Source organism: Bacillus sp. MMSF_3353 (assembly GCF_030733445.1).
GTDB lineage: Bacteria > Bacillota > Bacilli > Bacillales > Bacillaceae_G > Bacillus_A > Bacillus_A wiedmannii.
The window spans coordinates 57,672-102,732 of the sequence record NZ_JASHJA010000013.1 but is presented as its reverse complement, the minus strand read 5'-3'; the positions used below and the strand labels follow the sequence as shown (position 1 = coordinate 102,732).

The window sequence follows — 45,061 nt, the reverse complement described above, 5'->3', positions numbered from 1 at the left end:
GTGGACTTACAGCTGGCGCATTAACGGGTGCAGCAAGTGGAGACTACTATCCAGCACCGTACCCAGTAACTTATCCAGCGCCATACCCAGCACCATATCCAACTCCATATCCGGGGTATCAGCAAATACCATATCCGTATTAAACTAAAAAAGAGGCTTTCCTCTTTTTTTAGTTTAATAAAGTATTTATAAAATATTTCCAAAATAAAGGTGAAAATATGTTAATATTTTGTTATTGTAATTCAAAAACATATATACTAATTTTAACTTTTATATTATTATCCGTGAATAGTTGTATAGTGTGCTCGAAATTCTATTTCGCTAGTAAAGTAAAGAGGTTAGATATGAGCGGGATTAATAGGGAATAGGCATTGTATAGAGCTAGCTATAAAGGAATGTAAGAGAATGAATTATAATAAAGTAAGCTAATTATAGCGATAAGAAACTACTATTTATAATTGAAACGGTATTATATTGCTTTTTATTACAAATAATATTATGTTATTTTAATCGGCATATTTCAAAATGTGATGAATGCAAATAGCTATTATTAAGAAATGAAATATCTCTATTTCTATGAAGAGAAACAAGTTGTGTTTTAGTCAGATAGGAAGCAAGGAGAGATGCGCATGCTAGAACAAAGAGGTCATGCATTATATGACTCTTCATTGCGAGATTTAAAGTTAGCATTAGATGAGTCTTCAATTGTTGCGATTACAGACCGAAATGGTCTTATTACATATGTAAATGATAAGTTTTGTGAAATCTCCAAATATACACGAGAAGAGTTAATAGGGAAAGATCATCGTATTTTAAATTCAGGATATCACCCGAAAACATTTTTTCAAATTCTATGGAAGCGTATTTTGAACGGAAAAGTATGGAGAGGTGAGATTCGAAATCAAGCAAAAGATGGGACGTATTATTGGGTTAAAACAACAATTGTTCCGTTTTTAAATGAAAAAGGAGAGCCGTATCAATTTATCGCGATCCGAAATGATATTAGTAGTAGGAAAGAAGCAGAACAGAGGTTGCGGTTAAGTGAAAGTCGTTATAGGGAGCTTGCGTATCATGATGCTTTAACGAGTTTACCGAACCGATTGCAGCTAATAACGACTGTAAACGAGATGATTGCAGGAAAAAAAGAATTTGGTATGATTTACTTTGATTTGGATCGTTTTAAATTAGTAAACGATACGCTAGGTCATATGATAGGGGATTTACTTTTAAGCGAAGTTGCTTCACGGTTGCATTATGTGCTAGGAGAGAAAGACGTTCTGGCTAGGCTGGGTGGCGACGAATTTGTGCTGTTAACAAAAAATCATAAACAAGATGAAATGAGGCAGTTAGCAACATCTGTGTTGTCATGTTTTCAGGCCCCATTTATGCTTGAAGGTCATGAAGTATACATTTCAGCTAGTCTAGGACTGTGCGCATATCCGCAAGACGGACAAGATGTAGAAACTCTATTGAAAAATTCGGATTTAGCCATGTATAGTGCGAAAGAACAAGGCAGAAATGCCGCGTGTTTCTTTACAGATGAGTTACGTGCGAAAATAAATCGTAGAATGAAAATTGAATTCGCTTTGCAAAAGGCAATCCGTGATGAAGAATTAGATGTGGTACTGCAGCCTATTATTGATTTGAAAACGAAGAAATATACCGGTATTGAGGCTTTAGCACGTTGTTCGACAGAAGAAGGGCCTATTTCGCCAGGCGAATTTATTCCAGTAGCTGAAGAATCTGGACTTATTATAAAATTAGGAGACTGGGTATTAGAAAAGTCATGTCGCTTGTTTAAAACATTGCCAGATTACGAAGAAGGACTAAAGTTATCTGTTAATTTATCCATACAACAATTAATGCAAAAGCGTTTTATTATATCTGTACGTAGCATTTTAAGGAGAACTGGCTTTCCACCGAATCGTTTAATTTTGGAAGTAACGGAAAGTATCGCTGTTCGCCATTTTGATTATATTATTGCTACATTACAAGAATTAAGAAATATGGGTATTTTAATTGCTTTAGATGACTTTGGAACAGGTTATTCTTCCTTATATTATTTAAAGCAACTGCCACTGGATATAGTGAAAATTGATCGTAACTTTATTCGTGAATTTCATTATGATCACGCACAGCCAGAGCGAACGATTGTAAAATCTGTTATTGAAATTGCCCATAGCTTAAATTTAGCAGTAGTTGCTGAAGGAGTAGAAACAGTAGAGCAAGAAAGTTTATTACAATCTATGGGCTGTGATTACGTCCAAGGATTTTATTATGCGAAACCTTTATCTGTAGGAGAGTTAAAAGAAAAGTTAATTACAGATTTTTAATAAAAAAGAGAAGCTGGTAGCTTCTCTTTTTTTAATTCGTTTTTTGTGAGTTTTTCATTAGTACTGGATAAAGAATAAGACCTAATACGAACAATCCAATTCCTAAGAAGAACGTTTTTAAATCAGCAGTTCCGGTTTTGATAACCCAAATAGAGTATACAAATGCTAATGTGGTAATCATCCCATCCTTTATTCGAGAGCCAGGCATTATATCATACGTTTCTCCTGTAATAACCAATTTGAATTGGTACAGCGTAGAAACAAGGTATGGAATTAAATAAGCTAATGTTGCTACAACGATAGCGAAATTATAAGCTTCTGATACGGTACCAGAAATCGTTGAGAATAAGAAAATTTGCGTCATCACATTTGTAATAAATAATGATTTTGAAGGACTACCTTTTTTATTTGTTTTCGCGAAAAACTTAGGGAAAAGTCCATTCTTGGCTGCCTGGTAAGGTACTTCTGAACTAACAACGATCCAGCCAACTGTAGATCCAAATAAAGATACAAGTGCAAGTAAAGCCATGATATAGGCACCTTTATTGCCAATTGCTAAATTTAATGCGTCTACTAATGGTTTTTGAGATTCTTTTAAAGCATCTTGCGAGAGAGCTCCCATTGTAAGTAAAGTAATTGACATGTAAATAAGAAGAGCGATAATCAACCCGAAAATGGTAGCTTTTTTTACATCGCGCTGAGATTTTGCACGGTTAGAAAGCATTACAGCAGATTCAATACCGATAAATGCCCAAAGTGTTGCGATAGCAGCTGAATTGATTTGTCCACCTAACGAAATTGATTGTCCTGCTTCATTCATAAATGTTTGACCGTCTCCGAAATTAGAGGCATTGAAAATGAATAATGTGATTACAATAAACATTGTAAATCCAATAATTTTTGCAATGGTAGCAAGAAGATTCATATTTCCAGCTCGGTCAATATTTTGAGAAAGAATATATTGAATTCCCCATAGCATAAGGCTACATACGAGGAAAGTTAGTCCTTTTCCGAGTTCTAGTGAAAATCCGTTCGTAGAAAAGAGAATTTGCTTACTTTGTAAAACTGGAAAGAATGTTGATAAATATCCAGCAAAGGAAATAATAACAGATGCTGTTGCAGCCCAGTTCGCAGCCCAATAGCCCCATGCCATACTATATCCTGCAACTTTGCCCGCTTTTTTTGAAGGGAACATTGCTTGAGCGTAACTTTGTGGTCCTGCCTTTAATTCTGGTTTGCGGATTGCTAAATTTCCAAATACGAGTGCAATCATAAATACGCCAAGACCTGTAATACTCCATGCAAGTGTAGAACCCATTGGACCTGATACGTGTGCTAAATTTGCTGGGAGCATAAATACGCCACCGCCAACCATATTTCCGATTACAAAAGCTGTTAAAATCCATAATCCCCATTTTTTCGTTTCCATTTTTGTTAACTCCTTTGTAGTAAGTTTTGCTTAAACATCATTTTTTACTAGCTTTTTGGCAATAAAAAAAGAGCCATGTAGATAAAAAATACCTACATGGCTCTTCGCCTAACGTAGGTACAACGGGAATAACCCTTGTACCTACGCGTAATTTTTCCGCTAGGTTTCAAGGGTTACGTATGATGATGATGTTTTTGTGCAAATGTAACTACAATTGTTGTATAAGTAAGCATAGTTCTTTGCTCCCTTTCTCCTCTGATTTTGAAGTTAGTATACTACATGTTTTTTTGAATGAAAAGAAAAATATAAAAATTTTTATAAAAATACGTTTTAGAGATTAAATATTTACCTGTATTTTTCCTATACTGGAAAATAAGTGAGAGATTGGCAGAAGAGTGTAGCATGGTATAATACATATAGAATTAGAAGGTGACAAGGGGCTATTGTAGATGATGAGTAAGTATGAACAAATTTATACAGAAATCAGTAAGTCTATTGATAATAAGCGATTAAAAGAGGGATGCAAAATCCCATCCGAAACTGAATTAATGAAGCAGTATGAAGCAAGCCGCGGTACGGTAAGAAAAGCTGTAGATTTATTACAAGAGCGTGGGTATGTTCAAAAAATACATGGAAAAGGTGTTTTTGTTTTAAAGCGAAAAAACATTGAATTCAACTTTGGTGGTATTGTAAGTTTCCAAGAAGAAAATGAACGTTTAGGACGCCATTGTATTACAGAAGTCGTGGAAATGGAGAAAGTAAAAGTGACAAAAGAAGTTGCAAAGCTATTAAATGTGAAAGAGAAAACAGAAATAGATCATATTAAACGAGTACGGAATATTGATGGAGAAAAAGTAATTTTGGATATCAATCATTTTGTATCGGAATATATTCCTGGATTAACGAGTGAAATTGCAGCGGAATCCATTTATAAATACATTGAGAAAGAATTAGGTCTTCATATTAGTTACTCACAGAGGGTAATTGAAGTGCAGCCATGTACAGAGGACGATAGAGAGTATTTAGATTTAAATGGAACAGACTATGTTGTCGTTGTGAAAAACTTTACGCATTTTTATGATGGAAGTCAGTTCGAATATACAGAATCACGCCATCGTTTAGATATTTTTCATTTTTCGGATGTGGCGCGGAGAAAATAAGGAGATGGAACGAAATAACGTTTCATCTCTTTTTTTATAAAAAAATCACAAACTCGTATATACGAGTGTTGACTAACTTATATATACGAGTTAATATGTAATTGTAAACGGTATCAAAAAAAGAAAAGAGGGACGGGAATATGGGGAAAGACTATCGTCAAACAGCAGAGGAAGTGTTGCAGTATATTGGTGGAAAAGACAATATTGAACAAGCTGCGCATTGTGTAACGAGGCTCCGTATCGCTTTAAAAGATGAAAGTAAAATAGATAACGATAAATTACAGTCTGTTTCATTAGTGAAGGGAGCGTTTCATAACGCTGGAGTATTTCAAATTGTAATCGGTCCAGGAGATGTTGATCGAGTTTATGCCGAATTGATAACGCTTGCAGGTATGAAGGAAGCGACAGTAGCTGATGTAAAAGATTCTGGAAACCAAAAGTTAAATCCAGCTCAAAAGTTTGTGAAGGTATTTTCAGATGTATTTATGCCGATATTACCAGCCATCGTAACAGCTGGTTTACTAATGGGAATTAACAATCTATTAGGGGCAAAGGACTTATTTTTTGAAGGTAAAAATTTATTAGATGTGTATCCAAACTTAAGTGGGCTTTGGGATTTAATTAATATGATGGCGAATACAGCATTCGTATTCTTACCAGCGCTTGTCGGTTGGTCAGCAACGAAGCGTTTTGGTGGTAGTCCGATATTAGGGATTGTTATGGGATTAATGCTTGTGCATCCAGCCTTATTAAACGCGTGGGATTATGGAAAAGCAGCGACTGGTTTAGATGGACAAAAGATTGAGTACTTCGATATTTTAGGATTATTTCAAATTGAAAAGGTAGGGTATCAAGGTCAAATCTTACCGGTTTTAGTAGCAGCATTTGTATTAAGTAAAGTGGAAATCTTCTTAAAGAAACATGTACCAAATGCAATTCAATTATTAGTTGTACCAATTACAACGATTGTCGTAACAGGTGTGTTAGCATTAGGAATTATTGGTCCAGTTACACGTCATATTGGAGATTTATTAACAGCTGGGTTAGTAGGTGTATATGAAACAGTACCAGTAGTTGGAGCAATATTGTTTGGAGCATTATATGCACCGCTTGTAATTACAGGTATGCATCATATGTTTATTGCTATCGACTTACAATTAATTGCACAGCACGGTGGTACATTCATTTGGCCAATGATTGCTCTTTCTAACATTGCGCAAGGTAGTGCGGCACTTGCGATGTTCTGGATTTCTAAAAATCAAAATGATAAAAGCATGGCATCTACATCAGCAATCTCAGCATATTTCGGTATTACAGAGCCAGCTATGTTTGGTGTAAACTTACGAAATAAATTCCCGTTCTATGCAGCGATTATAGGATCGGCTATTGCAGCTATATTTATTACGTTAAATGGTGTATTAGCACCTGCTATTGGAATTGGCGGATTACCAGCATTTATTTCTATCATTCCGAAATCGATTCCAATGTTTATTGTAGGAATGATTATCGCGATTGTAATCCCATTTACGTTAACATGGTTATTTGCAAAACGAGTAAAACAGAAGTAGGAGGAAGTTAAACATGAAGGATTGGCATAAAAGTGTAGTTTATCAAATTTATCCGAAGAGCTTTAATAGCTATTACAATAAAGAAACCGGTGATATAAAAGGAGTTACAGAGAAACTAGATTATTTAAAAGAACTCGGAGTAGATTATATTTGGTTAACACCGATATACCAATCACCACAAAATGATAATGGATACGATGTAAGTGATTACTACAGTATTGATCCATCTTACGGAACGATGGAAGAGTTTGAAGAGCTTTTAGAAGAAGCAAAGGCACGTAACATTGAAATTATGCTCGACATTGTTGTAAATCATAGTTCTACGGAGCATAAGTGGTTTAAGGAAGCAAAGGAAGATAAAAATAGTCCATATCGTAATTACTATATTTGGCGTGATGAAAAAAATAATTGGCAATCTAAGTTTGGTGGGTCTGCTTGGAAATATGATGAGAAGACAGAGCAATATTTTTTACATCTATTTGATGAGACACAAGCTGACTTAAATTGGGAAAATAAAAAACTTCGTGAAGAAGTATATGATATGATGCGTTTTTGGCTTGATAAAGGGGTAACTGGATTCCGATTAGATGTTATTAATTTAATTTCAAAAGATCAACAGTTCTTAAATGATGACGGAAGTACGGCGACAAGCGATGGGCGTAAATATTATACAGATGGCCCGCGCGTTCATGAATATTTACAAGAGATGAACCGAAAGGTTTTTGAAGGGAAAGATGTAATTACAGTTGGAGAAATGTCATCTACGACAATTGATAATTGTATTAAATATTCAAACCCTGAGCGTAATGAATTAAGTATGACGTTTAGTTTCCATCATTTAAAAGTAGATTATCCGAATGGAGATAAGTGGACGCAAGCTGATTTTGATTTCATTAAATTAAAAGAGATTATGTCTAATTGGCAAATTGAAATGCAAAAGGGCGGAGGATGGAATGCGTTGTTCTGGTGTAATCATGACCAGCCTCGTATTGTGTCACGCTTCGGTGATGATAGAAAGTACCGAAATGAATCTGCGAAAATGTTAGCGACAGCTATGCATATGTTGCAAGGAACACCTTACATTTATCAAGGCGAAGAAATCGGTATGACGAATCCTAAATTCGAGTCCATCGAGCAATATCGCGATGTGGAATCGTTAAATATACACGATATAAAGCTAGAAGAAGGATTATCAAAAGAAGAGATTATCGGGATTTTAAAACAAAAATCTCGTGACAACTCTCGTACTCCGATGCAGTGGAATGAAAAGGTGAACAGTGGTTTTACAACAAGTACACCTTGGATTTCAGTTGCTGAGAATTATAAAGAGATTAATGTAGAAAAAGCATTAGAAGATAAAGAGTCTGTATTTTATCATTATAAAAAGTTAATAGAACTTAGAAAAACGTATGATGTAATTACAGAAGGAGAATATGCTATTTTAGATGAAAATCATGCTAAGATTTGGGCATATACTCGTACTACAGAGAGTGAAGTGCTACTTGTTATTAATAACTTCTATGGAGAAGAAATAACGTACTCTGTACCAGCTCATGTTCAATTAGATGGGATGAAGCAAGAAGTACTACTGTCGAATTATAAAGATTTCAGCAAGGATATTACAAAACTTAACTTAAGACCATATGAGTCAATTGTCTATCGATATACGAAATAAAAGGTTGTATGCCCGCGCGGCATACAACCTTTTATTTTAAGACACCGCTATACAAAATGCTTACCTCTACCTCAGGCTTAAATTTTACTTTTGCATAATCTTTATTCCAATTTTTTTTCTTCCATAAGTCAGGGTGATAAGCGATAAGATGTCTTCCAATACCGAAAGCATCACAATTTGCTTTTTGTAACTTTTTCGTTATCTTTTTAGCTTCTTTCGTAAGCTGTTTAGACAATTCTTTGTTTAGTTTGGCTCTTTCATCCATTTTGTAAAGATTATCTCTCGGAGCTTCAAGCGCTATAACTTTTAATTGAAGCTTAATGTGAGCATAAACATTTCCTTTTTTATCCGTTGTTATTTTTAAGTCTCGTTTTAACTTTCGATTGCTAATTTCCATTGTTAAATAATCAGATGTCTTCTCTGATTCATCGCTAGTAAGTTTTTGGGTTATACGGGCACTTGTTCCCATTTTTCCGGTTAATAACACGAATAAAACAGAATGTTTCAAAGGTAAATGCCCAGTTAATTTATCATTATTAAATAAAGCTAACCCGTTTGTAATTACTTCTTTTCCTTTTATTTTTATAGACGGGAGGGTGAAATCTTTACCGGGATCTAACATTTTTGTAGCAGCTGTTTCTAAAGTTTCTTTTGGAAATACACTCATATCTTCTAAGCTTTTCACTTTTTTCTTTAGAAAATCTCCAATTAGTAAATTTCCTACTTTCTTTTTTTCGAGTATCTCGGACGTTTCACCATCTACTGCAATAAGTTTTACTAAAGCAGTTGGGTTTGTTGGGTCACGAAAGCTGACATCTAAATAGGGTAGTATACCTTTTTTTAGAATTTTGGTTCCTAGTAATTGAACACCATATTTGAAATAGCGAATATTCCCAGTCACATTTTTTTTTAGGGCATCGCTTGTATCCCTTATGTTATGCCCGGTTGCTGAATGTATTTCATTTTCGAATGAAGATTGCTCTCCGCTCGAACTTTTTACGAGCTCGATTGTTTGCTGGAGTTTATTCTCTTCCGTAATATCAGATCCAATACTATAAGCTAACCTTGCTTCCCTTAATGGTTCTTGATCCCAACAGCCAGAAAGGAGGGAACTAGTACATAATATAAAAAGTAATTTAAATCTTTTTTTGAACATACTGTTCTCCTTTCTTCTTTCTTATTACTGAATAGAGTAGAAATAAAAGAGGGAGGACAACGATGAAAATATAGGTGAACTTATCAGTGAAAGTTGCAATTACTTTTAATTCTTCAGGTGTATCTATAAATAGGGCTACACTAAAAGCAATAATACCAACGATTGGAACAGCCTTTTTATGATTAGCAAGATTGAAGATATGTCTAATTCCGATTGAAGCAGCGCAATAATAACTCGCAATAGAAGCCACAACCGTTATCATCCATATTGGAATGAATAGTAAATCAGTCCGGTCTATAATCCCGATATGCAAGGAGCGTAATAAGTAAGCAACTGGCTCTGGGATAAGTTCAATTTGTTTTGGACTAAATACGATAAAGCAAATCCAAACAGTAAAAGTATAAAAAAGAGTTACAAATCCATTAGCGATAGAAATGGCCTTCAGTTTTGCCACAGAATTCCCATTTACTTTTGGGAAAGCGATAAGAATAATTTCAAAACCATACATGGCTGTAATTGTTTCTTTCGATGCTTGAATAATATTCCACCATCCAGCCTCTGTAATGGGAAAAATATAAGAAAAATCAGCTCGGGAAAGCCCTAGGGCAATTAAAAGCGCCATAGGTAAAATGAGAATAGAGGCCATGACATAAAATCGTACCATGACTTTAAACGTATTATAAGCTACATAACAACAAGCTATTGTAAATAACATAAGAATGGCATACCACGGAGTTGCTTGTAATATCCAAACTTTAACGACATTACAAACATTCAACATAACCGTCATACCGATAAGGGTAAAATAAAAAACATAAGCAAAACCTAATAGTTTTCCAAACTTATTACCAAATAGCATACAAACACTTTCATACATATCTGCATCAGGAAATCGTTTTAAGAAAAGCCACATAAGTAAAATGATAAGTTGAATTGCAAGTCCAGCGATGAGTGCAGAAATCCATCCACCACCTTTAGCAATTGGGTGAAGACGGTTAGGGAGAGAAAGTATACCAACTCCGATTTGGCATTGAATAACGAAAAAGGTAAATTGAACTAACGAGATTTTACTTTGCGTGTTTGTCACCGTCCTCATCCTCTCTCGTTACATGTTGTCGTTGCATTTTTTTCGGTTTTGGATCATGTGGTCGTTCCCAAAATGACCAAATTGGTAGTCTTACGAAAGAATCTTTCATATCTTTAATCCGCATCGGGGCAACAGGAGAAAGATATGGTGTATGAAAAGAATGAAGCTGACATAAGTGAACGAAAGTTATAATTAGACCGAATGATATTCCAATATATCCGAATATAGCAGCAAGGAGCATTAATGGAAAACGAAGAATTCGAACTGCTGAACTCATATCGTTTGATGGAACGAGAAAAGATGAAATTGCAGTTAAAGCTACAACGATAATCATTGTGTAAGAAACAAGTCCAGCTTTTACAATTGCATCACCAATTACTAAACCACCTACAATACCGATTGTTTGTCCAACGCGGCTTGGTAGACGAATACCAGCTTCTCGTAACAATTCAAAGATTAATTCCATTAAGAGAGCTTCAAAAATAGGAGGAAGCGGTACTTTCTCTAATGAAGCTTTAATTGTATACACAAGTTCGAGCGGCAACACATCGGGATGAAAAGCGACAGTTGCAATATAAAAAGCTGGCAAGAGAAAGGCAATTAAAAAACTTACTAAGCGAATCATTCGGATAAAAGAACCGACAATCCAGCGGTTATTATAATCATCTGGTGATTGATAAAAAGCGAATAACGTAACAGGTACGATGAGCACTGTTGGATCTCCGTCAGATAAAATAGCAACTCGTCCTTCCATTAAATTTGCTGCGACTCTATCTGGACGCTCTGTATTTAATTGCTGCGGGAAGGGTGAGAAAGACGTATCCTCTATAAATTCTTGTATGTATCCTGGAGGCATAAGTGCGTCCGTTTTAATTGTTTCTAATCTTCTTTTCACTTCTGCAACTAAATCGTCATTCGCTATATTTTGCATATAAGCAATTGCCACTCTCGTGTGCATTTCTTCACCAAGTGTGAAATATTTGACGACGACATTTGGACTTTTTATGAGCTTACGAATCGAAGCTAAATTGGTTGCTAAATCTTCTACAAAACCAGTATGTGGACCGCGCACAATGCCTTCATTATCAGGTTCTGTTATATCTCTCTTTAAAGATAAGGCCGTTTCGAAAATACAAAAACTGTCGACCTGTTCATGAAAATATAATGATTTACCTTGTAATAGAAGCTGCACACCATAATTTAAATTCGTTTCTTTTTTCATATTTAATGTGGAAAAAGCTTTATCTAAAGACAAATCAGACCGCGTTAATAATGGCTCAAGAGCTAATTGATGAATTAAATTTGGATCTGCTAAAGATTCAATATATATGATCGTTCCTTTTCCGTTTTGAAAAGGAATATCTAATTTTTTTATATCATCTGAGTGACAGAGCTTATTTTCAATGTAATTAATATTTTCCGGAAGTGATGGAAACATATGCTTTTTGCTATTATTTTGTTGTGAATTTTCCTGTTCAGTCATAATTTCCACCTCTATTAGAATAAAGTCACTCCTGTTAATTTTTGCTTTTTGTGAGAAATTTATGCTTGGATTATTTGGAAAAAAATCTTGAAAGTTACGTTACGTCATCTTTTATACTTAAGGAAATACGGAGTAGAGGGATGGTGTATATGATTTTGAAAAATATGTGGGGATGGAAAGAAATTTTATATTTATTAGTTTTCGTATTTCTAATTGTCCCAGTAACAGTTGAATCTCTTTTTTATAACTATGCTTTAAAAATAATAGGGAACTCATTATATGCCGGAGTATTAATGGGATTTATAATGGCAGTGATATTTACTACTGTAGTTTATCTTTTTTGTATAAAAAGATATCAACTATCTTGGAAAGATATTGGAATCCGAAAGCTTTCATGGAAAGATTTTTTATGGACGGTTATAGCATTGATTACCTTAATTGTAGTTAGTGTTGCTGTATTAATGATAATGGAGAAAATGGGTATTTCTTTTGAAAATAGTAAAACGGAGACGGTCCAAAATAATAAATCAATATATTCGTTCTGTATCGCGGTAATTGGAGCAGCAGTTATATCACCAATTTATGAAGAGATTTTATATCGAGGTGTTTTTTATACATTTTTTCGTGATAGATATGGTATATGGGGTGGAGTGCTTATAAGTTCTATAATATTTACCGTTGTTCATATTCCAACATATAACACATTACCAGTGAATTTTTTAAGTGGAGTAGTATTTGCGTGGTTATATGAGAAAACAAATTCTATTTTATCAGCTATAATTGCCCACGCACTATTTAATTTCATAGCAGTACTTTTAACATTTGTGTCGAATTAAGAAGATATATAGGAGGGATACATATGGAAATAGCTGTAGAACGTGTTTTTACAAAAGAGGTTTTAAAAAGAGCAGCGAGTTTGTTTCATGTAACAGTGGAAGAGAAGCCACTTGGAGATTTTGAAAATTATATTTTTAAGGCGAAGGGCGATTGTGGTGAAGATTACGTATTACGTTTAACTCACTCTTCTCATCGTTCTAAAAAGGGAGTCGAAGCTGAACTAGATTTTTTACGATATGTCGCGGAGAATGGGGCAAAGGTAGCAGGACCTCTTTATTCAACGTCTCAAAATCTTGTAGAAGAAATTAGAGCAGAGGATGAAACTTTCTTTTTCGCTTCCTTATTTACATATGCAAAAGGTGAGCAAGTAAAAGGAGAAGAATCTCCTTATTGGGGAGAGACTTACTTTGAAGCATGGGGAAAAGCGATTGGCCAACTGCATCGCCTAACAATGAACTATCCTAAAACAGACTATCGTGATACGTGGGAAGAAGACGAAAGTGGGATTGTTAATGAATTAGAAGATGATCAAGTGAAAAAGATTGCAGCGGTATTAATGGATGAAATAAAGGCTCTTCCAATTGAAAGAGAAACGTTCGGCCTTATGCACGGTGATATCCATCCCGGTAATTTTCATTATGATGGTAAAGAGCTAACAATCTTTGATTTTGATGATGCGGCTTATAATTACTTTATACATGATTTAGCGATGGTTCTCTATTACTCTGTTCTATTTACACCGTGGACAGCGGAAGAGAAGACAGACTTTGCTCGTAAACAGCTACAAGTGTTACGAAAAGGCTATGAGTATGAGCACAGACTAGCGGATAGTTGGTACGAATCGTTACCGTTGTTTTTACGTCTACGTGATGTTGGTTTATACGGTACACTTCAAAAGAAGTTTAAGGGGAAAGATATGCCAGATAACTTCCGAGAATTATCAGAAGAGCTATATGAAAGAATTATAAAAAGAGAAGCAATTGTGAATATATAATACATTTTTGTGAAAACAAAGTATACAGAATAAATGTATGCTTTGTTTTTTTATACAAAAATATGTTTGTTTTATTAAAATAATATTGTTATAGATTCGGTATACACTTATAATTTTATATATATTCTGAATATTCTTTATAAAAAAAGGAGGGGGAATATTGGAAGCTATTGTAAATTGGATAAATAATATTGTTTGGAGTCCCGCACTTGTTTATTTATGTTTAGGAGTAGGGTTATATTTTTCCATTCGAACGAGGTTTTTACAAGTAAGGCATGTAGGAGAAATGGTGAAGCTGACATTTCAAGGAGAAAAATCAGAGGCTGGTGTTTCTTCATTCCAAGCGTTAGCACTTTCGTTATCAGGACGCGTTGGGACAGGAAATATCGCTGGAGTAGCAACAGCAGTTGCCTTCGGTGGCCCAGGAGCTGTATTTTGGATGTGGGCAGTGGCTTTTTTAGGAGCAGGATCAGCTTATGTAGAATCAACACTCGCGCAAATATATAAGACGAAACACCAAGGACAGTTTCGCGGTGGCCCTGCTTATTACATTGAAAAAGGTTTAGGTGTGAAATGGTATGCATTAGTATTCGTTGCAGCGACAATTATTGCAACGGGGCTCTTATTGCCAGGTGTGCAAGCAAATAGTATTGCCGTAAGTTTAGAAACAGCTTTTGGAATTAACACTACCGTATCAGGGGCTTTATTAGTAGTTGTATTAGCTATTATCATCTTCGGTGGCGTAAAGCGAATCGTTAACGTTGCACAGGTTGTCGTACCGTTTATGGCAGTTGGTTATATTTTAGTAGCTTGCGTTATTGTTGCTATGAATATTGAAAAATTGCCAGAAGCATTTATGTTAATTATAAGAAGTGCTTTTGCATTAGAAGCGGCTTTCGGTGGTATTATCGGTTTAGCAATTTCTTGGGGAGTAAAACGTGGTATTTATTCCAACGAAGCAGGACAAGGGACTGGACCACATGCAGCAGCTGCTGCGGAAGTATCACATCCAGCTAAACAAGGTTTAGTGCAAGCATTTTCCGTTTACATTGATACATTATTTGTTTGTTCAGCAACAGCATTTATGATGATTATTACAGGCATGTATAACGTATTTGATGCAAGCGGAAAAAACTTTATCGTAAATAAATTAAATGGTGCTCAGCCAGGACCAGGATATACACAGGCAGCGGTAGAATCTGTTTTCCCTGGATTTGGAAACGGTTTCGTTGCCATCTCACTGCTATTCTTTGCATTTACAACAATTATGGCGTATTACTACATTGCAGAAACGAATATCGCGTACTTAAATCGTGATAAAGACCGCCCTTGGATGTCTATGGTACTAAAGTTTGTATTTTTAGGAGCTGTATTCTACGGCTGTATAAAAACAGCAGCAACGGCTTGGGCTTTAGGTGACATCGGTGTAGGAATTATGGCATGGGTAAATATCATTGCGATTTTACTATTACAAAAACCTGCATTAGTCGCATTAAAAGATTATGAAAAGCAGAAAAAAGAAGGAAAAGATCCAGTATTCGATCCAGGGCCATTAGGCATTAAAAATGCTGATTTCTGGGAGCATGAATACGGGAAAGATAAGAAAGAAGAAGTATCTTAATGAACACTCCCCCACTTAGCAAAGCTTGAAGTGGGGGTTTCTAACGTTTCGACCTAACGGACGATTAACGTCAGGGGAGTTAACACATTAGCGAGCTGTTTGACGCCTAACCCCTCTATCCCATTTGTCCATGCATTTGGGACTACTTTTCGTAAAATGTTAGCCGCAGCATTTACATCTGCATTAATTAAAGTTTTATTTGCTGAACGATATATGCCGCGCTCTATTCGTTTTCCTGAAAAAGTTGTATTTTGGTCATTTTCTCCATACGTTGGAATGAAGTCGTTATCCAGAAAACTTGCTTTCGATGTATATGATTCTTCAGTTACAACAACTTGAATGCCTACAGCATTTGCTTTGTATGTAATCATTTGAATCAGTAAATTATGTGGGATATGACAAAACGATTGGTTATTTCTTTTTCCCATATTCGTTTCTTGTTTCCAACTTTTGTTTTGACCAATAACGATTTTACAAACTTCTTCTTGAGCTAGTTTTACGATATGGTGACTAACTTTATGGAAGACGTCTTTTATTTTCAAGTAACGTTTTTGATGAAGTTTTTCTATCCTTTTAGAAGTAAAAGGTCCTTCATTAGTTTGTTTTCCATTTCTAAGAATGCTTGTAAAATGACTCTTCATTTTGTTGTAATATTGATTTATGCTTTTGACATGTTTGCCCTTAACAAGGACAGGTTTCATACCTGTGTTTGTTACGATGGTTGCAAGGTTATCAATCCCTAAATCAATACTCATATAACGAGCATTCTCTTCAATAATTTGTTGTTCAGAAGGAACATCAATTACCAATTCCACTACATATTCATTGTATTTTGGAATCACACGAACTTGTTTCAGTTTACCTTCAGTGAAACCTAGTTTCCCAATATTTAATTGTAATTTTGTCTTTGGAAACTTTAAAAATCTACCGTTTTTAATAATGCAATCTTGGTTTGTATACAGAATCTCTTTTTCAGAAGAACGAATATACTTTGGAATCCTAGGCATTCCAGCATATTTGTTTGGATTCTTTTTATAGTCTTTTAAACTAGCAAAAAAAGATTTCCAATTTTGGAACAGACCTTTCATGATTGACTGGCTACATTGCGTAGGCAAAGCTCGATAATCATTTTGAATCATAACCTTAAATAGTGCATCTAGAAAGTTGTAATCTACATAAGGTTTTTCAAAATTAGGTTCTGAAAACAAATTACATTTAATCTCTTTCTGTTCTTCTTTAGGCTTTAATTTCTCTTTTTCCAATTTCTTCTCATAGGCAAGACGTTGTGTGTCATTCATCTTACCAATATTTTTATGAATATTATCCAGAACTTCTTTTTGCAAAGGCTGCAACTCTTTTTCTTGTGTTAATCCAGTGTACACCTGGCGTATATAAAAGTTTGTGGTGTTGTACATGTTCTTAGCGTTATGACAACATTCTTGAAAATAAGAATACATACGATGCCCTTTTTTAATCCAAATTTGAAGAGTTTTATAGTTTGATGGATTTTCCTTTGTCATTTTATTCACCTCCTTGTTAAGGATATTATAGCAAAAATAGAACGTATGTTTCTGTTTTTTTTTTTTTTTTTGAAAATAAAATATTTCTTTCGATTCACCTCACCACCTTCACTTACGTTTAGAGGTGGGAGTTCTCTCGAAAGGCATGATAGAAATGAAGGAGCAAAGGGAAAATCCCTTTGCTTTTTTTATGGGCAAAATGAGGCTGGAAGTTATTTTTTTGCCTATTTTTGAATATAAAAAGAATGTACATGCTTTGTTAAGGGAAGGGGGGAGTATGTTGATAGAGTTTCGTAATGTAAATAAATATTATGGTACCTTTCAAGTTTTAAAAGATATTAATGTACAAGTGAAAAAAGGTGAAGTGGTAGTAGTTGTTGGGCCGTCCGGATCAGGAAAAAGTACGTTGCTTCGGTGTATAAATCAGCTAGAGACAATTACAGACGGAGAGTTAATTGTACAAAATACGGAGGTACACAATGTCAAAACAGATATGAATGAATTACGCCGAAATATTGGGATGGTCTTTCAACATTTTTATTTATATCCACATAAAACGGTTCTTCAAAATATTACACTAGCACCGATTAAAGTAAATAAAGTTTCAAAAGAGGAAGCTGAGCAAACAGCGATGTTTTATTTAGAGAAAGTAGGAATTCCTGAGAAGGCTAGTGTATACCCGCATCAATTATCCGGAGGACAACAGCAAAGGGTAGCAATTGCTAGGGGGCTCGCAATGCAGCCGGAAATTATGCTATTCGATGAGCCTACGTCTGCTCTTGATCCAGAGATGATCGGGGAAGTGCTTGATGTTATGAAGACGCTAGCTAAAGAAGGGATGACAATGGTCGTTGTCACGCATGAAATGGGATTCGCGCGAGAAGTAGCAGATCGGATTTTGTTTATGGATGAGGGTCAAATTATTGAAGATACAACACCAGCGCAATTTTTTGCAAGTCCTGAACGAGAAAGAGCGCGTCTATTTTTAAGCCGAGTGTTAAACCATTAAAGGAGGAGTTTTATGCTTAAAATGAAAAAGTTGTTTACGTTAATCGTATTTTCATGTTTATTCGTACTTGTCGTTGCCGGGTGCGGAAGTAAAAAAGATGAGGCGAAAGAAACGAATACGAAGCAAGGTGGGGCCATTGAGCAAATTAAAAAGCGCGGGAAGCTAGTAGTTGGGGTGAAGAATGATACGAACTTATTTGGCTTGAAAAATCCTTCGACAGGACAGGTAGAAGGGTTTGATGTTGATATCGCAAAGGCGCTTGCGAAAAAAATTCTTGGAGATGAAAAGAAATTAGAATTAAAAGAAGTAACGTCTAAAACGCGTATTCCACTACTGAAAAATGGTGATATTGATGCGATTATCGCGACAATGACAATTACGGAGGAGCGTAAAAAAGAAGTAGATTTTTCAGATGTATATTTTAAAGCAGGGCAATCGTTACTTGTGAAAAAAGGAGTCGATATTAAAAGTATCGATGATGTGAAAAAGGGTGTGAAAGTGTTAGCTGTAAAAGGTTCAACGTCTACAAATAATATTCGTCAAAAGTCACCGGAAGCGACCGTATTAGAATTTGAAAATTATAGTGAGGCATTTACGGCGTTAAAAGCAGGTAAAGGCGATGTCTTAACGACAGATAACGCAATTCTTTACGGCATGGCAAAACAAGATTCAAATTATGAAGTTGTAGGGAAAATTTTCACAGATGAACCATACGGAATTGCAGTGCAAAAAGGTGCAGATGATTTAACGAAAGAGATTAATAGCTTGCTAAAAGATATGAAGGCGAGTGGAGAGTACGACAAATTGTATGAGAAATGGATTGGGCAAAAGCAAGAGAAGTAAAGTGATAGTTTAATGAATGGAGCTTTATTCTCATTGATAAATAGTAAGAGGATGAGGGATACTCATCCTCTTCTTGTAAAGAAAGAGGGGAGAATATGTGCCTGATTTTTCTATATTAACGAATAACATTGATATGTATGTAGAAGGCTTCAAATATACAGTGATGTCTAGTGTAATTGCATTAATAGGAAGCTTTATTTTGGGAGTAATTTTGGCTGTAATGCGTATTGCACCTATTCGTATTTTAAATTGGTTGGGAGCTACTTTGGTGGAATTTGTAAGAAATATTCCACTCGTATTAATTGCATTTATATTCTATTTCGCTTTACCTGTAATAGGAATTACTTTAAATGGTTTTGTAGCAGGAACAGTTACGCTTACCGTATATACGGCAGCGTTTATTGCGGAAGTTATTCGCGCTGGTATTCTATCAGTCGCGAAAGGTCAGATGGAAGCAGCACGTTCCTCAGGATTGACTTATACGCAAGCAATGTACCATGTTGTTTTACCTCAAGCGATGAAAATCGTAATTCCTCCTTTAGGAAATCAATTTCTCAATTTAGTAAAAAACTCTTCCATACTCGGAATTATCGCTGGTACCGATTTGATGTATCAAGGAGATTTAATTTCAACGAAGACGTTTGTTACGTTCGACGTCTATATATTTGTCGGGATGTTTTATTTAATATTAACAATTCCGCTCAGTATGCTAGTGCGTTATTTAGAAAAACGCTTAGCAAAGGAGGCGGTGTAAATGGATTTTAAGGGAGCAATTACAGGAGATCATATTCTGTTTTTATTAAAAGGATTACTTATAACGTTAGAGGTAGCGCTCGTTGCAATTGTACTTAGTTTTATTATTGGTAGTGTAATAGGGATATTACGCTACATGAAAATACCTGTCGTCTCACAAATATTAGGAATTGTTGTTGAAGTAATTCGAAATTTACCGCTACTTTTAATTATATTTTTCACGTATTTTGCACTTCCAGAAGCAGGCTTGAAATTAGAAATTATAACAGCAGCAATTGTTGCTTTAACAATATTTGAAGCAGCAATGATATCTGAAATTGTTCGAAGTGGTCTATTATCTATTGAAAAAGGACAGATTGAGGCCGCAAGATCTTCAGGATTAACGTATGTTCAGGCGCTGTGGCATATTATTTTGCCACAAGCATTAAGAAGGATGGTCCCGCCGCTTGTCAGTCAGTTTATATCTTTGCTCAAAGATACATCATTAGCAGTTGTTATATCATTGCCAGAGCTTATGCATAATGCTCAAATTATTAGCGGACAGAATGTAAATTATATGATCCCAACGTTTATAGTAGTAGCTTGTATGTACTTTATCGTAAATTATAGTTTATCAATTTTATCGAGAAGATTAGAACTCCGTTAACCTTTACAATATATGTAAAGGTTTTCCCTTGTTTATCCTTATTTTCCTCTAATTAGAATCTAAATCTCGCGATAATTCGATTTTTTGTATTGTTTTATCAGAAAAGTTTTAATTTTATATAGAAATTGTAATCGCTTTCGTGTATATTTTTATTATCAGAAAATTTTAACAAGATATAGGGGTATCGGTAGGGGGAGGATTTAGATGCAGCAACCAACGAATGAGAAATTACATCGTACGATGAAGAGTAGACATTTATTTATGATCGCACTAGGTGGTGTAATCGGGACTGGTTTTTTCTTAGGTTCAGGTTACACCATTAATCAGGCTGGACCAGGGGGAGCCATCCTTTCCTATTTAGTGGGCGGATTTATTATGTATTTAACAATGCTTTGTCTTGGAGAGTTAACGGTAGCGATGCCAGTTTCAGGTTCTTTCCAAAAGTATGCGACGAAGTTTATTGGACCAGGAACAGGCTTTATGATTGGCTGGCTATATTGGCTTGGCTGGGCAGTGACAGTAGGACTAGAATTAACGTCAATCGGTTTAATGATGAAAAGATGGTTTCCGAATGTTGATGTTTGGGTATGGTGTCTCGTATTCGGCGTTATTCTATATGCGTCAAACGCAATTTCGGCGAAAAGTTATGCTGAATTAGAGTTTTGGTTCTCTAGTATTAAAGTAGTTACAATTCTTGCCTTTGTTGTTCTTGGTGGTAGTGCATTACTAGGGTTTATATCATATGACGGAAAAGAAGCGGCACCTCTTTTCTCTAACTTTGTAAGTGATGGTGGATTATTCCCGAATGGACTAGCTGCCGTATTACTTACGATGATTACAGTTAACTTCTCGTTCCAAGGAACAGAGTTAATCGGGATTGCAGCAGGAGAAAGTGAAAACCCAGAAAAAACAATTCCACGTGCGATTCGTAATACAGTATGGCGCATTATGTTATTCTTCATTTTAACAATGACGATTTTAGTAGGGTTAATTTCTTGGAAAGAAGCTGGCGTAATTGAAAGTCCATTCGTAGTCGTATTTGATAAAATTGGTATTCCATACGCAGCTGATATTATGAACTTCGTTATTATTACAGCGTTACTATCTGTAGCGAATTCAGGATTATATGCGGCAACTCGTATATTATGGTCACTTGCAAATGAAGGAATGGCACCAACATCGTTCCAGAAAGTAAATAAGCGTGGTATTCCAATTACAGCATTAGTTGTAACGATTGCAGTAGCTGGCCTTTCTTTATTCACAAGTTTCCTTGCAGAAGATACAGTATACATGTACTTATTATCTATAGCTGGTTTATCGGCTGTTTCAAGTTGGATCATTATTGCTCTATCTCAACTTCGCTTTAGAAGTCAGTATATAAAAGGCGGAGGCAAGTTAGAGGACTTAAAGTATAGAACACCGTTATATCCAATTGTTCCTATTTTAGCTTTACTTACAAATAGTATCGTTGTTATTAGTTTAGCGTTTATTCCAGAGCAAAGAATGGCGTTATACTGTGGTATTCCATTTATCATTTTCTGCTATATATATTATTATATGAGTAAGAAACGGAAGAAACCGATGAAAGTGGAGATGGAAGCGAAGTATGAAAATAAAAATTAAGCATGATGATATACAGGCAGATTTATCGTATGGTCCATTAGCGATTGGAAAAGAAAATGGGTATTCACCGTTACAATTACTCGTTTCTTCTATCGCAGGATGTAGTGCAATTGTCTTTCGAACAATTTTAGAAAAGAAACGTATTACATACGATACGTTTACAATTGAGACTGAAATTGGTAGAAGTGAAGCTTTATCAAAACCAGTTGAAAGTGTTCATTTGCACTATAAAATTAAAGCGCAAAACATTACAGAAGAGCAATTGGACAAGGCGCTGCAACTTGCAGTAAAAAATTGCACGATTGTTCAATCGGTAAAAGATAGTATAAAAGTTACGGAAACAATTGAACTAATAAAGTGAAACATAAAAACGTGAGAGCCGTATTCTCACGTTTTTATGTTTTAGAAAGAGAGGAAAGTGTAATGGAGTGTTTAGGGTGTAAATTAGCAAGCGAAGAGGAAAACATATATAAAGTGTATGAAGATGATTATGTAACTTGCTTTTTAGATCATGAACCTTTCTATCCAGGACATACTTTAATTGTGCCGAAGCAGCATGTTGTAGAAGTGGATGAATTAGATGATGTCGTAGCAAAATCCATTATGGATGCTTCTAAGCTGATTGCAAAAGCGATTAAGGCATTATATAAACCAGACGGAATTACAGTTTGCCAAAATGGTGGAATCTTTAATGAGTTAACGCATTACCATATGCATGTCGTACCAAGATATAAAGAGCGCTCATTTGCTGAGTTTTATACCGTACAACCGGGGAGAAGAAGGATTATAACTTGGAAGAGACAAAGCATTTGTTACAAGAAGTGATAGAGAAAATACTGCTTACTGAAAAGGTGTAAGAGTGGTGTTCTTAAGGGAACAGTCAGTAAAATTCTAATAAACAAAAGCCCAATTTCTCAGTTAAAATAGAGAAATTGGGCTTTTGTTTATTCTATTATTAAATTTTATCTATAAAGGAATTTTGTAGTGTCACAAAGTATATCGCTCATTCGTTATATAGAGTGAGAGGAGGAATTATATGAAAGTCACAAACAACGATTATGAAAAGATGGAAGAGCTATACGAGTTGTACGAACAAAAAATTTATTATGTAGCGTATTCTATTTTAAATAATATTCAGCAGGCTGAAGATGCGGTTCAAGAGACGTTTATTACTCTTTATAAAAACTTGGAAAAGCTCCATAGCTTGGCTACTCAAGAGCTTAAACGCTACATTTTGAGGATCGCGAAAAACAAGGCGATTGATAGTTACCGGAAAAATAAACGACATGAAACATTTTTAGAAGAATATGAAAGAGAATCAATCGAAGCAGTAGACGAAAATATTGAAGAGTGGGAAAAACGTAAAATGTCTGAGGTTCAAATTGATACATTGCTAACAGAATTAAGTGAATCTAACAGACAGGTGTTTAAGTATAAAGTCTTCTATAACTTAACGTATCAAGAGATTTCAAGTGTTATGGGAATAACCGAGGGTAATGCCCGCAAGCAGTTTGAACGCGCTCGAAAACGAGTCCAAAATATGATAGGAGGTATACAACATGACGAATTCAAAGAACTCCAAAGAAATATATGAACTTGCTGAAAAAATTGCTTTAGATGATTTTGATAAACTCGAAGAACAACATGAATTTTCACATACATATACGCGCAAAAAGAAATTGTTTATGGAGGAAATGAAGCTGAAAGACGAGAAACCACAGAAAAAGCGTAAAAAACATCGCATGTTAATCGCTGCTGCTTGTTTATTGATTGGTATGCCGACAACAGTTTTTGGTGCAGTAAAAGTCTATAATATGATCGTTCAAAAACAAAATTATGAAGTAAATGTTTCAGTAACAAATAAGGACTCGAAAAAGGATGATAAGTGGTATAAGCTGAAAATCGATAAATTACCAGAAAATATGGAAGCAATTGATGACTCTGCAATGAAATATTCATTTAAAGATAACGACGCAAATGGAGGCTTTTCATTTGCTCTTTGGAGAGTAGGGGAAAATGCGGACTTTCAAACTTTATATTCAAAAAGCTACGAAGAAAAAGAGATAAGTGGCAAGAAAGCAGTAATTGTTCATAAAGAAACTGGAAACAACAATGTAATGTTTGATAGGAAGGTCTTTCTCTTTTTTGAGAAAGAAGGGATTATGTTAGAAAGTTTTATTGGATCAGATGTAAATGAAGAACAAATGATGGATGTGTTAGGGAACATTTCACTTGAGCCTACGTCAAAAGAAAAGGCAGCACATATAACAGATTATGATAAAAAGTATTTTAGCGAAGCGGATGAACCTAAAAAAAATAAGGTGATTCCTTTGAAAAAAGATAGTAAACGACTATTTCACATAGGACAAAAGGTTCCAGTAACGATATCTATGGATAACAGCCAAATTGAATATATGATAGAAAAAGTTGAAGTCTTTGATTCAATTAAAGATTTTAAACAAGAGAACTTTAATGAATTTGGCTTAGGGATATTAAGCAAGAAGAAGGCTTTAGATCACACGGGAAAATTGCTATCGTACAGACGGGATGTATATAAATTAGGGAATGGTAAAGATTCAATTGATACATTAGTAGATTCAAAATTAGTTAATGTTAAATTTGTCTACCTGACAACAACAGTGAAAAATATAGGTAAACAGGCGACAGAAGAAATCTATATGCATCCATCCATAAAGCAGCTTAAATTTGAAGGGAATGCATGGAAATACGCGAAAGAAGAGGGAATGGACGCAACGCGTATTATGACGGGAGAAGTTGATTATTTAGAGCCTCACGGAGATGGGAAAAGCTTTTATAATATTGGCAGTATCCGACCAGGAAAAACGGTAAAAGTTAAATTAGGTTATTTTGTAGATGAGGATAAACTAGATTCAATCTTCCTGGATGCTTTCCATTACAGTGGTTTTAGTGGAACTGAGAATATGAATTCGAAAAATCGTTGGTGGTTTGACATTCGTCAATCGTAAACATAATAGGAATAATTAGACTAAAAAGCTGCTTATATATAGCAGCTTTTTCAGTCTCCATACATATGTAAAACTTCTTTCGCACGCATACGTAAACCATCTATCAATTCTTTTGGCTCTAAAACTCGTGCATCTTTCCCAAGTCTATAAAACAAAGGGGTAATAAAATTGATTTCTCCTTTATCAATTGTTGAATGTATATATCCTGTCCGGTCTTCGTTTACTACTACGAATTCTTCAAGGTAAGGAACGCTTTTACATTGGCGCACACCTTCTGCTGTTAATGAGACATGTAACTGGGTAGGAGTGTGTACTACGTTAGAGCTAGAGTCGAACCATTTTTCTAAATTCATGAACGTATTTTTATTTTCTTCTGTTGATAATATAGAAAGAATACGATCAACGCGATACAGTAATACTTTTTTTCTGCTGAAGTCATAAGATGGTAGGTACCATAGCCCATCATGAGCGTATACACCGATAGGATGAACATGTTTTATTTTTATCCCCGATTTAGATTCGTATTGAAAGTGTAAATTTTTATTTTCAATAGCCGCAGTTAGTACTTCGTTTAAAAGAGGTGTATTAATTGTTCTCTTCGGATTCCAAAACGCGATATAAGAACGTATTTTATCAACTTTCGCTTTCGCATCATGCTGTAGGGAGCTATACAGTTTATGTGTAACGGAATTGATTTCTGTGTTAAAAGGTAAGTCTTGATAGTAACTTAAAGACTGAAAAGCAAAAAAGATGGATACTGCTTCTTCTTCGGTAAATAAAATAGGCGGAATGACTCTATTCGTTAATACTTTATATCCTCCGTTACGACCTTGTTCTGCGTAAAGGGGTAATCCCATATCACTTAAATCTAAAATATATCTATGGACAGTACGAACAGAAATGTTAAATTCATCAGCTATTTCCTGAGCTGTAAATGTTCTTTTCGCAGAAGCGAATATAAGAATGTCTAGTAAACGTTTTGCTTTTGACAACTATCTCACTCGTTTCTTTTTTTAACATGACATGAATTGTCATGTTTTATTGTTAGTATATTGTTTACATCATAATGTTATCAAGATGAGATGCAAGGAGGAAAAGAGATGTCACGTGAAATTGTTTTATTTATAGCCGCTAGTTTGGATGGATATATTGCGAAAGAAAATGATGATTTAGAGTGGTTAATGGAAACCGAAGGAGAGGGAGATAACGGTTATACGGAAATGTATGAAACGATTGATACAATAATTATGGGAAAAAGAACGTACGATTATGTAGTAGAGCATACGGAAACATTCCCGTACTTAGATAAAGCATGTTATGTTTTTTCTAACTCAGAAAAAGGTACAAACGGACATGTAGAGTTTGTAAATGAAGATGTAGTGGAGTTTACGAAAAGGTTGAAAGAGCAAGAAGGATCTAAAATATGGATGGTCGGTGGAGGGAGTCTACTAAGAGAATTCTTTAAGAATAATTTAATTGATGAATATGTTGTTACGATTACACCGCATATATTAGGTTCTGGAGTTCCGTTATTTCAAGACAAGAATCCAGAAATTAATTTAACTTTAACGGATACGAAACGTTTTGGGCAATTTGTAAATTTATATTATAAAGTAAAATGATAAAGAAACACGACTACTATCAGTAGTCGTGTTTTTGTATAGATGGCAATGAAATGATAAAGCAAGACCCATGATCGACTTCGCTCGTTACAGTAATATTCCCGCCGTGTAGTTCTACAATTTCTTTCACGATAGATAGTCCTAAACCAGTTCCGCCTGTAGCTCGTGATCTTGCTTTATCAACTCGATAAAAACGGTCGAAAATGTGAGGGAGGTCTTCAGGCGGAATACCTTCGCCTTCATCTTCAATTGTAATGGAAATACGTTTATGTTCTTCTGTAACAGAAATATTTATATGAGAATGCTCTTGTGAATGTCTATAAGCGTTATTTAAAATGTTTACCACAACTTGTTCAAATCGCTGTTCATCTAAGTTTATTAGCAGGGTAGGAGGACAAGAGAAAGAAACTTTAATGTATCTTTCTTTATACATGGCATTTACTTTTTCGGCTATGCGAGTAAGGAAGGTGTGTAAATATACTTCCTTTACTTGAATAGAAAAGTTATGTTGTTCCATTTGTGCAAGTGAAAATAAATCTTGAACTAAGTTCGTAATATAATCAGACTCATCTTTTATAATAGATAAATATCGCAAACGTTGCTCAGAAGATGTGTTTTCCTTTAAAGCAATGTCAGCATAACCTCTTACGTATGTTAGCGGTGTTCGTAATTCATGAGCAACACTTGCTAGAAATTCACTTCGCTCTGTTTTCATATAATGTAAATCATTAGCAAGCGTTTGAATAGATGAGGTTAGTTCACCAATTTCATCATTTCGAGTAGTCGTTAATGAAACAGATAAATCGCCTTTACTCATTTTTTCAGTGGCATGTTTCATGTGTAACAATGGTTTTGTTAACAACCGTGATAAGAGAAAGATGGTGATGGCTGTTAATAGAAACGTAATGACTCCGGCAATAATGAATTGTCTTGTTAGTCCGTTAACCATTTCCTCGATTGATTCCGTTCCGAGAAACATATATACGTAGCCTTCCGTTTTTCCTGCCACTATAATGGGGCTAACTGTACATATATAATTAGATGTTTTCCAATGATTCTCTATAATTGCTCCGTCATGATCTGTCCGTGTTTGCATCTTTTCAATATGCTTTTTTATAGTAGTAGTTATTTCGTTGGATTTAGCTAGCACATCCTTATTGGCATTTGTAATAACGACAGTGGTTTCGGCTTCAGATTCCATTAGGGCAACATGGGAGATTGTTTGCTTATCAAAATACTTTTCAAGGACATCTCGGTGACTATTTCCACGCTTTAATAAAGCTGTCATTTCTTCATTTACTCTATTGTTGACAAGGCTATAATAAAGCAAGACAAATAGAACACTTTCAATTAAAAGTGTAACAATTAAAAAATAAAATCCGAGTTGAATAGATATTCGCTTCATCGTTTTGCTCCTTAATCTAGAGTATCAACCCATCGATACCCGACTCCGTAAACAGTTTTTAAATGATGATCAATAGGGAAATTTACTTTTCGTAATTTATCACGCAAATTACGAATATGTGAATCGACTGTTCTATCTTCTGTATTTGTATTTAGTCCCCAAATTCGTTCAATGAGCTGATCGCGGCTTAATACGTAGTTCACATGACGTAAAAATAACCCGAGTAAAGAGAATTCGATTGGAGTGAGAAGAAGTTCTTCATTATAGACAGAAACGAAATGCTTTGCCTCATCCCATAAAATGCCGTGATATTGGATTTGCGCGTGTTGATTCGTTCGCCTTAAAACAGCTTCAATTCTTGCGAAAAGCTCTTCTTCATGGAAAGGTTTCGTTACGTAATCATCCGCTCCAAGTTTTAACCCTTGGATGACATCTACCGTTTGATCACGAGCCGTTACCATAATGATAGGAACGTTACTAAAGGATCGAATTCTTTTGCACGTTTCCCATCCATCCATCTTTGGCATCATAATATCGAGTAAAACAAATTTGAAATTTCGATTTTCTATATGTGAAATAGCTTCTTCCCCGGACACTGCACATACGCAGTTATATCCGATTGGAGTAAGATAAAGCGTTAATAATTCAAGCATTCTCGGCTCATCATCTACGAGTAGTATATCGACCATAGAGTACCTCCGCATTTGTAGTTATTACTTAAATTGTAAGTCAAAATCATGAAGAAATGGTGCAGATTATCATGCATCTGCATAATTTCTTCAGAATTGCTTGTTATTGTAAAGTTGAAATTCCATTTTAGGTAATCATATTGGCTCGAAAACGATTCATATGGAGGCGGTATAGTGAAAAAGATGACCCGAATCTTTGGGATAACAATAATTACAGCAGTTGGTCTTGCTGCATGTGGACAAACGAACACGGATCATAAAAACCATGAATCTAAAGAAGAGAAAAAAACAGAGCAAACGGAAATGAAAATGAATCAGGAGGTAACTGCGCCGAAAGAAATGAACGAAGGTGCATCGAATGATTTATTAACGACAAGTTTAAAAAATGTAACGAGATTAAACACAAACGATCCTTTGCAAATGGCAGTAGTAACTTCGCAAACGATATGGCCAGCAACGCATAAAGAGAATCAGCCAGGCGCTGTTATTTTAGTGCCAGTAAACGAGTGGCAATTAGGTATTGCGAGTGCGGATCTTATTCACCATCCGAATAACGGTCCAATTTTATTTATAGAAAAAGAAAAGGTACCCGAAATGACGTTAAAAGAAATAAAACGATTAAATCCGCTCGGAACGAAAGATGGAACACAAATTATGGTGATGGGGGATGTAGGTCCATCTATCCTTGAGCAATTAAAAGCATATAAAGTAAAGCAAATAAAAGAAACGGATCCAGCTATATTTGCTAAAGATGTGGATAAAGAATATGCCGATATAACAGGAAGTTATCCAAATAGTGTTATTATCGGTTCGTCTGAAGAAGAAGGGCGTTTATACACAACACCAGCTGTAAATTGGATTTCTCATATGCCGGAACCGCTTTTATATACAGAAAAAGATAAGGTGCCAGAAGCGACGATAGAGGCATTAAAAATGAGAAAAGATAAAGCGAATATATATGTATTAGGACCAGAAAAAATCATTTCAAAAGCAGTAGCAAAAGAGTTAAGTAAATACGGAAAAGTAACGCGTATTAGTGGAGAGACTCCAACAGAAAATTCGGTTGCATTTGCGAAGTTTAAAGATGAAAAAACGAAATTTGGCTGGGGGTTCACAAAACCAGGTCACGGTTTATCATTTGTTTCAAGCAAAACACCAGATTTAGCAGTTGCAGGAGCACCATTTTCACATATGGGTAAACACGCACCTATTGTATTGTTAGAAGAAGGGAAAGCTTCACAACCAGTGTATGACTTCCTTGCTAGTATTCAGCCGAAGTTTAAAGATGACCCAACGCTTGGACCATATAACCACGGCTTCTTATTAGGAAGTACGAGTGATATTTCATTTGAAATACAAGGTATATTGGATGAGAGGCTAGAGATTGTTCAAGAAAGTGGTCAAGGGCACGGTGGACATTAATAAAGTGAGTAAAGGCGCTGCTAAGGTAGCGTCTTTTTCTTTAGGAAACTTTTACATAGCAAAAATCTCTCTACTCGTTATATAATATCCTTCGTGCAGTCGGCCGAGATTTTCTTATGGAGAAAATCAAATGATAAAAGAGTAGAGGAGTGGTATTTTGTTTCAAACGATAAAAAATGACTGGTTCTCCAATGTGAGAGGAGACGTGCTATCGGGAATTGTCGTTGCTTTAGCGTTAATTCCTGAAGCGATTGCTTTCTCAGTTATTGCAGGCGTGGACCCGACCGTTGGGTTATACGCAGCCTTTTGTATTGCAGTTACCATTTCATTTGTTGGCGGACGAACTGGGATGATTTCAGCTGCAACAGGTGCAATGGCATTATTAATGGTCACGCTCGTTAAGGATCATGGTTTGCAATACTTATTTGCTACAACAATATTAACCGGTATTGTCCAAATTATTTTTGGCGTGTTCAAACTGAGCTCATTTATGAAGTTTGTTCCTAAATCTGTTATGAGTGGTTTTTTAAATTCACTTGGAATTTTAGTTTTTACAGCGCAATTGCCACATTTTAAAAATGCAACTTGGCAAATGTATGCACTTGTCGCATTAGGACTTGTAATTATATATGTATTTCCACGTATTACGAAAGCTGTACCGTCTACACTTATTTCCATTATTATTGTGACAAGTATTGCACTTATGAGCGGATTACAGTTAAAAACAGTAGGGGATATGGGAAGCTTGCCGAAAGAATTACCGTTCTTTAGCATGCCTGACGTGCCTTTTACACTTGAGACATTAGGGATTATTTTACCGTACGCAGTTATGCTTGCAATTATCGGTTTACTAGAGTCTTTATTAACAGCTTCAGTTTTAGATGATATGACGCATACGGAAAGTAATAAACATAAAGAGGCACGTGGTCAAGGTATCGCAAACATTGTCGCTGGTTTCTTCGGAGGAATGGCAGGATGTGCAATGATTGGACAATCTGTTATTAATATTAAATCAGGTGGACGAGGTCGTTTATCAACATTTGTAGCGGGTGGATTTCTAATCGTATTACTGTTCGTTTTAGGTGATTATGTCGTTCATATTCCGATGGCAGCTTTAGTTGCAGTTATGATTATGGTTTCAATTGGAACATTTGATTGGAACTCTGTAACAACGATTCATAAAGTACCAAAAGGAAACGCATTTGTTATGATCGTAACAGTTGTGATTGTCTTAATTACACATAATTTAGCATTAGGTGTAATTATCGGAACAGTAATTAGTGCGGTTTTATTTGCATTCAATATGGCAAAGATTCACGTGAAACATTTATATATTGAAAATAAGAAAATATACGAAATTCATGGTCAACTTTTCTTTGCATCTACAGCAGACTTTATAAATAATTTTACATTTGAGGAAGATGTAAAAGAAATTGAGTTGAATTTTACTCACGCACACGTATGGGATGATTCAGCAGTAGCCGCAATTGATAAAGTTATCATGAAGTATGAACAAAGTGACGTGAAAGTAAGTATAACGGGATTAAATGAACGAAGCTCGAAAATTATTTCAAATTTAGCTACTTATAATAAAAGAATCGCAAGTTAGAAGCCTCCTTTTTAGGGGGCTTTATTATATAATACGGGTAGGATAACGAAAAGGGGATTCAGCATATGTACAAACAAATTATATTAGCATGTGACGGTTCTGAACATGCACTTCGAGCAGCGGAACATGCAACATATATTGCGAAATGTAGCGAAGAAACAAATGTTGAAGTTGTGTACGTAGTAGATAATAGAACGGCAAAATCAGATATTATACAAGGTCAAACAGATTTAGAAACAATATCGGCTAGTCGAAAAGATAAATTAAAAGAGATTGAAGGTTTATTAAAGAAAGAGAACATTTCTTATAAAATTACGATATTACATGGCGATCCAGGAGATACGATTGTTCAATATGTAAATACAGGGGATATAGATCTCGTTATCGCTGGCAGTAGAGGGTTAAATACATTGCAAGAGATGGTACTTGGTAGTGTCAGTCATAAAATAGCAAAGCGTGTAAAATGCCCGGTGATGATTATAAAGTAAATTGAATGAGATATTTTGTAGTGTAAGCAAGACCTTGATATAATTCGAGGTCTTTTTTGACGTATAAAGGGAGAGAGCTTGGACATACTAGATATATAAGTTTAAAGGGAAATTATTAACTTACAAATTTGTAAGTTAGTTGTTAGTAAAATCGATGTTATGAAAATTTTCCCATTGGTAAAATAAGAGTATCAAAGGGGAGATAGGGAGGATGGAAGCAATGAAATCATTTCAAAATTTATCATACAGTCAAGGGGTAAGCTTAATTTGTTTAGGAGGATTTGCTGCATCTGTTACGTTAGCTGTTGTAATAAAGATGATTCATCAAATCTTTTAATCTTACAGTAGGAAAGGAATTGGTTGTTATTAATAGCGAGAGAAGGGTTATAAATAAAAAATAGCTCCTAGCATGTACCTCAGTGCTAGGAGCTATTTTCTTATTTCTCTGTTTCTGCTTTATCGCTTGTTACGCTAACTTTACCCCATTTGTATTGATCTTCTGGTGTATATTTATAATCTTTTACGCGATTATTTACACCTTTTAAATCAAATTTATAATGAAGTGGAATTAATGGTACTTCATCATGAACTAATTTTTGCCATTTATCGTATACATCTTTACGGTACTTTTCATCAGCAGCTTCTGGAGAAATACCTTGTTTTAATAATTCTGTGTTTTTTTCAGTAGCCCAACGTGGGTAATTGAACGCTGCATCTTTAGCCCAAATACCAGAAGGATCTGGATCAGATGCAGTTCCCCAAGCGGCAGCGAAAAGATCAACTTTTGGATCATCTTTTTTAATCATATCGTAGAAGGAGTTGAATTCGTGTAAGCGACCATCAAGAAGTTCTACTTTTAGGCCGATGTCTTTCCAAGATTGAATAAAGAATTTTGCAAGTGGTTCACTTACATCGCTACCACTCATTGATAAGAAATTAGCTTTAAATTCTTTACCATTCGGATCTTCACGGAATCCATCTCCGTTCGTATCTTTATAGCCAGCTTCATCTAATAACTTTTTAGCTTTTTCTACATCTTTATCATAGGCACCAACTTTATTGTTATGATATTTTGGTAGAGATGGTGGGATTGGTGAGTTAGCTGGATAACGTAGGCCATGATATAATTTTTCACCAATTTCTTTTCTATCAATAGCATAAGCCATTGCTTGACGTACACGAACATCTTTAAATTTCTCCTTATCCATCACTACTTCTTCTTTTTCTTTATCCATATGGCCTAACTTAAAGCCGATATAGCTATAGTATAAATCGGTTTTACCGACTAATTGTGCATTTTTTAATTTACTTACATTTGGATACTGATCTGCACTTACTTCAGCAATGTCAATATCACCATTTTTTAAGGACGCGTTAACAACGGAAGGGTTAACAACTTTTAAAACCATGCTTTTCAGCTTTGGTTTTCCGCCATAATAGTCATCAAAACGTTCAAATTCAACGGATTCTCCAGGAGTAATTTTCTTCACTTTAAAAGGTCCGAAACCAATTGGGTTTTTACGGATTTTATCAGACTCTGCTAATTTATCGATTGGTACATCTCCTAAGTATTTCTTATGAAGAGGATATGCCCAAAGTCCAGTTTTCACTGAAGGATTCGGTTCTTTAAACGTAATCGAAATTGTTTTTGGGTCCGTTACCTTGATACCTGAAATTTTTTCAGCTTTTCCATTGTGGTAATCTTCCATACCTTCAATCATTTGCATTTGAGTGTCATAGCGAGAACCAGCATATTGTTTGCTACCAATTACTAGATAAGAGTATTCTAAATCCTCAGCAGTAACAGGGTTTCCATCATGCCATTTTACATTATCTTTAATTTTTAGTGTAATTGTCTTTTTATCTTTAGAAATTTCATATGTAGCAGCACCATCATTCGTGTATTCCCAGTTTTCGTCATTTGATAATAAAGATTCATCAAAAATTGTAATGACCTGGTTATCAGGATCTCCTTCATATACAGCGAAGTTCAAAAGTCCTTCAAATGGTGTGTTAGAAACAAGACCATATGTTAATGAACCATCTTTAATTTCCTTTTTATCATTTTTAACAGATGCACTAAATTTATTTGTATCTACTTTTTTTGTGCTGCTCGTTTTTTCACTACCACCACTGCCCCCACATGCTGAAAGTAGTAATGTTGAAACTGCAAGTGTACTTAATACTTTGAAAAACTTTGGCTTATTTGTCATTTCTTCCACCCCTTATCCTTTTCTTTGTCTTGCGTCGGCCGAACGGCGTAGCGCTTGACCAATAAAATTTATACACAGCATCAATGTTAAAATCATGATTGATGCGGGTAACCAAATCCACCATTTCTCTTGTAATACATCTGGATTTCTAGCATAACTAACAAGTGTACCAAGGCTTGGTGTACTTTCTGGTAGACCAAATCCTAAGAAGGTTAGACCAGATTCAATACCGATGTTTCCAGCAAGGTTTAATGTAACGCTAACAATGATAATGGAACTTAAGTTAGGTAGTACTTGGAAAAGAATGATCTTCCAGTTTGGTGTTCCTAAAGTTTTTGATGCAGAGACATAATCGAGTTCTTTTTCAGTTAATACTTTTGAGCGAATTAATCTTGCCTTTCCTGTCCATAAGAACACGCTCATAATTAAAATGAAAGTGAAGATATTGAATGTAGGAACAAGTGTAATAAATACAATTACAAGCATTAAAAATGGTAAAACCATAACAAAGTCGATAATGCGCATAATGATATTATCAATTGCTCCTCCAAAATAACCGGCAATTAATCCAATTGAAAGGCCAATTACACAAGAAAGAATAGTAATTGCTAATCCAATTGTAAAGGAGTTACGTGTACCAATAATAAGTTGGCCGAAAATGTCGCGTCCTCCGTAATCTGTTCCTAACCAATGTTCAGCAGAGGGAGGAGCATAAATAGCGAATAAATCAACTCGTACAATATCTTCTTGTTTCATAATAAAAGATGTTGCGTAGACTGCTAGTAATAAGATTGCTAGGAAAATAAGTGAAAACATTGCTAATTTATCTTTACGAAGTTCTCGCCACATAATAGAGAAACCAGAAGGGCTTTTTTCGTAATGAATAACTTCAGTTTGTTTTTCAGGGTTTGCTAACATAACGTCATCTCCTTTCTTTAATCAATACGAATACGTGGATCGACGATGCTTAGAATAATATCTGAAAGGAGAGTTCCAAGTAACGTTGCAAATCCAGTAAACATAACGAGTGCAGTTATTACACTAAAATCACGCTGAGAGATAGATTGTATAAATAGTTGTCCAATTCCTGGATAGCTAAAAATACTTTCTAAAAAGATGGCACCGCCAACTAATCCTGTAATTTCATAGCCTAAGAAGGCTGCAATTGGTAAGAATGAATTTCGTAAAATATGTCTAGAATAGATTTTTGATTCTGGAACACCCTTTGCTCTTACTGTACGCACAAAATCTTTATGTTTCGTATCAATAATTTCGCTTCGTAAATATTGAACCGTACCAACTGTCGCAATTAATGCACCAGATAAAGCTGGTAATAGCATGTGATTCAATTTGCTTAAATAGTAAGCAAATGTACCTGTTGCAACTTGAGGATCCACGCTACCGCCGGTTGGGAATATTGCAAACTTAAATCCGAATAGGAAGAGCATAATTAATGCAAATATAAATAGTGGTGTAGCAAAACCTAGATAGTTGTAAATGGTAATGAGTCGATCAGCCCATGTATCATTCCACCGCCCACTTATAACTCCTAGTGGTATGGCAATTAAATAGGTAAGGATAAGAATAACAAGTGCTAAAGATACTGTATTTCCAAGTCGTTCTCCAATTAAATCGGTTACTTTCATTTTATGTGCATAGGAAATACCGAAGTCACCTTGGGCTGCATTTTTAATCCAGCGAACATATTGTGTTGCAACTGGGTCATTTAATCCAAGCTTTTCACGTTGTTCTTCAATCACTTTTGGATCCGCTTTTGGATTCATTGCTCTGCCGGTTAAGGCATCGCCTGGCATTGCCTTAGCTAATAGAAAGACAAGTACACTTAACACGAATAATTGCGGGATCATCACTAAAAATCTCCGTAATATAAACTTCCACATGTTTTATCACTCCCTTATGGTAATGCCACCCGGTGCGTTGGCGAGATTGCTTTTAAGTCATAAGCACGACCGTTTTCATTGAAATAATTTTCGTATGATTTCTCGTATTCAGAGCTTACTTGTTGACGGAGCTCACGCTGTCTCTCTCTGTTTTCAGGACGAATATCAGGAATTGCTGATATTAGGCGCTTCGTATAAATATGTTGCGGATTACTATAAATTTCTGCACTAGTTGCTTCTTCGACAATGCGTCCGCGATACATAACACCGATACGATCACACATATGACGAATTACACCTAAATCATGACTAATGAATAAGTATGTTAGTCCGAGCTCAGCTTGTAAATCTTGCAAGAAGTTTAATACTTGTGCTTGTACAGAGACGTCAAGCGCAGATACTGGCTCATCAGCAATAATAAGCTTCGGTTTTAATGTAAGAGCACGTGCAATACCAATCCGCTGCCTTTGCCCGCCGGAAAATTCATGTGGATATTTATAAATTGACTCTGGATTTAGACCAACTTTATCAAGATATTCTTGAACCGCTCTACGTTCTTCATCAGGTGAGAGCTTCTCAAAATTTCGAAGAGGCTCAGCAATAATGTCGAGAACACGTTTCTTCGGATTTAATGATGAATAAGGATCTTGGAAAATCATTTGAATATCTTTTCGTTGTTCACGTAGCTCGGAGCGACTTAATTTTGTTAAATCTCTATTATTAAAATGAATGCTACCCTCTGTTGCTTTCGTTAAATGCATAATTGCTTTACCCGTTGTTGATTTGCCACTTCCAGATTCACCAACGATCCCGTATGTTTCACCCGGTTGTAATTCAAAACTTACACCATCGACAGCACGCACGTAATCTAATGTGCGGCCGAAGAAACCACCTTTAATTGGAAAATGTACTTTTAAATCTTCTACTTTAAGCAGTGCCATGAGCTACGTCATCTCCTTTCTTATCTTGGAAGTTGAAATGCTTGTAGCAAGTACAACGTACCCAATGGTCTGGTTTTACTTCATGTAAAATTGGATTTTCCTCGTGTTGATCAGGTCTAATCCATGGAATTCGAGCTTGGAAGCGACAACCTGTGCGAGGAAGCTTCGCTAACGAAGGAACGACCCCTTGAATTACATGCAATTTTTCTTTTTCACCATACGCAGATGGAATGGAGTTTAATAGAGAACGAGTATATGGGTGAAGAGGGTTGTTAAAAATCTCTTCAACTTTTCCTGTCTCTACAACTTGTCCAGCGTACATAACGACGATACGATCTGCTGTTTCTGCGACAACACTTAAATCATGAGTAATTAAAATGATGCCCATTTTCGTTTGTTCTTGAATAGATTTTAGTAAGTCTAAAATTTGTGCTTGGATGGTTACGTCAAGAGCCGTTGTTGGCTCATCCGCAATAATGAGTGCTGGGTTACAAGCAATTGCAATTGCGATAACAATTCTTTGTCTCATTCCGCCAGATAATTCGTGTGGGTATTGTTTATATGTAAGTTCTGGTTTTGGAATACCAACTTGATGAAGTAGTTCTAAGGTGCGTTCTTTTTTTTCAACTTTTGAAAGGCTTGTGTGGTAGTCTAAGTTTTCTTCGATTTGTTTTCCAACTGTCATAAGAGGATCGAGTGCTGTAAGAGGTTCTTGGAAAATCATACCGATGTTTGATCCGCGTACTTTATTCATCTCTGCGGCTGACATAGTTAGTAGATCCTTATCTCTATAGTTAAGCTGCCCTTGTAATTTTGTATTTGCTTCATTATGCAGTCGCATAATAGAAAGGGCAAGTGCACTTTTTCCGCAACCTGATTCACCAACTATCGCGACAATTTCATTTTCATGGACAGTTAACGAAACATCATCAACTGCGGCATGATAGTGATCTTGTATGCGAAAGGAAGTCTGTAAGTTTTCAATGCGAAGAAGTGGATTCTTCATGGCTATCCCTCCATCTTTTCTGAAAAGACTAAATATTTTGTATGTTGTTGTTATTTTAATATAAATTGACAATGTTTGACAAGCATAAGTTGAGAAAATATTCAAAAATCTTTTTATACAGAGATTGAATGCTGTTATATAAGGGATTGAAGTTAGTTGAAAACGCTAACATATAAAAAGAGGAGAATAAATCTTTTGTAAGAAAAAAGATTTATATGTAGAAAAAAGAGAGGTGTTCTGGAAAGAACAGCCTCTCTTTTTTTGATAAGAATAATATTAGTACTTAAGCTTGTTTTGGTTTTGCAGATCCTGTCTTTAAAGTAAGAGCAAGGAAGAACATTGCAAGTACACAAGATACAAGTAATAAGATGAATCCGCCATCCCATCCGAATGCATCGACGATAAAGCCCATAGCTGCGCTAGCAAAAGTAGCTCCACCTAGGTAACCGAAGAACCCAGTTAAACCAGCGGCAGTTCCAGCAGCTTTTTTTGGTGCTAAGTCTAGTGCGTGTAGGCCGATTAACATAACAGGTCCGTAAATTAAAAATCCAATCGCGACAAGTGCGATACTATCAACCATTGGATTACCAGGAGGGTTTAGCCAGTAAACAAGAACGGCGATAAATACACCAACCATAAATAAAATACCAGCAGGTGCGCGGCGCCCTTTAAATAGTTTATCACTCATCCATCCGCAAAGAAGTGTACCTGGAATACCAGCCCATTCATATAGAGCGTAAGCTGTACGGGAGCTACTATGAGTGAAACTTTTTTCCTCTACTAAATAGGTAGGAGCCCAGTCTACAACGCCGTAACGTACGAAATAAACGAAAACGTTCGCGATAGCGATGTACCATAAAAATTTATTGTTTAGTACGTATTTAAATAAAATTTCTTTTACTGAAAGTTCGCGTTCTCGATCTTTTACTTTTTCATCTGATGGATATTCTCCAGTATGTTCTTCGATAGAAGGTAATCCACAAGATTGAGGTGTATCTCTCATCGTAATTAATACATAAATACCAACTAAAATTGAAAGAATACCTGGGAAGTAAAAAATACTCTTCCAGTCATTTGCGAAGAAGTATAAGCCTAATGTCACAAGAGAAGGCATAAGAGCGCCACCGACATTATGAGCAACGTTCCAAATAGACATTTTTGTACCACGTTCACTAATAGAGAACCAGTGAACCATCGTACGACCACAAGGAGGCCATCCCATACCTTGTACCCATCCATTTAAAAACTGAAGGACAAACATAAGTATAATGCTCGTTGTAATGAAAGAAAATGAGCCGAAAATAATATTAATGATACCTGATAAAAATAGCCCAGCTGCTAAAAAGTAGCGAGGATTACAACGGTCGGATACGATACCCATAAGAAATTTACTTAATCCGTAAGCGATAGATACTGCTGAAAGGATAACCCCAAGTTCCCCTTTACTAAAGCCTTGTTCGATTAAGTATGGCATCGCTAGTGAAAAGTTTTTTCGAACAAAGTAGTAACCTGCGTAGCCGATGAAGATACCTAAGAATACTTGTAAACGTAATTTACGGTATTCGCTATCAACGCGATCAGCTGGTAAGCGTTCCGCGTGGGGCGCAGGCTTAAATAATTGTGTGAAAAACATAAAATGAAAATCCTCCCCTAATGAATTCGAAATGTTGTAAGTCAGAGAGAATATAAAAAGGCCATGAAATATAAAAAAGTTTCCTTTTTTATGATTCATAGCCGTATACTCCGATTCTCCGTGACTGTCAATATTAACTTCGTCGAAAATTATACAACTTTGTGACAGAAATGTAAACGTTTTTATAAATAAAAAGTGTTGACGGATTTTGTTTGTGGGATTAATATTTAAATACGTTAAATATTTTATTGCTTAAATAAGAGGTGGATAACATGCCAAATGATATGACGCATATCGATAAAATTCAAGCTCTTGCCTTTTCGATTGGAAAGAAAATGCAGACGGAGTTATTAGAACAAATGCAAGCAACAGGACTTACACCACCGCAGTTTTATATTTTAAAGATTTTAGATCATTACGGTGCTTCAAGAGCGACAAAATTAGCAAAAAAGATGTATGTAAAGCCTAGTGCAATTACAGTGATGATTGATCGCCTAATTGACCAAGAGCTTGTAGAACGCTATCACGACAAAGATGACCGTCGTGTTGTCATCATTGAGTTAACAAAAAAGGGGAAAGCTAGAGTAGAAGAGGCAATGACCGCTCGTAATGAGCATATTGCAAAATATTTCTCACATTTAGAATTACAAGAAAGAGAAGATTTGTTACGCCTCTTTGAGAAGTTAGAAACAATTATTTGCGGGACACAAGAGAAAAAAGAGAATAACTAAGAGGAATTGAGGAGATTACATGGAGCAACAAGAAAACATAAATAGAAAGTTGCTGTTAATTGGTTTAATAATCGCGATGCTATTTGCTGCATTAGATGGAACGATTGTTGGTACAGCAATGCCGCGTATCGTCGGTGAACTAGGCGGATTAAGTTTAATGACGTGGTTAACAACAGCTTATATGTTAACATCAACGACAGTTGTACCAATTGCAGGTAAATTAGCGGATTTACTTGGCCGTCGTAACGTATATATTACAGGACTAGTTATCTTTATGGTTGGTTCGGCGTTATGTGGTATGGCAAATGGTATGACAGAATTAATTATTTTCCGTGGTATTCAAGGTCTTGGTGGCGGTATTATGATGCCAATGGCTATGATTATTATCGGAGATATGTTTACGGGAAAAGAACGTGCGAAATGGCAAGGTATTTTTGGTGCGTTATACGGTCTTGCTTCTGTAATTGGACCACAAGTGGGTGGTTGGATTGTAGACGCAGTGAACTGGAGATGGGTATTCTACATTAACTTACCAGTTGGTATTTTAGCAACAATCTTTATTGCAATGGGATTAAAGTCACATAAACAAACAGGACCGATCAAGATTGATATTGCTGGAATCTTTACGATGATTCTCGGTGTTGTAAGTTTATTACTTGCATTAACGTTTGGCGGAAAAGATTATCCATGGGATTCTTGGCAAATTATCGGTTTATTTGCATTAGCTCTAATTGGTATTATTAGCTTTGTTATCGTTGAAACGAAAGCAGAAGAACCGATTTTACCGATGCATTTCTTTAAAAATCGCACGTTTACAATACTGAATGCGATTGGTTTCTTTATGAGTATCGGAATGTTCGGTGCGATTATGTTCGTACCATTCTTCATGCAAGGAATTGTAGGAGTAAGTGCTGCTGAATCAGGAACAATTATGACACCGATGATGATTACAATGATAGTGATGAGTATTATCGGTGGTCAACTTGTATTAAAAGTTGGTGTGAAACCACAAATTATTACAGGGATGCTTATTATGGCTGGTGGTTTCTGGTTATTAACAACGATGGATATGCACACGACTAAACTTACTGCTACTTTCTATATGAGTATTATCGGTTTAGGAATGGGTCTTGTTATGCCGACATTAACATTAGCGTTACAAGAAAGTTTCCCGAAAAAAGATCTTGGAGTCGTAACATCATCAAGTCAGTTCTTCCGTCAAATCGGTGGAACATTTGGTATTACAATTTTAGGGTCAATCATGAATAACACTTCAGGTACAACATTAACAAATAAATTAGTACCTGTATTAGATACGTTCCCGAAAGAAGCGGGCCAAATGGTAACGAAATTTAAAGATATGATTCACACAGATCCACAAGGTTTATATTCGATGCTATTTAGTCCAGAGGCATTAAAACAAATGCCAGAAGCATTCGCTAACAGCATTGTACCAATCTTGAAAAACTCTTTAGTAGACTCACTTCATACTGTATTCTTAACAGGATTAGTATTTATCGTAGTAGGCGCTATCTTTACGATTTTCTTACAGAAGATTAAACTGTCAGATCGTAAAAAAGATGCTGAAGAGCCAGCTACAGAGGAAAAAGAACAAACTGTATCCTATTCGTAATGAAAAAGCATCGCCTTATGGCGGTGCTTTTTTTGAGTATAACCTTAAAAGCTTTTTCATGAGAAATGATTGACGTATTTCTAGAAATACGTTATATTGTTTTCTGTAAACGGTTACATGGGATGGAGAGGAAAGAGAATGAGTACGATTAAAGACGTTGCGAAATTAGCGGGAGTATCTGTGGCGACCGTTTCCAGAGTGTTAAATAAAAATGGATATGTTCATGAAGATACATTAAAGAAAGTAGAACGAGCGATTGAGATGCTAGATTATAAACCTAGTACAGTAGCGCGTTCATTGTATAATAAAAAATCACGTTTAATTGGCTTAGTTGTTCCAAATATCGTGAATCCATTCTTTCCAGAAGTTGCACGTGCCGTAGAAGATGTAGCGCATAAACAAGGATACACAGTTGTCCTTTGTAACTCTGATGAGAGTTTAGAGAAAGAAAAGCAATATATTGATGTACTTAGGCAAAATAATGTGGATGGATTTATTGTAGCAACGAATCCACAAAATAGTGTTAATTACATGAAGTTGTCTGTTCCAGTTGTTGCAATTGACCGTATGTTTAATGAGCGTATCCCTACTGTATATGCAGATAACTATGCAGGGAGTCAGGCAGCGACAAAGCTATTAATAGATAAAGGCTGTAAACATATTGCGCATATTCGCGGACCGCGTGATGTAAGCACTGCTAATGAACGTTTTGAAGGTTTTGTAGACGTTATTACGCAAAATAATCTTTCTTATATGATTGCAGAGAGTACATTTGATCCAGCTAATAGTGAGCGTGTAACAGTGGAATTATTAGAAGAATACCCACATATTGATGGAATTGTTGCTGGAAATGATTTAATTGCAATAGGTATTGTAAAGGCTGCACTCCAAAAGGGGATTTCTATTCCAGATGATTTACAAATTATCGGATTCGATGGAATTTCTTTAACAGAAATGATGTATCCATCTATTACAACTGTTGCACAGCCAATTTATGAAATGGGGAAAATTGCAACAGAGCTGTTGTTAGAGCAGATGGAAGGAAACGTATTAGAAGAGAAACACTATCGTTTACCGATTGAAATTATAGAACGAAATACAACGAAGTAAGGAGATGAAACAGATGCCAAATATTGCAGTGGTAGGTAGTATTTCAATGGACTTAGTGGCTGTTTCAAAAAAACGTCCGAAAGCAGGAGAAACAGTAATTGGTGAAGCATTTCATACAATCCCGGGAGGGAAAGGAGCCAACCAAGCAGTTGCTGCAGCTAGATTAGGCGCAAATGTAGCGATGGTTGGGGCGGTTGGAAACGATAATTATGGAACTGTAGTTAGGAACAATTTAGAGAACGAACGCGTTTTTATCGACTATGTGGTACCGGTTACAGATACAGCGACAGGAATTGCTCATATCGTTTTAGCAGAAGAGGATAACAGTATTGTTGTCGTGCAAGGGGCAAATGCTCTTGTAAATGAGTCGGTTGTAGATCGTTCAAAAGATCTTCTTATAAAAGCAGATATGGTTGTTCTTCAACTAGAGATTCCACTTGAAACAGTAAAATATGTATTGGCTATTTGTGAGGAGCATAATATTCCAGTTATGTTAAATCCAGCGCCAGCACAAGTGTTATCAGAAGATATTTTAGAAAAGGCAACTTATATTACACCAAATGAACATGAGTGTCGCATCGTATTAGATGATTTCACGTCACCAATTGAAGGTTTACTGGCTAAATATCCAAATAAACTATTGATAACAGAAGGTTCTAAAGGTGTTCGTTTCCATAATGGTACGGAGATTGTACATGTTCCTAGCATCGCTGTTGATGTAGTAGATACGACTGGAGCTGGTGATACATTCAATGGTGCATTAGCAGTTGCGCTTTCTGAAGGAGAAACACTTCAAAAAGCAATTCGTTTTGCGAATATTGCTGGTGGCCTTTCTGTAACGAAACTTGGAGCACAGGGCGGTATGCCAACGAGAGATAGAGTACGTGAAGTGCAGGTGATTGTCGGTTGAAAAAGCACGGTGTATTAAACAGTGAGATTGCATCAGTCCTTGCTTCACTTGGACATACAGATACGATTGTAATTGCAGACTGCGGGTTACCAATTCCTGCCGGAGTAAAACGAATTGATTTAGCTGTTGAGATTGGAAAACCTAGCTTTTTAGACGTATTGCAAGTGGTAGCTGATGATATGGCAATTGAAAAAGTAACGTTAGCAGAAGAAGTCATTAATAATAATGCGGAAGTAAATAAAGAAATCGAGCTGAAATTAATAGAGTCAGCATTTGAATATGTATCGCATGAACAATTTAAAGAGCACACGAAGAAAGCGAAAGCAATTATTCGTACAGGAGAGGCTACTCCTTATGCCAATGTAATTTTACATGCAGGCGTGATTTTTTAATAAAAGGAAGTGATGGGAATGCGTATTGAAATGAAAAATATTTCAAAGGCGTTCAATGGCAATCCTGTTTTGAAGAATGCACAGTTTATGATTGAAACAGGGGAAGTCCATGCATTGATGGGGGAAAATGGAGCGGGCAAATCAACGCTCATGAAAATTTTAACAGGTGTATACAAAAAAGATGGTGGAACAATCACGATTGATGGACAAGAACGAACTTTTAAAAATGCGAAAGAAGCAGAAGAGTACGGTATTGCATTTATACATCAAGAATTGAACATATTATCGAATTTAACAGTAGCTGAAAATATGTTTCTCGGTAAAGAGTTAATGTATGGGAAGACAGGTATTTTGCGTACGCGTCAAATGAACGCGATTGCGCAGCAGCAACTAGCGGAGTTAGGGTTACATGTAAAAGGCGCTATGTTGGCAGGAGAGTTATCGGTTGGACAACAGCAAATTATCGAAATTGCGAAAGCGTTAATGACAAACGCGAGCGTTATTATTATGGATGAACCTACAGCTGCATTAACAGATCGTGAAATTGAAACGTTGTTTACTGTCATTAATAAATTACGTAAAGAAGGCGTTTCGTTCGTTTATATCTCACACCGAATGGAAGAAATTTTTTC

The 45,061-nt window shown here is 35.7% G+C and carries 40 protein-coding genes and 2 pseudogenes (1 of these 42 running past the window's edge); 28 read left to right on the top strand and 14 right to left on the bottom strand.

What is annotated here, in order from left to right; all coding sequences use genetic code 11:
• A pseudogene (locus tag RBB48_RS21730) lies at positions 1–143 on the top strand (cobalt transporter); the annotation flags it as partial.
• Between the two features lie 486 nt (positions 144–629).
• Complete coding sequence (locus tag RBB48_RS21725; RefSeq protein ID WP_087983374.1) at positions 630–2,333, top strand: putative bifunctional diguanylate cyclase/phosphodiesterase; 1,704 nt, start codon at positions 630–632, stop codon at positions 2,331–2,333.
• 31 nt (positions 2,334–2,364) lie between these two features.
• Here the strand turns inward: RBB48_RS21725 and RBB48_RS21720 are convergent, their stop codons facing one another.
• Entirely contained in the window at positions 2,365–3,762 is a 1,398-nt protein-coding gene (locus RBB48_RS21720) for an amino acid permease (protein WP_088608967.1), read from the bottom strand.
• A gap of 449 nt (positions 3,763–4,211) precedes the next feature.
• Between RBB48_RS21720 and treR the strand changes: the two genes are divergently transcribed.
• The 3 genes from treR (at position 4,212) to treC (ending at position 8,165) form a co-directional block, all read left to right on the top strand.
• Positions 4,212–4,922 (top strand): trehalose operon repressor, encoded by a 711-nt coding sequence (gene treR / locus RBB48_RS21715; RefSeq protein ID WP_306008058.1) that lies wholly within the window; start codon positions 4,212–4,214, stop codon positions 4,920–4,922.
• 140 nt (positions 4,923–5,062) lie between these two features.
• Positions 5,063–6,490, top strand: coding sequence for a PTS system trehalose-specific EIIBC component (treP, locus tag RBB48_RS21710; RefSeq protein WP_088061844.1), 1,428 nt, complete (start codon positions 5,063–5,065; stop codon positions 6,488–6,490).
• Positions 6,491–6,503: 13 nt separating this feature from the next.
• On the top strand, positions 6,504–8,165 hold the full coding sequence (gene treC / locus RBB48_RS21705) for an alpha,alpha-phosphotrehalase (RefSeq protein ID WP_088608968.1): 1,662 nt from the start codon (positions 6,504–6,506) through the stop codon (positions 8,163–8,165).
• 31 nt (positions 8,166–8,196) lie between these two features.
• Here treC and gerKC read toward each other — a convergent pair whose 3' ends face one another.
• From gerKC to gerKA, 3 genes are read right to left on the bottom strand one after another with little or no spacing between them, the layout of a single operon-like run.
• Positions 8,197–9,321 (bottom strand): spore germination protein GerKC, encoded by a 1,125-nt coding sequence (gene gerKC, locus RBB48_RS21700; RefSeq protein WP_000474009.1) that lies wholly within the window; start codon positions 9,319–9,321, stop codon positions 8,197–8,199.
• Positions 9,302–10,408, bottom strand: coding sequence for a GerAB/ArcD/ProY family transporter (locus RBB48_RS21695; RefSeq protein ID WP_060487006.1), 1,107 nt, complete (start codon positions 10,406–10,408; stop codon positions 9,302–9,304). The genes gerKC and RBB48_RS21695 overlap by 20 nt, the downstream gene beginning before the upstream one ends.
• Positions 10,389–11,891: a spore germination protein GerKA gene (gene gerKA, locus RBB48_RS21690; protein ID WP_098133808.1), complete on the bottom strand. Its 1,503-nt coding sequence runs from the start codon at positions 11,889–11,891 to the stop codon at positions 10,389–10,391. Before gerKA ends, RBB48_RS21695 begins: the two co-directional genes overlap by 20 nt.
• A 149-nt stretch (positions 11,892–12,040) precedes the next feature.
• On the opposite strand from gerKA, the gene RBB48_RS21685 reads away from it, so the two are divergent.
• The 3 genes from RBB48_RS21685 to RBB48_RS21675 all read left to right on the top strand — a co-directional run bounded on the left by RBB48_RS21685 (position 12,041) and on the right by RBB48_RS21675 (position 15,343).
• On the top strand, positions 12,041–12,727 hold the full coding sequence (locus RBB48_RS21685; protein WP_088121278.1) for a CPBP family intramembrane glutamic endopeptidase: 687 nt from the start codon (positions 12,041–12,043) through the stop codon (positions 12,725–12,727).
• A 23-nt stretch (positions 12,728–12,750) separates the two neighbouring features.
• Positions 12,751–13,722: a phosphotransferase enzyme family protein gene (locus RBB48_RS21680; RefSeq protein WP_060487003.1), complete on the top strand. Its 972-nt coding sequence runs from the start codon at positions 12,751–12,753 to the stop codon at positions 13,720–13,722.
• Positions 13,723–13,882: 160 nt separating this feature from the next.
• Positions 13,883–15,343: an alanine/glycine:cation symporter family protein gene (locus tag RBB48_RS21675; protein ID WP_097908131.1), complete on the top strand. Its 1,461-nt coding sequence runs from the start codon at positions 13,883–13,885 to the stop codon at positions 15,341–15,343.
• Between the two features lie 53 nt (positions 15,344–15,396).
• Here the strand turns inward: RBB48_RS21675 and RBB48_RS21670 are convergent, their stop codons facing one another.
• The gene (locus RBB48_RS21670) at positions 15,397–16,863 is read right to left on the bottom strand and encodes an RNA-guided endonuclease InsQ/TnpB family protein (RefSeq protein WP_306008057.1); all 1,467 of its coding nucleotides are present in this window, start codon (positions 16,861–16,863) and stop codon (positions 15,397–15,399) included.
• 280 nt (positions 16,864–17,143) lie between these two features.
• Here RBB48_RS21670 and RBB48_RS21665 point away from each other — a divergent pair, with 280 nt between their 5' ends.
• From RBB48_RS21665 to RBB48_RS21625, 9 genes and pseudogenes are all read left to right on the top strand, one after another.
• Positions 17,144–17,872, top strand: coding sequence for an amino acid ABC transporter ATP-binding protein (locus RBB48_RS21665; protein WP_179861927.1), 729 nt, complete (start codon positions 17,144–17,146; stop codon positions 17,870–17,872).
• Between the two features lie 12 nt (positions 17,873–17,884).
• Positions 17,885–18,715 carry a glutamine ABC transporter substrate-binding protein GlnH gene (gene glnH, locus RBB48_RS21660; RefSeq protein ID WP_199695347.1) on the top strand — a complete coding sequence of 277 codons (831 nt, stop codon included), beginning with the start codon at positions 17,885–17,887 and terminating at the stop codon, positions 18,713–18,715.
• A 97-nt stretch (positions 18,716–18,812) separates the two neighbouring features.
• A complete protein-coding gene (locus tag RBB48_RS21655; RefSeq protein WP_097907403.1) occupies positions 18,813–19,469 on the top strand; it encodes an amino acid ABC transporter permease in 657 nt (218 codons plus the stop codon).
• A complete protein-coding gene (locus RBB48_RS21650; RefSeq protein ID WP_131933967.1) occupies positions 19,470–20,114 on the top strand; it encodes an amino acid ABC transporter permease in 645 nt (214 codons plus the stop codon).
• Positions 20,115–20,318: 204 nt separating this feature from the next.
• The gene (locus tag RBB48_RS21645) at positions 20,319–21,737 is read left to right on the top strand and encodes an amino acid permease (protein ID WP_097907401.1); all 1,419 of its coding nucleotides are present in this window, start codon (positions 20,319–20,321) and stop codon (positions 21,735–21,737) included.
• Complete coding sequence (locus RBB48_RS21640) at positions 21,721–22,098, top strand: OsmC family protein (RefSeq protein WP_306008056.1); 378 nt, start codon at positions 21,721–21,723, stop codon at positions 22,096–22,098. Before RBB48_RS21645 ends, RBB48_RS21640 begins: the two co-directional genes overlap by 17 nt.
• Positions 22,099–22,160: 62 nt before the next feature.
• Positions 22,161–22,594 (top strand): annotated as a pseudogene (locus tag RBB48_RS21635) (HIT family protein).
• 179 nt (positions 22,595–22,773) lie between these two features.
• Complete coding sequence (locus tag RBB48_RS21630; RefSeq protein ID WP_048541728.1) at positions 22,774–23,331, top strand: RNA polymerase sigma factor; 558 nt, start codon at positions 22,774–22,776, stop codon at positions 23,329–23,331.
• Entirely contained in the window at positions 23,297–24,724 is a 1,428-nt protein-coding gene (locus RBB48_RS21625) for a DUF4367 domain-containing protein (RefSeq protein ID WP_097907400.1), read from the top strand. The genes RBB48_RS21630 and RBB48_RS21625 overlap by 35 nt, the downstream gene beginning before the upstream one ends.
• A 50-nt stretch (positions 24,725–24,774) precedes the next feature.
• On the opposite strand, the gene RBB48_RS21620 is transcribed toward RBB48_RS21625, so the two are convergent.
• Positions 24,775–25,716, bottom strand: coding sequence for a helix-turn-helix transcriptional regulator (locus tag RBB48_RS21620; protein ID WP_371878386.1), 942 nt, complete (start codon positions 25,714–25,716; stop codon positions 24,775–24,777).
• Positions 25,717–25,824: 108 nt separating this feature from the next.
• On the opposite strand from RBB48_RS21620, the gene RBB48_RS21615 reads away from it, so the two are divergent.
• Positions 25,825–26,346 (top strand): dihydrofolate reductase family protein, encoded by a 522-nt coding sequence (locus RBB48_RS21615; RefSeq protein ID WP_088061866.1) that lies wholly within the window; start codon positions 25,825–25,827, stop codon positions 26,344–26,346.
• 19 nt (positions 26,347–26,365) lie between these two features.
• On the opposite strand, the gene RBB48_RS21610 is transcribed toward RBB48_RS21615, so the two are convergent.
• Both RBB48_RS21610 and RBB48_RS21605 read right to left on the bottom strand, forming a co-directional pair.
• Entirely contained in the window at positions 26,366–27,751 is a 1,386-nt protein-coding gene (locus RBB48_RS21610) for a sensor histidine kinase (RefSeq protein WP_098133814.1), read from the bottom strand.
• A gap of 11 nt (positions 27,752–27,762) precedes the next feature.
• Positions 27,763–28,440 carry a response regulator transcription factor gene (locus RBB48_RS21605; RefSeq protein WP_088061870.1) on the bottom strand — a complete coding sequence of 226 codons (678 nt, stop codon included), beginning with the start codon at positions 28,438–28,440 and terminating at the stop codon, positions 27,763–27,765.
• A 174-nt stretch (positions 28,441–28,614) separates the two neighbouring features.
• On the opposite strand from RBB48_RS21605, the gene RBB48_RS21600 reads away from it, so the two are divergent.
• From RBB48_RS21600 to RBB48_RS21585, 4 genes are all read left to right on the top strand, one after another.
• A complete protein-coding gene (locus RBB48_RS21600; RefSeq protein WP_306008055.1) occupies positions 28,615–29,862 on the top strand; it encodes a cell wall-binding repeat-containing protein in 1,248 nt (415 codons plus the stop codon).
• Between the two features lie 157 nt (positions 29,863–30,019).
• Positions 30,020–31,471, top strand: coding sequence for a SulP family inorganic anion transporter (locus tag RBB48_RS21595; RefSeq protein ID WP_306008054.1), 1,452 nt, complete (start codon positions 30,020–30,022; stop codon positions 31,469–31,471).
• A 65-nt stretch (positions 31,472–31,536) separates the two neighbouring features.
• The gene (locus RBB48_RS21590) at positions 31,537–31,959 is read left to right on the top strand and encodes a universal stress protein (protein WP_000277996.1); all 423 of its coding nucleotides are present in this window, start codon (positions 31,537–31,539) and stop codon (positions 31,957–31,959) included.
• Positions 31,960–32,170: 211 nt separating this feature from the next.
• Positions 32,171–32,296 carry a DUF4027 family protein gene (locus tag RBB48_RS21585; protein WP_082181333.1) on the top strand — a complete coding sequence of 42 codons (126 nt, stop codon included), beginning with the start codon at positions 32,171–32,173 and terminating at the stop codon, positions 32,294–32,296.
• A gap of 100 nt (positions 32,297–32,396) precedes the next feature.
• Here RBB48_RS21585 and opp4A read toward each other — a convergent pair whose 3' ends face one another.
• The 6 genes from opp4A to glpT form a co-directional block, all read right to left on the bottom strand.
• The gene (opp4A, locus tag RBB48_RS21580; RefSeq protein ID WP_098133815.1) at positions 32,397–34,172 is read right to left on the bottom strand and encodes an oligopeptide ABC transporter substrate-binding protein; all 1,776 of its coding nucleotides are present in this window, start codon (positions 34,170–34,172) and stop codon (positions 32,397–32,399) included.
• A gap of 12 nt (positions 34,173–34,184) precedes the next feature.
• Positions 34,185–35,090, bottom strand: a complete 906-nt coding sequence (locus tag RBB48_RS21575) for an ABC transporter permease (protein ID WP_088061880.1) — start codon at positions 35,088–35,090, stop codon at positions 34,185–34,187.
• 17 nt (positions 35,091–35,107) lie between these two features.
• Complete coding sequence (opp4B, locus tag RBB48_RS21570; protein ID WP_088061882.1) at positions 35,108–36,073, bottom strand: oligopeptide ABC transporter permease; 966 nt, start codon at positions 36,071–36,073, stop codon at positions 35,108–35,110.
• 14 nt (positions 36,074–36,087) lie between these two features.
• Positions 36,088–37,014: an ABC transporter ATP-binding protein gene (locus tag RBB48_RS21565; protein WP_149214214.1), complete on the bottom strand. Its 927-nt coding sequence runs from the start codon at positions 37,012–37,014 to the stop codon at positions 36,088–36,090.
• Positions 37,001–38,020, bottom strand: coding sequence for an ABC transporter ATP-binding protein (locus RBB48_RS21560; protein WP_000795363.1), 1,020 nt, complete (start codon positions 38,018–38,020; stop codon positions 37,001–37,003). Before RBB48_RS21560 ends, RBB48_RS21565 begins: the two co-directional genes overlap by 14 nt.
• 283 nt (positions 38,021–38,303) lie before the next feature.
• A complete protein-coding gene (gene glpT, locus RBB48_RS21555) occupies positions 38,304–39,653 on the bottom strand; it encodes a glycerol-3-phosphate transporter (protein WP_088061884.1) in 1,350 nt (449 codons plus the stop codon).
• A 272-nt stretch (positions 39,654–39,925) separates the two neighbouring features.
• On the opposite strand from glpT, the gene RBB48_RS21550 reads away from it, so the two are divergent.
• From RBB48_RS21550 to rbsA, 6 genes are all read left to right on the top strand, one after another.
• The gene (locus RBB48_RS21550; RefSeq protein ID WP_001132358.1) at positions 39,926–40,384 is read left to right on the top strand and encodes a MarR family winged helix-turn-helix transcriptional regulator; all 459 of its coding nucleotides are present in this window, start codon (positions 39,926–39,928) and stop codon (positions 40,382–40,384) included.
• Between the two features lie 19 nt (positions 40,385–40,403).
• Positions 40,404–42,017: an MDR family MFS transporter gene (locus RBB48_RS21545; RefSeq protein WP_088608980.1), complete on the top strand. Its 1,614-nt coding sequence runs from the start codon at positions 40,404–40,406 to the stop codon at positions 42,015–42,017.
• Between the two features lie 138 nt (positions 42,018–42,155).
• Positions 42,156–43,127: a ribose operon transcriptional repressor RbsR gene (gene rbsR / locus RBB48_RS21540; protein WP_088608981.1), complete on the top strand. Its 972-nt coding sequence runs from the start codon at positions 42,156–42,158 to the stop codon at positions 43,125–43,127.
• Positions 43,128–43,140: 13 nt separating this feature from the next.
• Entirely contained in the window at positions 43,141–44,037 is an 897-nt protein-coding gene (gene rbsK, locus RBB48_RS21535; RefSeq protein ID WP_097890010.1) for a ribokinase, read from the top strand.
• Complete coding sequence (gene rbsD / locus RBB48_RS21530) at positions 44,034–44,429, top strand: D-ribose pyranase (protein WP_097890009.1); 396 nt, start codon at positions 44,034–44,036, stop codon at positions 44,427–44,429. Before rbsK ends, rbsD begins: the two co-directional genes overlap by 4 nt.
• An 18-nt stretch (positions 44,430–44,447) precedes the next feature.
• Positions 44,448–45,061 carry the 5' end (the start) of a ribose ABC transporter ATP-binding protein RbsA gene (gene rbsA, locus RBB48_RS21525; protein WP_046953796.1) on the top strand. Its footprint extends 871 nt past the window's final position, so 614 of the gene's 1,485 nt are visible here — the first part of the coding sequence; it begins with the start codon at positions 44,448–44,450; the stop codon falls past the right edge of the window.

What these genes read in the sequence shown, in the direction of transcription:
- RBB48_RS21650 (WP_131933967.1), top strand. Translation starts at nt 19,470, where the DNA reads ATGGATTTTAAGGGAGCAATTACAGGAGATCATATTCTGTTTTTATTA.
- gerKA (WP_098133808.1), bottom strand. Translation starts at nt 11,891, where the DNA reads ATGACTGAACAGGAAAATTCACAACAAAATAATAGCAAAAAGCATATG.
- treR (WP_306008058.1), top strand. Translation starts at nt 4,212, where the DNA reads ATGATGAGTAAGTATGAACAAATTTATACAGAAATCAGTAAGTCTATT.
- RBB48_RS21610 (WP_098133814.1), bottom strand. Translation starts at nt 27,751, where the DNA reads ATGAAGCGAATATCTATTCAACTCGGATTTTATTTTTTAATTGTTACA.
- rbsR (WP_088608981.1), top strand. Translation starts at nt 42,156, where the DNA reads ATGAGTACGATTAAAGACGTTGCGAAATTAGCGGGAGTATCTGTGGCG.
- glnH (WP_199695347.1), top strand. Translation starts at nt 17,885, where the DNA reads ATGCTTAAAATGAAAAAGTTGTTTACGTTAATCGTATTTTCATGTTTA.
- rbsK (WP_097890010.1), top strand. Translation starts at nt 43,141, where the DNA reads ATGCCAAATATTGCAGTGGTAGGTAGTATTTCAATGGACTTAGTGGCT.
- RBB48_RS21720 (WP_088608967.1), bottom strand. Translation starts at nt 3,762, where the DNA reads ATGGAAACGAAAAAATGGGGATTATGGATTTTAACAGCTTTTGTAATC.
- treP (WP_088061844.1), top strand. Translation starts at nt 5,063, where the DNA reads ATGGGGAAAGACTATCGTCAAACAGCAGAGGAAGTGTTGCAGTATATT.
- RBB48_RS21550 (WP_001132358.1), top strand. Translation starts at nt 39,926, where the DNA reads ATGCCAAATGATATGACGCATATCGATAAAATTCAAGCTCTTGCCTTT.
- gerKC (WP_000474009.1), bottom strand. Translation starts at nt 9,321, where the DNA reads ATGTTCAAAAAAAGATTTAAATTACTTTTTATATTATGTACTAGTTCC.
- RBB48_RS21565 (WP_149214214.1), bottom strand. Translation starts at nt 37,014, where the DNA reads ATGGCACTGCTTAAAGTAGAAGATTTAAAAGTACATTTTCCAATTAAA.
- glpT (WP_088061884.1), bottom strand. Translation starts at nt 39,653, where the DNA reads ATGTTTTTCACACAATTATTTAAGCCTGCGCCCCACGCGGAACGCTTA.
- opp4B (WP_088061882.1), bottom strand. Translation starts at nt 36,073, where the DNA reads ATGTGGAAGTTTATATTACGGAGATTTTTAGTGATGATCCCGCAATTA.
- RBB48_RS21590 (WP_000277996.1), top strand. Translation starts at nt 31,537, where the DNA reads ATGTACAAACAAATTATATTAGCATGTGACGGTTCTGAACATGCACTT.
- RBB48_RS21560 (WP_000795363.1), bottom strand. Translation starts at nt 38,020, where the DNA reads ATGAAGAATCCACTTCTTCGCATTGAAAACTTACAGACTTCCTTTCGC.
- RBB48_RS21630 (WP_048541728.1), top strand. Translation starts at nt 22,774, where the DNA reads ATGAAAGTCACAAACAACGATTATGAAAAGATGGAAGAGCTATACGAG.
- RBB48_RS21680 (WP_060487003.1), top strand. Translation starts at nt 12,751, where the DNA reads ATGGAAATAGCTGTAGAACGTGTTTTTACAAAAGAGGTTTTAAAAAGA.
- RBB48_RS21645 (WP_097907401.1), top strand. Translation starts at nt 20,319, where the DNA reads ATGCAGCAACCAACGAATGAGAAATTACATCGTACGATGAAGAGTAGA.
- RBB48_RS21585 (WP_082181333.1), top strand. Translation starts at nt 32,171, where the DNA reads ATGGAAGCAATGAAATCATTTCAAAATTTATCATACAGTCAAGGGGTA.
- RBB48_RS21615 (WP_088061866.1), top strand. Translation starts at nt 25,825, where the DNA reads ATGTCACGTGAAATTGTTTTATTTATAGCCGCTAGTTTGGATGGATAT.
- RBB48_RS21575 (WP_088061880.1), bottom strand. Translation starts at nt 35,090, where the DNA reads ATGTTAGCAAACCCTGAAAAACAAACTGAAGTTATTCATTACGAAAAA.
- RBB48_RS21670 (WP_306008057.1), bottom strand. Translation starts at nt 16,863, where the DNA reads ATGACAAAGGAAAATCCATCAAACTATAAAACTCTTCAAATTTGGATT.
- opp4A (WP_098133815.1), bottom strand. Translation starts at nt 34,172, where the DNA reads ATGACAAATAAGCCAAAGTTTTTCAAAGTATTAAGTACACTTGCAGTT.
- RBB48_RS21545 (WP_088608980.1), top strand. Translation starts at nt 40,404, where the DNA reads ATGGAGCAACAAGAAAACATAAATAGAAAGTTGCTGTTAATTGGTTTA.
- RBB48_RS21725 (WP_087983374.1), top strand. Translation starts at nt 630, where the DNA reads ATGCTAGAACAAAGAGGTCATGCATTATATGACTCTTCATTGCGAGAT.
- RBB48_RS21625 (WP_097907400.1), top strand. Translation starts at nt 23,297, where the DNA reads ATGACGAATTCAAAGAACTCCAAAGAAATATATGAACTTGCTGAAAAA.
- RBB48_RS21605 (WP_088061870.1), bottom strand. Translation starts at nt 28,440, where the DNA reads ATGGTCGATATACTACTCGTAGATGATGAGCCGAGAATGCTTGAATTA.
- RBB48_RS21640 (WP_306008056.1), top strand. Translation starts at nt 21,721, where the DNA reads ATGAAAATAAAAATTAAGCATGATGATATACAGGCAGATTTATCGTAT.
- treC (WP_088608968.1), top strand. Translation starts at nt 6,504, where the DNA reads ATGAAGGATTGGCATAAAAGTGTAGTTTATCAAATTTATCCGAAGAGC.
- RBB48_RS21685 (WP_088121278.1), top strand. Translation starts at nt 12,041, where the DNA reads ATGATTTTGAAAAATATGTGGGGATGGAAAGAAATTTTATATTTATTA.